This window comes from Massilia agri (genome assembly GCF_024753255.1).
In the GTDB taxonomy this organism is placed as follows: Bacteria; Pseudomonadota; Gammaproteobacteria; order Burkholderiales; family Burkholderiaceae_D; genus Telluria; species Telluria agri.
In genome coordinates, this window is sequence record NZ_JANUHA010000020.1 from 1 (window position 1) to 56,195 (window position 56,195).

The window sequence follows — 56,195 nt, forward strand, 5'->3', positions numbered from 1 at the left end:
CTTCTGCTACATCATCCACTCACAGTAGCTGCACCAGTACAACGGGGCATCGGCTGCGCATATTCCCACGTCGGCTGTGGGAGTGCCGACCACTGAGCCGACTGTGCAACCCCACGTGATTACGCTCGGACAGCACGTCCGCGGGCATAAAGCACTGTTTTCAGCCATTCCCGAACACGGTAGGTCTTGGCTTCGAACGGCAGGTGGAACAGGTAAGCCCCGGCGACCAGCCCGAGATACAAGATCAGGTACACAAGCATGTCCAGCGGCTGGTTCGGGTTCAGCTTGCCATCTCCGAGGACTGGCGCGGCAAGCCGCAGTAGCGCCGCGATCAGCGGGATGTGCAGCACATACAGCGTGAACGAAAACTCCGAGAAGAATCGGCCAATCCGGTTCAGCCACTCGGTTGCGTGCCCTCGCGTACGCCGGAACTGCATGCTCGAGAGAAAGAGCACGAAGACCAGGCTGAACGACAGGTACTGGGCAAAACTGTCGACGGCGATATGGCTCTTTCCTTTCAGTCGAATAATGACTGCGGCAGCGACGACACCAAGGAATAATGCCCAGCGCAGGAGCGGGCCACATTCAATGCGCACGCGTGAGAATGCTGCCCCCAAGAGCCAGATCGAGAAGTACAGCAGGATTGCTTCGTTCAGCAAATGCACGATTGCCACGACTGCTACCAGTATCACGAGCCGATATGAAGTGGACCGCGTGCGAAACAACATCACCAGCAGTGGGAACAGCACGTAATACCAGGTCTCGTTCGACAGGCTCCACAACGGGAAATTTCCGCCGAACTCGGGCACGACAATATTTTGCAGTCCGACGAGGTTGCCGATAAACGCCGGCGCCGAGTACGCATTGTCGAGCGCAAACGAGGGGCGCGCAGGATCGAGCGTGGATGTGGCCATTCCCAACAAGAGCATTGCGCCGAACGTCGGTATCAACACGATCCACAACCTGGTCACACGGTCGATAGCGTAATTCGCGATCGCACGGTCGGTGTCTAGGCGGTTCAGCAGACTGCCTCCGACCAGCCAACCACTGAGCACGAAAAATACGATGACAGCAAGGTAGGCGAATCCTGTAGCGAAGGCCAGTCCCTGGAATGCAAGCGAGGGGTCCTGGACGGTGTCGAAGCCTGGGTATACCTGGGCGCGCAGGTGAGCTGCAGCAACCTGTAGCGCAGCCAGGCCGCGCAGAAGCGAGATGAGCATCGAATGCCATTGGTCTTCGGACAGGTTCGCGCGCTGAAGTACTGTGATCTTTGGCATGGCTGAAGTCCGGATGTCGAGGTTTACCAATCCTAGGGCCAGCCAAACTTAACGATCTGATAATGGACAAGCGCTTTGGATTCGCGCTTCAGCAATGGGAGTGCCCCCCCGGCGCCGGCGGCACAGTGATTCACTCGTTTAATTCGCCCTGGTTTCCTATAATCGGCAGACAATCCTTTAACCCTCCCCTGCTCATGCCTGACTCGAACAGCATCATTGCCACCTCACATTCCGTTGCGCCCCTTGAATTGGTTGTGGTACCAGCACATATCGATGGTTCAAACGGAAGCAACCGGGCACACGGCGGCACGCGCCAGATTCGTGCCGATAACGATATCGATGCGATCAAGGCCTGGCTAGCACGTTTCCTGGATAAGCAGACCACGTTCGACAACTATCGCAAGGAAGCCGAGCGGTTGCTACTGTGGTCCACGCTGCAACTCGGTAAGCCGCTTTCATCGCTGACCCACGAGGATTGGCTCGTTTATCAAGGATTCCTTCGTGATCCCAAACCTGTTGGCCGATGGATTAGCGCCGAGGGCCGCAAGTATCCGCGAAGCCACCCCGGGTGGCGACCTTTCGCCGGGCCGCTGTCGGCATCAAGCCAGCGTCAGGCTGCGGTTATCCTGAATACCATGTTCTCCTGGCTTGTCAACGCGGGTTATTTGGCCGGGAATCCACTCGCGCTCTCGCGTGAGCGTCGGCGCCGGCCCCAAGCAAGGGTTACCCGATATCTCGATGACGAAATGTGGCACGAGGTCAAGATGACGGTCGACACGATGCCGCGAGAAACACCGCGGGAACGCGAACGCTATTTAAGGTTGCGTTGGCTTGTTTCGCTCTCGTATGTTTGCGGGTTGCGCATTTCTGAGATTACCAGCAACAGCATGGGCGGATTTTTTCGCCGACGCGACCGCGACGGCGAAGAGCGGTGGTGGCTGGAAGTGGTCGGAAAGGGCGACAAGTTGCGCATCGTGCCGGCAACCGACGAGCTGATGGTAGAGCTCGGTCGTTACAGACGTGAGCTCGGACATTCACCGTACCCTGTACCCGGGGAGTCGATGCCTCTGCTGTTGCCGATCGGGGGCCAACTGCGGGCGATGACACGTGGCGGCGTGCACGAAATTTTCAAAGTGATTTTTGCCCAAACCGCCGATCGACTTAGTCAGCGTGGTCCCGAGTACGCGGCGGCTGCCGCCCGGATGACGCAGGCGTCAGCCCACTGGTTGCGACATACAGCAGGTTCCCATATGGCGAACAATGATGTCGATCTTCGGCACGTGCGCGATAACCTCGGGCACGAGTCGATCAGCACGACGAATACCTACTTGCATTCGTCGGACGACGCTCGCCATGCCGAGACAGAGAGCAAGCACAAGATCGGATGGTAACTGTGGTTCATCGTGATCCTGGCGATCCGATGAACGCGAGGCCCAGCTTCAGCTGGTTGAGGTACTGAACTATGCGTCAGGGTCTTGTTCGACCAGTTCCTGGGTGAGTTGAATCAATCGCACTGGCTCCAGCTTTAAGGCAGCTGCGAGCCTGAAGAGTACACGCACAGTCGGCTGCCGCTCGCCGCGCTCCATGAGGCTGACAAATGTCCGGTCTATCTCTGCAGCGTGGCCCAGCTCCTCCTGCGTCATACCGACTTCCTTCCGCACTACCCGCAAAACTTTACCGAACGCCAGTCCTGGATCCAAAGAATTCTCCCGATTGCATAGGAGAAATCATGTCTCTGCTGTATCATTTCGTCTTCGGACTATAGTCATCATTTTGGCGGCACAGAACCGGAGTCGCCTTACGCAGCTTCCGGGCTATTGGGTGCTGCACGCCTCCCTGCCTCATTCTTCAACGATGTCAACCAGCTTTCCTTTTCTCTGCTTTCTTACCGATGACCCTCTCCATCAAGCCTTCTGCCTAAGGTACTGGGCTGTGAACGACGGAGCATGGGTCGAAAAATTTGACGCAATACTGCACGATTCAGGAATCAGCAAACCCAAACTGCTTGAGATACTGAAGTCCAGTTGCCGCGCATACTTGCGTCACTTTCCCTGTGTCGATTGCGGTGCTCCACTGGAGATACGAAATAGAAGCCAGTATGCGCCGCTGAGCGGGCGGCCAGTTGGCTCCGCGTACTATCGGAGAGTGAACCGGTGTGGATCCTGTTCGGCTGCAGCCCTCGCCGCCGACAAGAGGGCCATTGAACTCGCGTTGGTGCAACACAGAGCTCGCGTAACGCAGGCACTGTCGCGTGCCCGAGGGGAGGCCTTGTCCATTGATTACTCGGAATTAAGCTATATACAGTCGTTCTTCCTTTACTCCGTACTGGTCGCAGCCAATGGCGGATGGGAAGGTAATCGGATCGCGCCGCTGGACTCGCAACCAGGGGACCTCGGTCCAACGCCAGACTTGTCGGAGCATGTCTATAGGGCGCTCTACGAAGACAAGATCATTTCTCCTGATCCCGCGTCCGATACTCGGGCGTTCAAACTTCCTGATGGGGACGGAGACATTGACTTCTCCTTAGGCAGCGTCGCGTGGGTACTGGCTCCTGATGCATCCGGGCGCACCATGAAAGAGGTCTTTTCCCTACTGCTCACGCGTCTCGACGACCCGGAGCCGGAAGCCGTTGAGCAGCTGTGGTTCATGGTCGCAGAAAGCGAATGCCGCCGGTACTTCGTCAAGCAGTGTGAGCGGTATCGCTTTTTTCAGCCGGAGATCTATTCCGCAAAGGTCGCGGCCGCGATACGTGACTTCCTGCCCCACTATTCCATTGGACAGATGTGGAACGTAATCTACTACGTATTAAAGGACATCGCTGCGCTATCGCAAGAGAGGAGTTACGCCCGCCAACACGTTTACAACATGATTCCTGGAAGCATACGGCGCTACCTCGACTACCGCTTAAGCAACAACAAAACGATACGGCCGTGGAACCGTCCGGCACCGATAACGGAATCATGGATGACCAGTATCCTTTTTGACAAGGTTCTAGGAGATGGAAATGTGTCGTTTGAAATGCTAACCGGGCAGTCGGTGGGGGCGCACGTGGAGTTCAACCACCGGTTGCCCGAGCAGATCGGCTAACTACTGGCCTGACCCATCAAAGTTGCGCCTCGCTGTCGGTGCCTGACTGGGCTAATTCATACACGGGTTCGAAAATGCGGCGGAGAGTCTTGTCATCCGCGCTCGGCTCACGGGCGTCGAGCAAGTACGCATGAATTCCAGCAAGAAAGGCTGACTCTTCCCTGTCCAGACTGAGTGCGGAATTGGTGTGCCAAGCCTTCGCGATGACTTGGGCGACGGACGCTGGCGCGTCGGATTCTTCTGAGGACTCGTCGATACCCATGCTGTGTTTAGGCGTGCAATAGCCGAACGACGAGTGTACTCAGCGCTGAGAGCAATATCTTGACGCATCACACGTCGACGAGGTCCTGTTGTGTGGGCGCTCGTTGCGGCACTTTCCTGGACCGGACAGCAGGAAGCTATCGATAGATTGTCGAAAGACGTGTGATGTGGTTCTTAAAGTGAGCCTGCCGAGTAGCTTCAGCTATTCGAGGGCGAAACGCCGGCATCGGCGATCGCACATATACATAGGTTGGGCGGTCGGCACAGTCGGCGCCTCCGACTGCCCAGTATGTGTCGTACCGGGAAGCAGTGCGCTGGCGGAGCCAGTATGTTTTGCCTCGCTCTGAGTTTTTTTGTGCTACCGCTAGTAGTTCCCGGAAACTTTCAATGCAAGCACTAGAAAATATATGGGCGAGCACCCAAACTTGTGTCGCTGGCGACCAGTGCCCAGGGCAAGGAGAAGCCCGAGCTGACAGCCAGCCGACAATACCGTACATTTCTAGATCGGTTTCGCTAAAAAGATATCGTGGAGTGCCGCAGCCTTCCCAGATCATCCTCCAGCGGATAAAAGCCTCGGCGACTGGACAGAAACTGCTGGTGATCTCTCCTTCAACCCGCCACCAGAGATGCTGGGCGGCGGTGAAAACACAACGGCGATGGGGACCTACCACGTGCCGCCATAATCGCCGACGCAGGGCTCGATACACAGCCTTTAAGCTCGCCAACTCGGCATCGCTCTTTGATGCGACTGTCCGTGCAACCGAGAGGTCAACGTCGGCGGAATCATCTGCTAAAGGGTCATCGTCTTCAAATAGAATGGTACGTGATACACCTCGCTCACAATGTTCAACGCGTTCCATTGTAAGATGCAGCTGCTGACTACCTCTGCCGTATCCAGTTTCCTCAAGTACATGCGAAACGAATCCGAGGTATCTTGAGATGTAGCCGGAGCGCTCGATCGGCGAGAATGAAATTTCCCCCTGTGCGAGCTGAAGGGTCTTTTTGCCGAGTTCGAGTTTCGAGGTAAGCACACGATCCTCGAACTGAAAAAACCGTTGAAGCCTGGTTAAGAAACCATGCTCTTTTAACCGAGGTATCAGCATGTTCGCACGCGGCGCGCGCAACCTGGGAGCCCAGTCCATTCCGCAATGGATGCATGCAAAAGGTTTTGAGAATATATCCGACCTCAACCTGTAAGGCATCTCAGAATTACATTGAGGGCATGTGGAGCGAATAGCAGTCCGATGAATAGGGCAATAAGCTGCCATCGAGACTTGGAATATAGCCGGATGAAACCCGCGCTGAAGGCATAATTCGCACCAACGCAGATTGTCGCTTGATCTGAGCCTCCCCTCGGGAAGAATTTCTTGGAGAAATGCCGAGCGCACTTGAGTTTGACCAACTCGAAAAATATTGCTCATCTCTTCAAGATCGAATACGTCGGCGCTGCGGAGGTCGACATCGGGTCGACCACATATCGCAGCCCTCCTCCGGCAATTTGCGCTCACGAATATTTTTGCAAGCTCGCGAGCGGACAGCGCGTTGAGCATAGCAAACTTCATAAGCAGGCCGAAGCTTGAGTCGATGCCGCTGTACCAGTCGTCGCGCCAGGTCCATCCAGCGACTGGTGGCCGAACAGTATCAAGAATTATTCGCGCGCTCTTCATTACGCTTCTTCGCGGCTAAATCCGTCGCTGGCAACCCTAAGCGCAGCTCCTCCTGCGCTTCTACATACATGGCATCCTTGATCGCCTTGTTCCAGATATCCCGACTAAATCGAAAATCAGGCGCGTCAAGATGCTTATTCTCTGACAGCGCGATCTCTACGGTATGGGCGAAGTACTGCATAGGAATCTCGATGTCAAAGGTAAAGCCGGCATTAGCATGCGCCGTACAAAATGCCTCCCACAGGACGTTTGCCTGATCAAGCAGCCTTAGGCCACTGTCATAAGCATTCGGATAGAAGAACCTTGTGTAGGACCAATCGGACCCTTGAGGAAAATAAGCTTCGTCGTATGCTGCTAAACAAGTAGCTATGTCTTCGGCGCTGCAAAGCCCGTCGAAGCGCATTTCTACAATCATGAAGCGTAATACGATCTGGGTGTGGTTACTTTGCCGTAATGCTGTCTTCTGATGAAGCAATTGTGGCTGCCCCACCAAAAAAGTGATCATTCGAATCCCTCTCCTTTCAAGCTTATCGTGCACATCGCGCAACCATTCGTACTCCGTCACCCCGAGCTTCTGCGCCTCGTCCCCGAAAAAAACAACCCAGTTGTGCCCCGATCTGTCGACAAGCTCACATATTCGCTCAATCAGTCGTATGCGTTTCTTCGTTACAGACCCTGGCGCTGCTCCCTTATGTCCTACTGCTTCAAGAAGGTTTGCGAAGAAGCCATCTTCCGATGGCGCTTTCTTAAACTCACAGCCGAAACTAATAAAAACCGATTCAGGGAAGTCTGCCTGGAGGACATTGATGACGTAGCGAATACTGTAGGTTTTGCCGAAACGGGGATACGCGTAGATAATCGCACCAGGAGTTCGTAGGCGAATCAGGCGTTTGACACGTTCAGTCAGAGCATCGATCGAAGGCGTCGGAACAATGTAGGTTTGCTGTGTTACCGGATGCTCAGCAAATGTGACGGGCCGGAGATACGTTATCAAAGCAACTCCTAGAATGTAACAGTACGACGGATTTTAAGAACCCGTGGCTGCGCTGGAGTCAGATCGGAGGAATTTGGTTCAGCGGTGTTTTCTTTCTGCTCCTCGCTGCTTGCACGGAGAGTTCGGCTAGCTAAACTGTTCTCCGGTACGCGTGGAGCTGGGGCGCTTGCCGGGGGAAGCAACGAAACGTTCACATGTGCTTTCGCTAAATCATTTGCCGCCTTCTTGTTTGTTTGAGCTTGGCTCCACTTGTATTTTTCCCACAGTTCGATCGGGTTTTCACCTTCTCGGACGAGCAGCTTTTTCTCTGCTATCAGGCGATGTATCTCTTGTCGAACGCGAAGCGAATGCGGCGTAAAGCACCATGGCCGCGCTGCGGTTAAAATGCCGAGTTCCGATCCATCTTCGAAGAACGCCTTCACAACTCGGATGTCCCGAACGTCATAATAGATTCGCAATTTTTTTCCAATTAATCCAGCATTACTAGCCAAGACTTCGTTGGTATACCGAGCGTTGGAGAAGTTGATGTGGGGACGGACGCCGTTTCGAAGTGAACCTTTCACTGTAACGACGCGAGCCTCCTGTAACAGGCAAAGACTTGAGCGCAGGAATACTGGAAGCTTTCGTAAATATCCAGGTCGATTCACTGAATATGCGACCGCCTCCAACGGAGTGCGCCCGCCAATGCCGCCGTGAGGTTCACCGTTATAATTTCCGAGAAGAACTTCGATCAGTTCTTCCAATTCGTGATACTCCACTAGCAGAGAGATATCAGAGCCAGGATCGCTGAGGGCCCTCTCTATTGACGACGGATCACTCCCCAGATTTCCCGGCAGTCGGTGCGCGAAGTGAAGTGAGATAAGGTGAAAAAAACGTTCGATGAAGGGTCGCTCGTTTGGCTCACCAGCCGGCCCATTGTCCGACCAACAGCCGATAATCTGGTTTAACCTGATCTGCGTATCCACGGCGAGATGCGACTTTGCGCCGTCGACACGCAACCAGTTCCAGCACGCGTACGCGGCGCCTGGAACCGATGACGATGGAAAACCTCCACCAGCCTTTATTTGGAGACCAGGAATCGTATACGAGCGTGGCGCGAATGGGCTGAGCGCTGACTGCAATGCGGTTGCCACGTCGTCCTTGTTATATTCTTTTCCAAGGGCGAGCGAATACCCAATCACGCTTCTCGAATAGACATCGAGAAGCACAAGAATCCAGATGCGGTGAAGTTCGAGACACTGCTCGAACCCGAAGGGATCCTTCAGTTTTACCGTCAAACGTAGGTCGATCTTGTGCCCGTCAAACTCAACGACTTCGAACGCACGCGTGGCAGCAGGCGCCTGTTCTTTACCACTTACCGCCGCACCCGCCTTCAGGCCGCCTGCATTGGTCACTGCTGTCCCGTATTCCTTCTCTGCCATGGTTTTGAAATACTTTTGCAGCGTTCGAAAGCCGAGTCGACTCTCGGTGAACGGGTATTCGTTTGGCTTGATCCCTTCCGTACGGCACGCTTTGAGGAATAGATCGTGCACCTCTCGAAGTGGCTTGCGCACTTCGCGCGCCGACTTTATCTTCTCGTTGCGTTTCCTTGCATGCTTGTTCAGAAGCTTCTCGATATTCGGATAGTTACGCAACAAGCGCTGGAATGCCCCCGATGAACCGCCGTGCCCCAACATTTCCTCACGTATCGCTGCGGATCGTTCGTAGGACTTCAGTCGACTATAGGGAATGGCCCCTCGGAATCCGTAGATGCGCCCATCAGGGTGTTTTTTCCAGCAACGAGCGAGCGCACGATATAGTGAGGCCCTGGTCACTCCAGTGGTCTCGAGGATGATGGAGACAGGTGTGTGTGGGTCTGTCAGGAAGATTGTGATAGCTTCGCAAAGCTGCTTGAAGGAGGATCGCGACTCCTCTGAAAGTGCCATTGGATCGACGGCAGGCCAGCTTATGAGGTCGGCCAGGTGCTCAGGTATCGAGAATCTGTCAAACTTCAGCGCCCCAAAGACTAGCTCTTTCATGATTTAGCCTCGATCACAGTTCGGGACGAGAACGTTTCGCTTCCAAGGGTGCTGCATATTGCACGCCCCTGGTGAAGTAAGGACACGACCGCAACACGTAACAGTACGGGATCCTCTTCAGCGAAATGTTGCTCGAGTTCGGTCAGGGTTTTAAAGGAAGGAAGCGCTTTTAGTACCTGGTCCGATAATGCCTTTGGAACATATCTTCCAAAAGCAGAGAGGTCGCAGAGGAAAGACTCCCAATTCGACAACAACAATTTTTGCCGCGCAATGTCATTAGGATCCACGAAGGCAGGCTCGACGTTCGAACTAGCAGCCCAGGCCCTGAACGCTGGGATCGAAGAAGGATGATCTAATCTGGATGCAAGTTCGCTGGGGCGCAGTAGAAAAATGAATTCTTCGCGTTCCTTCCGGCAGACCCAGAAATCCACTACCCGCTTGCGCTTAAGGTCGGGGAGGCTAAGCGGACGCTCGCAATAGGCTACGACGTCTGGATCGGCCTCAAGCAGAGTCCATGCATCGAGCGCGTCACGTCCGAAGAGTGCCAACTGCCGTTGTATCTTGGGACCGAACACATCATAGCGATGGCTTCCGTGCGGACGACTATTGTCAGTGGGACTTGCGAACCTCAGTGGAACAGACATGACACCTCCTGAACCCAACGTTAGCGATTAGGCAATCTTAACTTAGGGAATCTTTTTGTGCCATAACATTTTTCCGCGGCCCTGCTCTACCCTCTGATGTGCTGTTAGGCGTTTGAGTCTAAGATCGTTGGATCCAGTTTTTGGTTGAGAAGCCTGCGATTCGCGACATTGAGGCCGCGCAAGAAGGCTATGATGAAGTCTTTGCCGGCATGTCTGCGAGATCTACAGGGACCTTCATGAAGGGTGCCGAGTGAACTCCATTGAATAGAGTATGAAGACCTTCCAATTGACTCGCATGGGCGAAACCGCTCTAGGTGGCAGCGCACCCCAGGCCAGAGTCATCGCGAAGTTTCAGAATTAGTTCGCGCGTTCGCCGAGTTTCAAAGTTAGTTCGCGATAAAGCGAACTAACTTTGAGATAGCAGAGTAAAGAAATCGCGTAGAATCAAATAGTTACATGCGAACGAGACAGGTCGAATTTAGTTCGCCGGACGCTTGCGCCGGCGCCAGCCGAAACAGGCGCAAGGGGCTTCAATCCACCACCGGCACCCGGAAACCGGCCCTGGCCTGCCGGACGTCCGCGGCCACCACGCATTCCCCCACGTGGTCGTTGACCAGCCCCATCGCCTGCATGAAGGCATACACGGTGGTCGGCCCGACGAACTTCCACCCGCGCCGCTTGAGATCCTTGGCCAGGGTAATCGACTCCTCGGCCGTTGATGCCGTCTGCGGCGGCGCGGCCTTTGCCGGATCGATTTCGTAGCGCCAGAAATACGCCGCCAGGCTGCCGAATTCCTCCTGCAATGCGACGGCCCGGCGCGCGTTGTTGATCACCGCTTCGATCTTGCCGCGGTGGCGGACGATGCCCGGGTCCTGCAGCAAGGCCGCCACCCGCGCCTCGTCGAAGCGCGCGACACGGTGGAAGTCGAATCCGTCGAAGACCTTGCGCATGTGCGCCCGCTTGGCCAGGATCGTGCGCCAGCTGAGGCCCGACTGGAAAGCCTCCAGGCAGAGCTTTTCGAACAGCCGCACGTCGTCCGCGACCGGGAAGCCCCATTCGGCGTCGTGGTAGGCCTCGAATTCCGGCGCGGCGGCGCACCAGCGGCAGCGCGGACGGCCGTCGCTGCCCGTCATGGTGGCGGCGCCGCTCATGCCGCAGCCAGCGCGGCGCGCAGCGCCGGCGCGACGATCGCGGGCCGGATGGCGACGATGTCGGCGCTGACGATCCCGTGCTCGACGAAGGGATCGCGGCGCACGCGCGCCGCCAGCAGCTCCGGTGCTTCGCCGGTTGCCAGAACGGTGCCGCCCTGGCCATTATCGAGCGAGCCTGCGAACAGGAAGACGCCGTCCGCGATGCCCTGCGCGATCCACTCCTTGTGCGCGGCCATCTACTGGCTCGCCTGGGCGCGAGTCGGTCCAAATCTGAGGAAAATCATGTGCATCCGGGTCTCCTTGGGGTCATGAATGGGTGTGGAGCGAATCCAGCCAGTCCTCGACCAGCGCGATTTCGCGGTGGATCAGGTCTTCGTCGTGGAATGCATGGGCCAGCGCGGCGATGCCCTGGCTGCGCACCAGGAGGTGCAGCGCGAGCGCGTCGGCATCCTGGCCATGGCCGAGGGCCTCGAACTGCGCGCGCAGCCAGTTGCGAAACAGTTCGAGGATCATGGCGGCGCCGTCCCGTGCCGGATGCGCATGCCTGGCCAGTTCGCTGCACAAGGTCCCGACCGGACAGCCGTAACGCTGGATCGCGTCGCGGTTCTGTACCAGCATCCGGGCGAAGCGCCGCAGGCGAGCGCCGGCGTCCGGCGCCTCGGCGGCCCATGCGGCCAGCATGCCGCGCGTCCTGTCCGTACGCAGCGCGATCACGGCATCGAGGATCTCGTCCTTGCTCCTGAAGTGATGGTAGAAATTGCCGCGCGAGATGTGCACCTGCGCGGCGATATCGGCAAAGGACGTGCTGGCGACGCCCTGCTGGTAAAACAAGGCGTCGGCCGCGGCGATGATGGCGTCGCGCGTACTTGCGGGATGATGTTTGTTTGACATGACGCCAACGATACTAGGACAGTCGTCCTAGGCGGTCAAACCAGGTTGCATACTGCGAAAAAAAACCGCGGGCATGGCCCGCGGTTTCATGCGCTACAAGCGCGCTCGGGATCAGAACTTGTGGTTGTACTCGACCGTGAAGCGCGCATAACGCGGCGTCTGGGTCGACAGGACACGGTGATAGCTGTCCAGGCGGGTCTGGGTCGAGTTCTGGTTCAGCTGCTCCGAGATCGACTGTACCGTCTGGCGGTTCATGACGTTGAACACATCCAGCCTCACCGCCATGCCCTTCACATAGGACGGCATGTAGGCCAGGTTCAGGTCCAGGCGCGTGGTCCACGGCAGGCGCCCTTCCGAACCACGCGGGGCCGGACGGCCGAAGCAGGTATCGTAGTAGGAACCGTAACTGTGCGCGGCCGGCACGGTCGGGTCGGCGCCCAGGCAGTTCTTCGGACGGCCGGATTGCGCCAGCAGGTTGCCGCCGACCATCCATTCCGGAGTGAACTGGTAGAAGCCGAAAGCCTTCAGCTGGTGGGTGCGGTCGTTCGGCAGCGGGCCGTACTTGCCGCGCATCAGCTCAGGCTTGTCCCAGCTTACGGTATGCGACACGTCCAGCTGGCCGATGTCCGACTGGGTCTGCCCTTCCGTGTTGCCGTAGTTCTTCGACCAGGTATAGTTCACGCGGCCGTACCAGCCGTTGCGGAACGGGTGTTCGACGAACAGGTCGACCGCCTTGTAGGTACGCTTCGCCTCGTCGAAGCCGAGCTCGGCTGCCGTGAGCTTCACTTCGGTCAGGTTGGTGCCGGTGTTGGCGAAGTCGACCAGGAAGGTGTTGTCCTCGCCCGGATTGAAGGCGGCGCAACCGAAGCCGGTCCACTTCGAGGTGTTCACGTTCGGATTACGCGCAAGCCAGGCCAGGAAAGGACGGTTGTCGCACATGTCGTCGATGGTCGAACGCAGGGTGCGGTAGGTTGCGCGGGCGCCAAAGGTGATGTCCGGCGTGAGCGCGCGCTCGAATCCGAGCGTGATCTCGTCCTGGTAGGTCGGCTCCAGGTCCTGGGCGGCGACGGTGCTCGGGTGCTTGGCCTGGAAGTACTCGTTATTGGTCGAGAACGGCGCCGGAACCAGCGGCACCAGGCCCTGTGGGGCTCCGGTGACCGGGTCGATGCCCGTGTAGGTGAAGGACTGGCTGGTGAACAGCGAGCGCGAAGCGCCGCGCACCGAGATATTGGTCGGCACCTGCACGAAGTAGCGGCCGGCCGTACCGAAGACCTTCAGGGTCGAGTCGCCGTTGACGTCCCAGGATGCCGAGAAGCGCGGTGCGATCTGGTCCTTGATGTCCATGAACTTCTGCTTCTCGCCGTTGCGGTTCTCGAACTGCTCGTTGCGCACGCCGATGGTCAGCAGCAGGTCCTTGGTGACCTGCCAGCGGTCTTCGATGTACTGCGCGGACTGGTCGGAATAGGCGTCGGTGATCGAGGTGAACTTGGTCTCGGTCACGTAGTAGCCCTGCAGGCCATAGCCGCCACCGCTGGCCGGGGCGACGACCACGTTCTGCAGCGCGATCGGCGTGGTCGGCGACTGCGCGCTGCGCGCATAGGCCCACAGGCCGCCGCCGGCGCGGTATACGCCCGCGTCCTCGGAGCTCAGGCGGTTCTCGTCGATACCGGCGCGGATGGTGTGGTTGCCCAGCTTGTATTCCAGGTCCAGGCGCGCGCTCTCGACGGTATCTTCGCCGCCCGTGATCGGAACGTTGCCGCTGATGGGGTTGGGGCTCGGATCCGGCAGGCCGGGCACCTTGCCGGTGGACGTGTAGGTCACCTGGTAGACGTTCGGGTTCACGCCCGGGTAGCTGCCGTAGGTGTTCTCGTGCTTGGTCTTCGAGCGGCCGTACAGGGCGGTCACGGTCAGGTCGTCGGTGATGTTGCCGGTGTACTTCAGGATGTTGACGATACCGCCGACCGGGGTCTCGCCCGAGAAGTTCTTGTAGTGTTCGCTGGCCCCGGTGACGCCGTTGCGCGCGCCGGTCGTGTAGTTGTAGCCGGACAGGTACTTGTCCTTCTTCGACGTGTCACCGAAGCCGGTGTACTCGAGGCGGTGGTTGTCGTTGATGTTCCAGTCCAGCTTCACCAGATAGCGGGTGGTATCGGTCTCCGAATCCTCCCAGCCCCGGATGTTCGACGCGGTGTTCAGGCGCAGGCCGTTGATGGCATTGGTGCCGGAAAATTCGGTGCGGGTCTGTTCGAGCGAGCCGAAGAAGAACAGCTTGTCCTGGATCAGCGGACCGCCGACGTTGAAGCCGAGCAGCTTGCGGTCGGTCTCGTTGCCGGAGCGGCGGCGGTACAGGGTTCCGTCAGTCGCGGCCGTATTCGGGGCGCCGACCTTCGGGTAGTAGATGTCGACCTGGCTGGCGGCCAGGTTCTTCGGCTCCCACTGGGCGATGCCGCCCACTTCCCAGCGATTGGTGCCGCTCTTGGTGGTGATGTTGGCCACGCCGCCGACGGAGCGGCCGAACTCCGCGCCGAAGCCGCCGGTCAGGATCTGCGCCTGGCCGATTGCACCGTAGGGGAGCTCCATGTAGCCGAGCTGGGTCAGCGGGTTGGTGACCGGGAAACCGTTCACGTAATAGGAGTTTTCCGAAACCGCGCCGCCGCCGAAGCTGTTGGCGCCGTTCGGGTAGCGGCTGTCGCCCTGGGTCGTGTTCGGCGCGATCAGGATGATCGACTCGACGTTGCGCGCGATAGGCAGGTTCTGCAGCTGCTGCGAGGTGAAGACGGCGCCGTTATTGGTGTTGCTCACGTCGATCGTGCGACGACGGCCGACGACCTGCACCTGCTGGGTGGTGAACACCGCTTCGGCGCCCTGGCCGATCAGCACCTCGACTTCGCGGGTCTGCACGACGGTGCCATTGCGCACCAGCTGGACCGAGTAGCGGCCCGGCGGCAGCGAGGTCGCCAGATAGCGGCCGTTGCTTTCGACCGTCGCGGTGCGGCGCAGCTTGGTGTCCAGGTTCTCGATGACGACCGTTGCGCCTGCGGGGCTTTCGACGGCGCCGTAGACGTTACCGGTGGTATTCGATTGCGCCAGCACCGTCGAACTCATTCCAAGCGTCAGTGCGGTGGCACCGAATGCCAGGGCAAGCGAGCGGGCCAGTTTTGTTTTTACTGCCATGTAGTGTCTCCTGTTCTTTGTGATCTGCCGCCTTGTTGGCGGCAGGCTGAATCCTCCCGCCTGACGTGGCGTCGTGGCCGTGCCGGAGAAAGAGGACTGGATGATTCTATTTGTAAATATCATCCATAGATCAGTTCACACAGAACAAATATCCCTATATATTCGTACAAATGCACTGCGCTGGCATCGTTTCTTAGGAAAGGGAGAAGATACCGACTATTTGGGCGCGTGTTCGATGATTTTCCGGTATTGACGATGTATTCAGCCGAGTTGGCTCTTGCTTAAGATTGTTGTTAAAGCACAACGAGCCGCAGGGATTACGCCGCTGCCTCTCCCGAATGGCAGGGCTGGGCGCGCTTGGCCGGATGCCAAAGCACTGCCGAGGCGTCGTCGGCCGCTTTCACCACGGTCGCAGCAGCGCGCGTGGCGGCTTCGTGGGCCCGCAGTTGCGCGAGTGCGGCTTGCAGACCTTCCCCGATGCACAGTCTGAAGAGGCTGTCTGGAGTATGCAGGCCATAGGTATCGACCAGCCGGTAGAAGCCGTCGCTCATGACGAGGATGGCCGAGCCTGCGGGAGCATCGACCGTGGCGGTACGGGCAGCGAAGGCGCCATTCGGGCGCAGACACAGGGAATTGCTGTCCGGCGCCGTATTCTGCACGACACGGCGTGCGCGCAGCATGGGCAGGAGTCGGGAGAAACGGGTCGCCGGGTCCTGGACGCCTTCCTCCTTGAGCCTGGCGACCTCGGCGCGCACGATCGCTTCCTGCGGGTTTACGAAAGGATCGAGGTCGCGTACTTCGCCATCGGGGGTGCGCATCAGGATCGTGCAATCGCCAAGGGAGTACAGCTCCAGCCTGTGGCCGGCGCCCGTCACGCGCGCCCGCACCCAGGAAAGTGCGGCGATCGGCCATGCGTAATCGGGGACGTCGCGCTCTCCGCCAAGCTCCTGAAATCGTGCGTACACGGGCTCGATGGCCTTGCGGACGGCTTCGTGCTGGGCAAGTCCTTCACGCATGACCGATTCCAGCACGGAGGCAAACTGGCCGACGAACCAGCAAACGTCGCCGCGGACCGGATCGATGTAGTCGCGGTCGGCCACCGAAGTGGCGCCGTCGATGACAAGCAGTTCGTGTCCGTGACGCGATACGGTGGCGATTGCCAGGTCTTCGTTCCGGGCTGGTCGAGCCCCTGAGGATACCGCTTCGAGATGCATGTTCATGTCAGGGTGCCGCGCTTGTACGGAGGAAGAGTCGACTGCATCATCATACCTATCGGCGCATGACGGAGGAACTCGACATTATATATGCTAATGTCGAGTGAATAATAGCATCTGTATTCTATCCTGGCGATCAGGATGGATGGGTTATGCTATACACTGCGTGTTCTTTCACTTGCCCGGTTGGCAGGATAGCATCTCGACCGTTTCCCCGGCTTTGTGGGCAGCGAGCGCGGTGGGCACCACGCGATCCACTTCTTCGACTATTCCGCGCTGGCCGCCATCCCCTTCAAGATCCTGGATGGCCTTGGCGCCCCTCCTTTCAAGGCCTTCCAGTTCGTGAACATGGCGGCGCTGGCCATCCTGGTGCTGGCCCTGTACCGCTTCAGCGGCACGGTCAGGCGCACGGTGTTCGCCACCCCTGCTCTTCCTCCTGTCCGGCGGCCTGCTGTATGCGAACTGGTGCAGCCCGAGTTCATGACCGCCAGCAAGGGTGCGCACGGCTGGCGACCAGCCGTTTGCACGCGCGGCCCGCAGGGGGTAAAAATGCACATGCGAACTGATCACTCGAAAGGACGAGCATGGGGATTACCGTAAAGAACACGACGCCGGACACGACCAGGGTCATGCTGGTCGGGGAAATGATGGACGGCAGCTTCGACGCGAAGGTGATGGCGGAGACCGACGTGCCGTACACAAAGTACTGGGACAATGAACTGGAGCAGCGCATCGTCTACCTGCATCCCGATCCGGAACAGCTCCAGGCCATCGTCGCGGCACTGAACGAACGCCGCCTGTCGCTGGACGACCTGCAGAACTTCGGCGGCTCGGACGGCGGCAACTCCGAATTGCCGATCTGAGCCAGGCCGCCTCAGGGGAGCAGGCCGGCGCCCGAGCCGAGGATCTCGTCGTGCCGCTCGTGGTCGCGCTTGTGCAGGTAGGCAGCGGTGGTGGCGATGTTGGCGTGGCCGGCCGTGTCCTGCAGGGTCTTGAGCTGCACCCCGCTGTTGGCGTGGTTGGTCAGCATGCTGTGGCGTAGCCAGTGGGTCGAGGCCTGGCGCAGGCTGGCGGCGCTGTCTCCGTCCCCGAGGCTGGCGGCGTGCTCGGCCGCCGCCAGGAACACCGCTTTCAGCGCCTCGGAAGCCGCTTCGTCCGTGATGGCTACCTGCCCTTCCCTGCGGCTCGAGAGCACCAGCGGGGTGCGGTCGGCGCGGCTGCCATGCGGCGGCAGACCGAAGGCCTGGCGATAGCTGCGGAAGGCATCGAGCATGCCGGGTGGTACCGGCAGGCGGCGCGGCTTGGCGCCCTTGCCCATCACGTCCAGCCACCAGCGCCCGTCGCCCTCGCTGTAGATGGCGCCCATGTTTGCGCCGACGATTTCGTTCAGGCGTGCTCCGGTCTGGGCGAAGGCGACCAGGAGAAAACGGTCGCGCTCGCGCCGGCGCATCGCCGCCGGAGTGTCGGCCGCCCGCTTCGACACCGCCTCGAGGGCGTAAGCGATAGCCTGCGGCGTCAGGTAGCGCGTGATGCGGCTGGTGTGCGGCGCGCGCACGTTGCGCACCAGGCGCGCCAGGTTGCGGCGCAGGTAGCCGGTCTGTTCCGCGTAGCCGAGCAGGCCCTTCACGGCGATCATGGCCTGGCGCCGGCTCGCGTCCGACAGCGGCCCCGAGAACGGCCGGTAGCGCGGATCGTTGCGGGGCCACTTGGTGGCGCAGATCCAGTCGGGCGGCGGATTACGGATGAATTCCTTGTAGGCGTGCAGGTCGGCCAGCGTCAGCTGCTGGAAGGTCTTCTTCGCCTCTTCGCGGCACCAGGTGAGAAAACGGTACAGCTCCTTCTGGGTGTTGGCGATCGAGCGCGGACTGAGTTCCCCATGGCCGATGTATTCGCGCGCGAGTTCCGCGTCGCTCTGTGCGCTCGTCACCGGTTCAAGCCCGATCGGCCGGTAGACGCCGGCGCCGCGCACGCTGGCGGCGGCACGGTCTGCGCCATCTTCCTTGGCAGGCGGGTCGAGGTCGATGGGAAGGAAGGTCGGCATACATTACGCACACTGTGTTTTTGTACAGTATAGCAGCCCGGTTTGCCTCTTACCAAGCGCTTCGCGCTATAGTGGCGCTGCACACGAATTTCCTTTCAGGAGCCACCATGTCCCGCCAAGTACTCTCCCGCTTCGCCCTCGCATCCCTGCTCGCCCTGCCCTTCGCTGCCGGCGCCGCCAATCCGGTGATCGAGGTCTACAAGACCGCCACCTGCGGCTGCTGCAAGCAGTGGATCAAGCACCTGGAAGCGAACGGCTTCACGGTGAAGGCGCAGGACGTCGCGAATACGAGCGACTACCGCGCCAAGTTCGGCATCCCGGCCGACTACGGCTCCTGCCATACGGCCCGGGTGGGCGGCTATGCCGTCGAGGGCCACGTCCCCGCGAGCGACATCAAGCGGCTGCTGGCGGAAAAACCGCAGGCGCGCGGCCTGGCGGTGCCGGGCATGCCGATGGGTTCCCCGGGCATGGAAGGTCCGCGCAGCGATCCCTACGACGTGCTGCTGGTGAAGGAAGGCGGCAAGGCCGAGGTGTACCGGCAGGTGCGCTGACCACCAGCGAGGCGCGCGCGCCGATGTGCGCCACTGCATGATAATCGGGTCAAGCGAACCTCAGGAGGCTCCATGAACGACCCGAACCAGAACGACCCGTCCACGACGCTCGGCGTGGGCGGCGCCACCAGCGGCCAGCAGGGCGCGACCCCGGCCCACGAAACCCAGCAGGAAACCGGCGGCAGCGGCGGCGATGGCCTCACCCGCAACCAGGCCGGGGAAACGACGAATGCCCCGAGCGGCGCCCCGGTCGAGGGCCGCCCGCATACGGAAGCGCCCAGCAGCGCCATGACCAATGTCGGCCGCGGCCCGCAAGACACGCGGCCGAACCAGGCCGACCCGAACGCCCAGACCGGCGCCGGGCTCGGCACGCCGGAGACCGGCGGCAACCAGGACGCCTCCGACCTGCCGCCGCCGCGCTGAGCCTTACATGCGGATGGTGCCGTGCTCGGCGTCGACATCCGGCGTCGAGCCGGTCACGGCCGCTTTCGCCATCGCGAACAGGCGCACCATCTTGCTGTCGTTCGAATCCCAGTACTCGGCCGCGTGCGGCATCACCCTCACCAGCACCACGTGCTCGTCTTCCGGGCCGGCCGGGAACCAGGCCTGGACCATGGGGTTCCACAGGGCCTTGATCTGCTTGCGGTCGACCACGCGCTCGGCCTGGCCGCTCACCGACACATAGGTACTGTCGTCGCTGTTGGCGAAGCTGACGTTGACTTCCGGCTCATGGGCGATGTTCTCCCACAGCTCGGTGGTGCTGCGGGTGTAGAACCACAGGCCGCCCTCCTGGTCGATCTGCTGGTTCGTCATCGGCTGGCTGACCAGGTGGCCACTGGCGTCGCGGGTGGTGAACATGGCGAAGCGCATCGAGCCGATCTTGCTCGACAGCGCGTCGGCGTGGTCGCGGTTGTAGGTGCTAGACATGGCATTCCTCGTTGTTGAGTCCAGCCCCGATGGTGCGGCCGCGCCTCGTGCCCGTCGGTGCGTCGCCGTACATTGACCTGGTCTTGTCCCTGAGGCCTTCCCCGGCGGGCAAGGTCAACATCGGCTATAGTGATGCCTCTGTACAAAATTGACATGCACATGAAATTTGACGTCGCTATTGTCGGCAGCGGTCTGGCCGGCCTGTCGGTGGCCCTGCACCTGGCGCAGACGCGCACGGTGGCAATCATCTCGAAACGCGAACTGCTCGACGGCGCGAGCAACTGGGCCCAGGGCGGCATCGCCGCGGTGCTCGATTCGGGCGACAGCCACGACCAGCACATCGCCGACACCCTGGTCGCGGGCGCCGGCCTGTGCGACGAGGCGGCCACCCGCTACATCGTCGAGAACGGCCGCGCGGCGATCGAATGGCTGATCGAACAGGGCGTGCCTTTCACCCGCGATGCCTCGGCCGAGCTGGGCTTCCACCTGACCCGCGAGGGTGGCCACAGCCAGCGCCGCATCATCCACGCGGCCGACGCCACCGGCCACGCGGTGCAGGTCACGCTGGAACAGAAGGTGCGCGCGCACCCGAACATCACCCTGTTCGAGCACCACTGCGCCATCGACGTCATCACCTCCGACAAGCTCACCGGCAAGGGCGTGCATGGCGGCGCGCCGCACATGGTGGGCCAGCCGCGCTGCTACGGCCTCTACGTGCAGGACGAACGCAACGGCAAGGTGCTCACCTTCGAGGCCGAGCATACCGTGCTCGCGACCGGCGGCGCCGGCAAGGTGTATCTGTACACCACCAACCCCGACACCGCCACCGGCGACGGGATCGCCATGGCCTGGCGCGCCGGCTGCCGGGTCTCGAACATGGAATTCATCCAGTTCCACCCGACCTGCCTCTACCACCCCTACGCGAAATCCTTCCTGATCACCGAGGCGATCCGCGGCGAAGGGGGCCTGTTGAAGCTCCCGCCGGAAGCCGGACCGGCCGCCGGCAGGCGCTTCATGCTGGCCCATGACGAGCGCGGCGAACTGGCCCCGCGCGACGTGGTCGCCCGCGCCATCGACTTCGAGATGAAGAAGCGCGGCCTGGACTACGTCCACCTCGACATCAGCCACCAGGACCCGGAATTCCTGAAGGAGCACTTCCCGACCATCTACGCCCGCTGCCTGGAGCTGGGCATCGACATCACGAAGGAAGCCATCCCCGTGGTGCCGGCCGTGCACTTCACCTGCGGCGGCATCGTCACCGACCTGGCGGGCCGCACCGACATCCCGGGCCTGTATGCCGTCGGCGAAACGGCCTGCACCGGCCTGCACGGCGCCAACCGCCTGGCCAGCAATTCCCTGCTCGAGTGCGTCGTGATCGGCCGCGCCTGCGCCCACCAGATCGCGGCGGCGCCCAAGATCGAGAACCCGCTGCTGCCGCCCTGGGACGAAAGCCGCGTCACCAATGCCGACGAAGAGGTTGTCATCGCCCACAACTGGGACGAGCTGCGCCGATTCATGTGGAACTACGTCGGCATCGTGCGCACCACCAAGCGCCTCGAGCGCGCCCAGCACCGCATCAAGCTGCTCAAGGAAGAGATCGACGAGTACTACCGCAACTTCCGCATCACGCCGGACCTGCTCGAATTGCGCAACCTGGTCGAAGTCGCGGACCTGATCGTGAACAGCGCCCTGTCGCGCCACGAAAGCCGCGGCCTGCACTATTCGCGCGACTTCCCGGACACGCTGCCGAAAGCCCTGCCGAGCGTGCTCACGCCCGAGCGCCGCTGATTTTCCGATGCCGGCCCTTCACCGGGCCGGCCACCACGCCATGAACCGCCCCGCCCTCACCCCGTCCACCGTCTTCCTCCTGACCGTTCCGCCCGTGCTGTGGGCCGGCAACGCCATCGTCGGCCGGCTGGTGCGCGACGCGGTGCCGCCGATGACGCTCAACCTGATCCGCTGGGTGATCGCGCTGGCCGTCTTGGCGCCGCTCGGGCGCGCCATGTTCAGGGACGGCAGTGGCGTGCTCGCCAACTGGCGGCGCTACGCCATGCTCGGCCTGCTGAGCGTGGGCCTGTACAACTCGCTGCAGTACCTGGCCCTGCAAAGCTCGACGCCGATCAACGTGACCCTGGTCGCCTCCGGCGTGCCGGTGTGGATGCTGCTGGTCGGGCGCCTGTTCTATGGCGTGCCGGTCAAGCGCAAGCAGGTCGTCGGCGCGCTGCTGTCCATCCTCGGCGTGCTGGTGGTGCTGTGCCGGGGCGACGTGCAGCAGCTGCTCGGCCTGCGCCTGGTGGTTGGCGACCTCTACATGATCCTCGCCACCATCGCCTGGTCCTTCTACAGCTGGATGCTGATGCAGCAGAAGGACGCGCCAGGCCTGCGGGCCGACTGGGCGGCCTTCCTGCTGGCCCAGGTGGGCTACGGCGTGCTGTGGTCGACCGCCCTGGCCGGCGGCGAATGGGCGCTGCAGGGCGTCGATATCGAGTGGAGCTGGTCGCTGGGGGCGGCGCTGCTGTATGTCGCCATCGGCCCGGCCATCCTGGCCATGCGCTGCTGGGGCGCCGGCGTGCAGCGCGCCGGCCCCAGCATCGGCGCCTTCTTCATCAACCTCACGCCCCTGTTCACCGCGCTGCTGTCGTCCGCCTTCCTGGGCGAGGCGCCGCATCTCTACCACGTCCTGGCCTTCGGCATGATCGTCGGCGGCATCGCCGTCTCCGCCCGCTGAGCTGTTCCGGTTCGGCCCGGAATCGTGTTCCTCCGCCGGCGGCGGGAATGTTACGATCCCAGCCAATGGAGGTTCGCATCATGGCAGCAGTATTATCCGTTCACGACCAGGCCGGCGCGCTGGCGGATTTCCTCGAGCGCCATCCGCGCACCCTGGTCCTGACAGGCGCAGGCCTGTCCACCGCCTCGGGCATTCCCGATTACCGCGACCGCGACGGCACGCGCCGCGGCCGCATGCCGATCCAGGGGCCGGAATTTCGCCGCTCGATCGAGGTGCAGCGCCGCTACTGGGCGCGCAGCATGGTCGGCTGGCCCATCATGGCGAAGGCGGCCCCGAATGCCGGCCACCGTGCGCTCGCCGCGCTGGAGAAAAGCGGCCGCTTCGGCTACCTCCTGACGCAGAACGTCGACGGCCTGCACCAGCAGGCCGGCAGCCTGGCCGTGCTCGAACTGCACGGCAATGTGCACAGCGTCGTCTGCCTGCACTGCAAGGCCCAGTTCCCGCGTGCTTTTGTGCAGACCCTGCTGAACGAGGCCAATCCAGAACTGGCGAACGTGCTGGCCACGCCACTCCCGGATGGGGACGCCGCCATCGAGCCGGATTCCCTGGTCGACTTCCACCTGCCCGGCTGCATCCAATGCGGCGGCGCGCTTTCGCCGGATGTCGTATTCTTCGGCGATGGCATCCCCGCGCCGCGCACCGCCTGCGCCCTGGCGCAGATGGAGGCGGCGGACGCCCTGCTGGTGGTGGGCTCGTCGCTGATGGTGTATTCGGGCTTCCGTTTCTGCCGCATGGCGGCCGAGAAGGGAAAGCCGATCGCAGCCCTGAACCTGGGCCGCACTCGTGCGGACGACATGATCGCACTCAAAATAGAAGAGTCGGCCGAGCGGCTGCTGCCGCGCGTCGCCGACCTGCTCCACGCGGAGGAGCCGGAGGAGTCGCACATTCAACTCGACCACAGGGGGATTTTGTGACCAAGCGCACCGCCTCGAATGCCGTATCCACCGCATCGCCCGGCCTGAAGGCCGGCGCCCTCCTCGCCGGCCTCGGGCTGGCTGCTTCATTCTTCTATGTCCGCGCGAAGACAAGCCAGGCGGAACGGGAACATCCGCCGCAAGGGCATTTCGTCGAGGTCGACGGGGTGCGCCTGCACTACCTGGAGCGCGGAAGCGGCCCCGTGCTCGTGCTCCTGCACGGCAACGGCGTCTATACCGAGGATTTCGTGACCAGCGGCCTGCTCGACCAGGCGGCCGCGCATTACCGCGTGATCGCCTTCGACCGGCCGGGCTTCGGCTACAGCGACCGCCCGCGCACGACCATCTGGACGCCGGACAAGCAGGCCACCCTGTTGCACAAGGCGCTGGAGCAGATCGGGGTCGAGTCGGCCATCGTGCTCGGCCATTCCTGGGGCACGATGGTGGCGCTGGCCATGGGCTTGCAGCAGCCGGATGTCGTGCGCGGCCTGGTGCTGCTGTCGGGCTACTACTACCCCAGCGCACGGCTCGATGCGGTGGCGATCTCGCCGCCGGCCGTGCCGGTGATCGGCGACATGATGCGCTACACCGTCTCGCCCCTGTTCTCGCGCCTGATGTGGCCGGGATTGACGAAGAGAGTGTTCTCTCCGCGGCGCGTGGACGAGCGTTTCGACCGCTTTCCGGTCTGGATGGCCCTGCGGCCCAAACAGCTGCGCGCCAGCGCGGCGGAAAGCGCGCTCATGGTGCCGGCGGCGATCTCGCTGTCGAGAAGGTATGCGGAACTGAAGGTGCCGGTCGTGATCCTCGCCGGGACCCAGGACAAGATCGTGGACTGCGGACACAACTCGGAACGGCTGCACGAGCGCCTTCCCGACAGCCGGATCGAGCTCGCGCCGGGGGTCGGCCACATGACGCACTATGCGCACCCGGAAAAGGTGATGGCGGCGATCGACGAGATCGCCGCCCAGGTGGGAGAGCCGCTGCATCGGCGCACGCCGGAAGCGGAAGCGCTGGCCAGGGCCAGCGAAAGCGGGGTCTGAAAGGTTTTTGTAGGGTGGTCGGCTTCGCCGACCGCGCGTTCAACTCCCGGAGGCATGGTGGAGACGCATGCCGTAGTTGAACGCGTGGGCGCAGGAGCGCCCACCCTACGTGGGCGTCAGCCCTTGATCACGTACTTGATCACGATCCCTGCGGTCAGGGCGACGAAGATCACGAGCGACAGGCCGCCATGCAGCATCGGCGTGCCGATCGACACCTGGGACGTGCGCGGGTCGAGCTCCATGCGCATGGCCTTGCCGAACATGACCGGCCGCAGGAAGCCCCGCACGCCCACCAGCACCATGCCGATGCCGAAGCACAGGTCGGCCGTGTTGCTGGTCTGCAGGCCGTTGGACAGCGTCGGCAGGCCGAGCAGCAGCCCGAACACCAGCCACAGGACGCGCGCGCCCGTGGCGATACGTACTCTGCTCCAGTCCATCATGCCGCCGCCCCGGTGATGCGCAGCGAGTAGTCGGTCGCGCGCACGTCCTTGGTCAGGCTGCCGATCGAGATGCGGTCCACGCCGGTCTCGGCGATCGCGCGCACCGTGTCCATATTGATACCGCCCGAGGCTTCGAGGAGCGCGCGTCCCGCGTTCACGCGGACGGCATCCACCATCATGTCGAGATCGAAGTTGTCGAGCAGCACCGACTTGACGCCTGCCGCCAGTGCTTCCTCGAGCTGGGCGATGGTCTCGACTTCGATCTGCACCGGCGCGCCCGAATCCAGCGCTGCGGCCGCCTGCAGGGCCTTGGTGACGCCGCCGGCCGCTGCGATGTGGTTTTCCTTGATCAGCATGCCGTCGTAGAGCGCCATGCGCTGGTTCTTGCCGCCGCCGACGCGCACCGCATATTTCTGCGCCTGGCGCAGGCCGGGGATGGTCTTGCGGGTGTCGAGGATGGCGGCGCGGGTGCCGGCGATCACGTCGACATACATGCGGGTGGCGGTGGCCACGCCCGAAAGCAGCTGCATGAAGTTCAGGGCCGCACGCTCGGCCGTCAGCAACGAGCGTGGATTGGCAATGATGTTGCAGACGACGGAATCGGCCGCCATCACATCGCCTTCCGCATACTGCCAGTCGATCTCGATCTCCGGGTCGACCGCCAGCATCACGCCTTCGAACCAGGGCGCGCCGCACAGCACGGCCTGCTCGCGCACGATGACGCGGGCCTGGACGCGGGTGTCGGTCGGGACCAGCATGCCGGTCAGGTCGCCGGTGCCGACGTCTTCCAGCAGCGCGGCGAGGATGTTGGCTTCGAAAGCCGATTGCAGCTTCTCGTCGAAATTGTCTATAGCGTGGGGATTGCGCAGGGTCGTCATGCGGGGCCTACTCCATTGAACAGCTTGGTGTTCTGCTCGAGCGCGCCGCTCGGCAGTGCCTGGGCCTTCCTGGCGGCGGCGAAATCGAGCATGCGGTCGATCGCGCGCTTGGCCTGGCGGCCGATCTCCGGATCGACGTGGACTTCGTTCGCGCCGTTTTCCAGCACCTCGGCGAGGTTCTTCAGGCCGTTCATGGCCATCCACGGGCAGTGGGCGCAGCTCTTGCAGGTGGCGCTGTTGCCGGCGGTCGGCGCTTCGATGAAGTGTTTACCCGGGGCCGCGGCGCGCATCTTGTGCAGGATGCCGTTGTCGGTGGCGACGATGAAGGTGGTGGCCGGCAGGTTCACCGCCGCGTTGATCAGCTGCGTGGTCGAGCCGACCACGTCGGCCTGGGCCACGACATTGCTCGGGGATTCCGGATGCACCAGCACCTTCGCGTCCGGGTATTCCGCCTTGAGCAGGTCGAGTTCGATGCCCTTGAACTCGTCGTGCACCAGGCAGGAACCCTGCCACAGCAGCATGTCGGCGCCAGTCTGCTTCTGGATCCAGGAACCGAGGTGGCGGTCCGGCGCCCACAGGATCTTCTTGCCCTGCTCGTGCAGGTGCTTGACGATGTCCAGGCCGATCGACGAGGTCACCATCCAGTCGGCGCGCGCCTTCACCGCGGCGGACGTATTCGCGTAGACGACCACGGTGCGGTCCGGGTGCTGGTCGCAGAAAGCGGCGAATTCGTCGGCCGGGCAGCCCAGGTCCAGCGAGCAGGTCGCGTCCAGGTCCGGCATCAGGATGGTCTTTTCCGGGCTCAGGATCTTGGCCGATTCTCCCATGAAGCGCACGCCGGCCACGACCAGCGTTTGCGCCGGGTGGTCGCGGCCGAAGCGGGCCATTTCGAGGGAATCGGAGACGCAGCCGCCGGTTTCCTCGGCCAGGTCCTGCAGCTCGGCGTCCACGTAGTAGTGGGCGACCAGCACGGCATTGCGTTCCTTGAGGAGGCGCTTGATGCGTTCCTTGAGTTCGGCTTTTTCGCTTGCTGTCGGCGTGGCGGGCACGCGCGCCCAGGCTTCGGCCGTCGCCGGGTTGATGGTGCAGGCTTCGCCGACCTGGGGACGGTCGTATTCGTAGGTTTTGATGGGTGCGGTGATCATTGCGGAGTCGTTATCAGTCGATGCCCTGGCTCTTGAGGTACTCTTCGTAGTTACCCTGGAAGTCGACGATCTCGTTCTCGCGGATCTCGAGGATGCGGGTCGCCAGCGAGGACACGAACTCGCGGTCGTGCGAGACGAAGATCATGGTGCCGGCGTACTTGTCGAGGGCGATGTTGAGCGACTCGATCGATTCCATGTCCATGTGGTTGGTCGGTTCGTCGAGCAGCAGCACATTGTGACGGCCCAGCATCAGCTTGCCGTACATCATGCGGCCCTTCTCGCCACCGGACAGCACCTTGACCGACTTCTTCACTTCATCGCCGCCGAACAGCAGGCGGCCGAGGATCGAGCGCACCGCCTGGTCGTCGTCGCCTTCCTGGGTCCATTGGCCCATCCAGTCGGTCAGGGTCTCGCCGCCGGCGAATTCCTCGGTCGGATCCTGCGGCATGTAGCCGACGTTCGCGTTCTCGGCCCACTTCACGCGGCCCTGGTCGGCGTCGAGACCCGTGATCTCCTGGCCGCCGATGCAGCGCAGCAGCGTGGTCTTGCCGGCGCCGTTGGCGCCGATGATCGCGACACGTTCGCCCGCTTCGATCATGATCGAGAAGTTCTTGAACAGCTGGCGGTCGTAGGCTTTCGACAGGCCCTCGGTCTCCACCGCCAGGCGATGCAGCTTCTTCTCGCCTTCGAAGCGCACGAAGGGATAGGCGCGCGAGGACGGCTTGAATTCCTCGATCTTGATCTTCTCGATCTGCTTGGCGCGCGAGGTGGCCTGGCGGGCCTTCGATTTGTTGGCCGAGAAGCGGCGCACGAAGTCCTGCAGTTCGGCGACCTTTTCCTTGGCCTTGGCGTTGTTGGCCAGCTGCTGGTTGCGCGCCTGGGTCGAGGCCAGCATGTAGTCGTCGTAGTTGCCCGGATAGACCTTCAGGGTGCCGTAGTCCATGTCGGCCACGTGGGTGCAGACCTGGTTCAGGAAGTGACGATCGTGCGAGATGATGATCATCGTCGAGTTGCGCTGGTTGAGGATGTCTTCCAGCCAGCGGATCGTGTTGATGTCCAGGTTGTTGGTCGGTTCGTCGAGCAGCAGGATGTCCGGGTTCGAGAACAGGGCCTGGGCCAGCAGCACGCGCAGCTTCCAGCCCGGCGCCACGGCGCTCATCGGGCCCTGGTGCAGCTCGCTCGCGATGTCCAGGCCCAGCAGCAGCTCGCCGGCGCGCGCTTCGGCCGAGTAGCCGTCGTACTCGGCGACCTTGCCTTCGAGCTCGGCGGCTTTCATGTAGTCTTCGTCGGTCGCCTCCGGGTTCGCGTAGATCGCGTCGCGCTCGGAGATGGCGTTCCACAGCTCGGTGTGGCCCATCATCACGACGTCGAGCACGCGCACGTCCTCGTAGGCGAACTGGTCCTGGCGGAGTTTACCCAGGCGCTCGCCCGGATCGAGGCTGACGTTACCTGCCGACGGCTCCAGGTCGCCGCCGAGGATCTTCATGAAGGTCGACTTGCCGCAGCCGTTGGCGCCGATCAGGCCGTAACGGTTGCCTTCGCCGAACTTGACGGAAATGTTCTCGAACAGCGGCTTGGCGCCGAATTGCATCGTGATATTGGCTGTACTGAGCACTGTGTAAACCCTAAAGCGTGGATGTTGGAATAACCGCGCATTTTACCACTGTGGGCAGGATGGCGGGACAGCGGCTCAGGCGCAGCGGTCCTGGACGGTGTCCGCGCGGCGCAAGGTCGGGTAATCGGACAGCAGCAGGGTGAATCCCTCGTCCTTCGATTCGAGCCTTCCCTGGGCGCCGAAGGGGATCGTGACCCGCTTGGGCCCGTGGCCGAAGGTCAGGCCGGTGAGCACGGGCACGGGCAAGGTCTCGCGCAGGTGGGCGACCATGGCGTCGAAGTCGTAGCCGTTGTCGTTCTTGCCGAGGGTGTAGCCGGAGAAATCGCCCAGGATGACGGCGCGCTGGCGTTCGAGCACGCCGGCCTGGTGCAGTTGCAGCAGCAGGCGCTCGACGCGGTAGGGGTGCTCGGCGATGTCTTCGAGGTAGAGGATGCCGCCGTCGATGCGCGGGAAGTACGGCGTGCCCAGCAGGGACACGACCATCGCCAGGTTGCCGCCCCAGACCCTGCCCTGCTCCTGCACGCGCGGATTGCCCGGGGCGCACTCCGTGATCGTGTGGGTCGGGCCTGCCAGGCAGTTCCAAAAATTATCCAGCGTAAATTGCACCGGCTCGCGGGCGCCGAAGTCGCCGGCCAGCATCGGTCCGGCATAGCTGAGCGCACCGGTACGGTGGAACAGCCCCATGTGCAGGGCCGTGATGTCGGAAAAACCGACCAGCAGCTTGCCGCTGGCGGCAATCGCGTCGAAATCGACCTGCGGCAGCAGGCGGGTGACCCCGTAGCCGCCGCGCAGGGCCATGATGATCTGCACATCGGGGTCGGCAACCGCGGCGCTCAGCTGGGCCAGGCGCCCGGCATCGGTGCCGCCGAAGCGCTGGTGGATGGCGTTGTGGTCGTAGTAGTTGCGAACCAGGCAGCCCTGGGCTTCGAGGCGGGCGACGGCGCGGTCGATCGCGGCCGGGTCGAGCGCCTGGCCGGCCGGGGCCACGATGGCAATGCCGATTTGTTGGGTGATCACTGTTTTACGAAGAGCCGGGGTGTTGAGTCTGGCAACATCTTACCCCTGGCATGGGCGTCGATCAAGGCGAGCAGGCGTTCGGCCAGCTGGGGAGGCAGGTCGTGCCCCATGCCCTCGATGACCTCCAGCCTGGCGCCCGGGATGCGGCTGGCGGTGTCTTCGCCGCAGGCCAGCGGCACCAGCGGGTCGGCGGCCCCGTGGATGACGAGCGCGGGCGCGGCGATGGTGCGCAGGAGCGCGCAGCGGTCGCCCGAGGCGGCAATCGCCATCATCTGGCGCGCCACGCCGGACGGGCAATAGCTGCGGCGCACGGAACGGGCGACCCGCTTGCGCAGCAGGCGCTCGGGAGTCGGATAGGCGGGGCTGCCGATGGCGCGCAGCACCTCCACCCCCTGGTCGATGATGCTCTCGACATTGGCGGGGTCGAGGGCGCGGCGGGTCATGAGCTTGCGCACTTTTTTCTCAGGCCCGGGCAGGCCGCGCCGGCAGGAGCTCGACATGATCGAGGTGAGGCTGAGGATGCGCTGCGGGTAGCGGGCGGCCAGGATCTGGGCGATCATGCCGCCCATCGAGACGCCCACCACGTGGGCGCGCGCCACGCCGAGGGCGGACAGGACGCCGATCGCGTCTTCGGCCATGTCGTCGAGACGGTAAGGCGCGCGCAGCGGCCAGCCGAGTTTGGATTTGATCCAGGCCAAGCCCAGGTTGGGAGTGCCTGCCTGTTCGAACTTGGTCGACAGCCCGCAGTCGCGGTTGTCGAAGCGGATCACGTAGAAGCCGAGCTCGACCAGGCCTTCGACGAATTCCTCCGGCCAGGCCGTGAGCTGCATGCCCAGTCCGTGCACCAGCAACAGCGGCACGGACTTGGGGTCGCCCGCGGTGTCGAAGGCGATGCGGATTCCGTTGGCATTCAGCGTAGGCATAAATCGAGTGGACTACCGCGGTTCGGACGACGTGGTTCACGCGGCCGCGGGGAGGCGGCGCGAAACCAGCATACCACTTTCGCCGACCGGTGGGCGCTCAGGCGCGCGCCCCGTCAGGATTCATGCTTCGGGTGCTGCGGCGTCCGGACCGGGGAGTTTGCGCGCGGCGGCGCGGCGCTCGGCGAAGAAGGCCTTGAGCAGGCTGCTCGCCTCCTCGGCCATCACGCCGCCGAGCACGCCGGTGTGGTGATTGAGCCTGCCTTCGTCGAAGAGGTTGACGACCGAGCCGCAGGCGCCGGTCTTGGGGTCGGTCGCGGCGTAGACGACCCGCGCCAGGCGGGCATGCATCATGGCCCCGGAGCACATGATGCAGGGTTCGAGGGTGACGTAGAGCTCGCAACCCGGCAGGCGGTAATTGCCGAGCTTCTCGGCAGCCGCGCGCAGGGCATTGACTTCCGCGTGGGCGGTCGGGTCGTGGCGGCCGATCGGGCGGTTGTAGCCGGTGGCGATCACCTCGCCGTCCTTGACGACCACGGCGCCGACCGGCACCTCGCCTTCAGCCCAGGCCAGGCGCGCCTGCTCCAGGGCGAGCGCCATGAAGCGGTGTTCCGGCACCGCCTCGTCCTCGAGCCGCATCTGGACCGGATCCTCAGGCATCGGTGATTTCGGCCCAGCAGTTCGGGGTCTCGTGCAGCACCAGCTTGTGCAGGCGCAGGCCGGTGCCGAAGCGGTCGGTGAACACGGTCTTCAGGATGCCGAAGGCGACGCGCGCCAGGTTCTCCACGGTGGGGATGCAGTCGATGACGACGGTCTTGTGGCCGGGCAGCGAAGCCAGGAATTCACGCACCTTGTCATCCTTTTCGTACACCAGGAAGGCATGGTCCCACACGTCGATCAGATGTTCCTTGGCCAGGGTCTTCACGTCCGAGAAGTCCATGATCATGCCGTTGTCGGAATTTCCTTCAGCGTCGATGACATCGCCGGTCAGCGTGATCTCGAGGGTGTAGCGGTGGCCGTGCAGGTTGCGGCACTGGCTCTTGTGGTCGGGAATGCGGTGGCCGGCGTCGAATTCCAGCTTGCGGGTAATGGTGAGCATCGGTGGTGGATCCTCAAGGGATCTGAAGCAGTTTGTGGGTCTGGAGGCTGAGCTTCCATTTCGGGTTGCGACGGCAGGTCTCGATCGCCAGGCGGGTGTTCTGGGCGGCCAGCGGCCCGTCCATCGGCTGCACGTAGAAGTTCTCGAAGTCGAGGTGCTCGTAGGCGGACAGGTCCTGGCCCAGCTGCGGAATCACGACCTTGATCTCGTTGCCCTTGGCCACCACCAGCTGGGAGCCCATCTTCGGGCTGACGCAGACCCAGTCCACGCCGTCCGGCACCGGCAGGGTGCCGTTGGTCTCGATGGCGATCGTGAAGCCGTGGGCGTGCATCGCCTCGATCAGGGCGACGTCGAGCTGCAGCAGCGGTTCGCCGCCGGTGAAGACGACGTACTTGCTGGCGGCATGCGAAGCGGGCCACAGGCCGTCGATTTCGCGCGCCAGGCTGCCGGCGTCACGGAACTTGCCGCCGCGCTCGCCGTCGGTGCCGACGAAATCGGTATCGCAGAAGGTGCAGACGGCAGTCGCGCGGTCGCTTTCCCTGCCGGTCCACAGATTGCAGCCGGAAAAGCGGCAGAAAACGGCCGGCCGCCCCGCGTGGGCGCCTTCGCCCTGCAGGGTATAGAAGATCTCTTTGATGCTGTAAGTCACGGTAAACCTCTCGTCAACCTTCCATTATAGCGTGGCCGGGGCCGTCCGTGGGCATGTCGGCCTTGGGCCGCGAGCGCCGCCATGCGTTGAGGATGAGCAATATTCCCTGTAGGACATGGGTGTACCTTCATACGGAATGTTCCTAACGCCAGTAAGAAGGACGCCATGAACAAATACAGCTCATTCCTAGCCCGCGCCTCCGCCCTGCTGTGCGTCGCCCTGCCGGCGCACGCCGCCCTGCCGATGCCCCTGCCCCTGCGCGGCGTCCCGCCGGAGCTGGCAGGCGCCACCGTGCTGACCATGGCTGCGATCGGCCTGGCGCTCCTGCTGCAGCGGCGGGGCCGCGCGGCGGAACAGCGCGGCCGTTCACTCGAGCAGCAGTTGCAGGCCGAACGGCGCGCCCATGCCGAGGTCGAAGAGGCCCTGGCCGGCAGCCACGAGGTGCTGTGCCGCCTGGTGCGCCAGCAGGAAGGCGTGCGCGACGCCGAGCGCAGCCGCATCGCCCGCGAGCTGCACGACGAGCTGGGCCACCGCCTGCTCTCGCTGCGCGCCGAGCTTTCCTTGCAGCAGTTGGCCTCGCGCGGCGCCTCGCCCTCCGCCTTCGAGCGCCTGGGCGTGGCGATCGCCGACCTCGACGCGGCGATCCGCTCGGTGCGCGCCATCGTCTCCGGCATGCGCCCCATCGCGCCCGGCGTCACGCTGCGCCAGGCGGCCGAACGCCACCTGGCCGAGTTCGCCCGCCTGCACGGGCTCGACTATCGCCTCGACCTCGGCGTCGAGCAGGACCAGGGCGGCCCCCGCGACCGCGAGCTGGACGCCGTGCTGTTCCGCGCCCTGCAGGAATCGCTGTCGAACGTGGCCTGCCATGCCCAGGCCAGCCTGGTGCGCGTCACCCTGGTCGAGAGCCCGCGCGAACTCATCCTGACGGTCGAGGATGACGGGATCGGCCTGGCCCAGCCGCTGCGCCAGGGCTGCGGCCTGGAAGGCATGCAGGAGCGCGCCGCGGCCTACGGCGGCACGGTGCGCCTCTCGCCCGGGCGCCACGGTGGCGCCGTGGTCAGGGTGTCGATGCCGACCCGGCCCGAGCCTGCCCCCGCCTAGGGCGCCTGGCCGGCATCCCTTGCCCGAAAGAAGGCTTGCTTAAAATCAATAAGTTCGTTCCTGCGCGGTAGCAGAATCCTTTCCTGTTGGCAGCCAATTCGGCGGCCGGACCGGAATGCAGAGGACGACCATGTTCAAGACAGCAAGCCATAGTGGCGCGAGCGGCATGCCCTCCCCGAACACCCTCATCAGCGATGGGGCCTTCGTCGGGCAGCTGATGGAATCGCTGTCGATCCCCGTCTTCGTGCTCGACCGCGAGGCCCGGGTCATGATCTGGAATCGCGCCTGCGAGCAGCTCACGGGCGTGCCGGCCCACGAGATCCTGGGCACCGCCGACCATTGGCGCAGCTTCTACGAGCACCGCCGCCCCACCCTCGCCGACCTGGTCCTGCAGAACCGCACCGACGACGTGCGCCAGATCCTGCCGCGCAGCGTCCCGCCCGGCCATGGCTCGGGCCTGTGCATCGAAAGCTGGTTCGACATGCCGCGCGCCGGCCGGCGCCGCTACCTGGCGGCCGAGGCGACGCCGATCTACGATGCCGAAGGCGGGCTCTCGGCGGTGGTCGAGACCCTGCGCGACCTGACCGACGAGAAGATGGCCCAGGTGGCGCTGGAGCAGCTGGCCACCCGCGACGGCCTGACCGGCCTGGCCAACCGGCGCTGCTTCGACGACACCCTGCATGCGGAATGGGCGCGCGCCCTGCGCCAGCAGCAGCCCTTGTCCCTGCTCATGGTCGACGTCGACAATTTCAAGGCCTATAACGACGCCAACGGCCACCTGGGCGGCGACGAATGCCTCAAGCGCATCGCCCGCGCCGTTGCCAGCGAGATGCGCGCCAACGACCTGGTCGCCCGCTATGGCGGCGAGGAATTCGCCGTGATCCTGCCGAACCAGTCGCTCAAGGGCGCGGCCATCGTCGCCGAGCGCATCCGCTGCAGGGTCGAGCAGCTGCGGCTGCCGTCCACCGCGCCGACCCGCCACGTGACGGTGTCTATCGGCGCCGCCACCGCGATCGCCGGCCCCGACAACAATGCGAGCCAGCTGGTCGCCACCGCCGACGCGGCCCTGTACCGCGCCAAGCACCTCGGCCGCAACCGTATCAGCCTGCCCCTGAGCGAAGCGGCGTAGGCGACATGCATACCTGATTGAACTGTTCTTTCCTTGTCGAATAATCTATCCTGCGCGGACAGAATTATTCCTAAAAGGAGAGAACGTGTCTTCATTCAATCTGTCGCGCACCGCCATCGCGACAATCGTCCCCGCCCTGCTGGCCTTCGCCCCACCCACGATGGCCGCGCCCGTGCCGAAAGCGGCCGCCGCGACGAGCGCCACCAGGGGCGGCGACGTGCTGCCCTTCAAGGCCACCGAGAAAACCCTGCCGAACGGCCTGAAGGTCATCGTCGTGCCGACCGGCTTCCCGAACCTGGTCTCGGTCCACATTCCCGTGCAGACCGGATCGCGCAACGAGGTCGAGCCGGGCAAGTCGGGCTTCGCCCACTTCTTCGAACACATGATGTTCCGCGGGACGCCGAATTATCCGCCGGAGAAGTACCAGCAGATCATCACGAAGGCCGGGGCGCGCCAGAACGCCTACACGAGCGACGACCTCACCAACTACTACACCACCTTCGCCAAGGAAGACCTGGAAACCGTCCTCAAGGTGGAGGCCGACCGCTTCCAGCACCTGTCCTATCCGGTCGAGGCCTTCAAGACCGAGTCGCGCGCGGTGCTGGGCGAATACAACAAGAACAGCGCGAACCCGATGCAGAAGCTGTTCGAGGTACAGCGCGAGGCGGCCTTCAGCACCCACACCTACCGCCACACCACCATGGGCTTCCTGAAGGACATCGAGGACATGCCCAACCAGTACGACTATTCGAAGGTCTTCTTCGACCGCTGGTACCGTCCGGAGCGCACCGCCGTGATCATCGCCGGCGACGTCGACCCGGGCAAGGCCATCGCCATGGTCGAGAAATACTGGGGCGGCTGGAAGCGCGGCAGCTTCAAGAACAATGTGCCGGTCGAGCCGCCGGCCAAAGGCGCCCAATACCGCCACGTCGCCTGGCAGACCCCGACCCTGCCCCTGGTGACGGTGGCCTTCCGCGCCCCGGCCTTTTCGGACACCCGTAAGGACCAGGCGGCGCTGTCGATGCTGCTGTCGCTCTCCTTCGGCCGCACCTCGCCCCTGTACAAGCGCCTGGTGCAGGACGAGCAGAAGGTCGACCAGCTCTTCGACTTCGTGCCGAACCGGGTCGACCCGACCCTGGCCACCATCGGCGCGCGCGTCAAGAAGCCGGCGGATGCGCTCTACGTGCGCGACGCCATCCTGCAGACCGTGGCCAGGCTGCGCGACGAACCCGTGACCGCCGGCGCCCTGGCGGACGCCAAGTCGGCGAACAAGTACGGCCTGATCCGCTCGCTCGACAATACCGAGGCCATCGCTTCGACCCTGGCCTCCTACGTCCATTTCGAGCGCTCCTACGGCACCCTGAACCGCTACTACCGCGTGGTCGACAGCCTCACGCCCGCCGACCTGCAGGCGGCGGCCCGCAAATACCTGGTCGACGACGCCATGGTGGTGACCACGCTCTCGCACGAGGCGCTGCCGGCGGAGGTCAAGACCCTGCCGAAGCTGGCCGAGTTCGTGCCGAAGGCCGGCGACACGAAGTTCGACGTGCTGGTGCAGAAGTCGACGCTGCCGCAGATCCGCTTCAAGCTGCTGTTCGCGGCCGGTTCCGCGCATGACCCGAAAGGCAAGGAAGGCCTGGCCGCGCTGACCGCCGCCATGGTGGCTTCGAGCGGCTCGCGCGAGCGCAAGATCGACGAAGTGACCAAGGCCCTGTTCCCGCTGGCCGGCAGTTTCAGCGAGCAGACCGACAAGGAAATGACCACTTTCACCGGTTCGACCCACAAGGACAACTGGGACCAGTACCTGGGCATTGCCCTGCCGCTGCTGGTCGATCCGGGCTTCCGCGAGGAAGACTTCCGCCGCCTGAAGGACGCCCAGAAGAATGCCCTGGTGCTGGACCTGAAGGACAATAACGAAGAGGAGTTCGGCAAGGAGCGCCTGCAGTCCAACGTCTTTGCGGGGACGCCGTATGCGCATCCCGTGCTGGGCACCGTCAAGGGCATCGAGGCGATCACCCTGGACGACGTGAAGACGTTCTACCGCCAGGCCTATACCCAGGGCGCGGTGCGGGTCGGCATCTCGGGCGACGTGTCCGACGCCATGGTCGCGTCCCTGAAAACCGCGCTGGCCCGCCTGCCGGGCGGCGCGGGTCTCGCGGCCACACCAAGCATCCGCGGCCGCATGCCGGAAGGGATCGAAGTCGAGATCGTCGAGAAGAACACCCGCGCGACCGCGATTTCCTTCGGCCTGCCCCTGGAGGTCACCCGTTCGCATCCGGACTTCCCGGCCCTGTGGCTGGTCAAGACCTGGCTGGGCGAGCACCGCGCCTCGAGCGCGCGCCTCTACCAGCGCATCCGCGAAGAGCGCGGCCTGAACTACGGCGACTACGCCTATATCGAAGCCTTCCCGCGCGGGATGTTCCAGTTCTTCCCGAACCCGAACCTGGGCCGCAAGGCGCAGCTCTTTGAGGTCTGGATCCGCCCGGTCGCTCCGCAGAACGGCCACTTCGCCCTGCGCGCGGCCATGTTCGAACTGGACAAGCTGGTCGCGAACGGCCTGAGCCAGGACGACTTCGAGACGACCCGCGGCTATCTTCAGAAGAACGTGTTCGTCATGACGGCGACCCAGGACCAGCAGCTGGGCTATGCGCTCGACTCGCAGTGGTATGGCACGCCGGAATTCACGCGCATGATGCGCGACGGCCTGGCGAAGCTGACGGTGGCGGACGTGAATGCGGCGATCAGGAAGCACCTGTCGTCGAAGAAGCTGTCGGTGGTGGTCATCACCAGGGATGCGGCGGGGCTGAAGGAAAAGCTGGTGTCGGATGCCTTCTCGCCAATCGCGTATGACGCAAAGAAGCCGCAAGCCCTGCTGGACGAAGACCAGCAGATCGGCAGCATGAAACTGGGCATCCGTCCGGAAGCGGTGCGGATCACCCCGGCGGCCCAGGTGTTCGCCGAGTAAGCATCGTAATACTGTAACGACCATGAAAATCGGCGCCCGCGGGCGCCGATTTTGTCATGGGGGCACTGCCGGCGTCAGGAAGTCATGCGGTCCCAACCCTGGCGCACCGCCGCCTTCATTTTCTCCCAGGTCGACTGCCCGCCGCCCGCGTAGCGGCTGTCCCAGTCGGTATGCAGGTCGTTTTCCACCTCGTCCCACTGGCGGCCACGGTACTTCTCGCTGAGCGCCATTTCCGAACCATACGAATAGGCCGGCTTGTACTCGTCATAGGTCCCGCCGTCGGTCGCGGTGCTGTAGGTGGCGTTCCAGTGCGAGCGGTAGGCCGCCTCGTCGTCGTCCGTCATCCTGTTCCAGCCATGGCGCACAGCCGCCTTCATCCGGTCCCAGGCGCCGCCCACAGCTGTGCCGGTGTCGCCGAGCCCGTTGCCCTTGGTGCTGTCTGTCCTGCCGGCGGTGGTGTCGATGCGCGAATCCCAGCCCTTGCGCATGTCACCCTCGATGTCGTCCCACGGGCGGTTGCGATAGAGCTCGCTCTTGCGCATCTCGGCGCCGTAGCTGTAGGCCTGCTTGGCGCTGTCATAGTCCACCCCGGAGCTTGCCAGGTGGGTGTCGTAGTGGCTGCGGTAGTAGCTGTCGTCGTCATCGTCCAGGGTCATGCGATCCCAGCCGCGGCGTACGGCGGCCTTCATCTTTTCCCATGTGGAGCCGGTGCTGCCGTAGCGGGTATCCCAGTCGCTGCGCAGGTCGGTCTCCACCTCGTCCCACTGGCGGCCGCGGTACTTGTCGCTGCGCGCGCTTTCCGAGCCGTAGCTGTAGGCCGGCTTGTAGTCGTCGTAGGAGGCGCCCGAACCGCCGTAGGTGCTGCTGAAGTGGCTGCGGTAGATGGTGTCGTCATCGTCGCTGGTCATGCGGTCCCAGCCGCGACGCACGGCGGCCTTCATGCGGTCCCAGGTGTCGCCGGCGCCCGTGCCGTTGCGGGTACTCCAGTCGCTGCGCAGGTCGTTCTCGACCTCGTCCCACTGGCGGCCGCGGTACTTGTCGCTCCTGGCCATCTCGGAGCCGTAGGCGTAGGCCGGCTTGACTTTTTCATAGTCCTCGCCCTCGTAGTTGGCGAGGAAGTGGTTGCGGTAGGCGTCGTCGTCGTCGCCGAAGAAGTTGCTGCCGATGTCCAGGCCCGTGCCGCCGCCAGCTGCGGCGCCGGTACGCGAGTAGATGCGCGAGCGGCCGCGCTGCACTTCATTGAAGGTGGAGGTCGCGCTGTCGCGCTGCTGCGAGCCGGTGGCGCCGCCCTGGTAGGCCGAGCCTTCCAGCGAGGAACCCTGCAGGGTGCCGCCCTGGCCACCCGAACTGCGGATGCCGCGGTCATTTTGTGTTCCTTCGAGCGAGGAAGCCTGCACCGAGTTTTCCTGCAGGGTCGAGCCTTGCAGCGAGGTGCCACCGGTCGCGCTCAGGCCGCTCTGGCCCTGCGGTTCCTGGTAGGTGGTGCCCATCGGCTCGGCCTGGTTCAGCGACTGCTGCTGGAAGATCTTGCGGTCGCCCGGATTGTCGAGCTGCTGGCTGGCGGCGCTTGATGTGGACCCGATGCTGGAACCCGTGGCCGAGCTGGAGGCGGACTGCGCCGACATCTGCGCGGATTGCTGCATGCCGCCCGCGCCGCTCGCGCGCATCGATTCGGACATGGCGCCGGTGGCGCCCAGCGCGCCCGCACCCACGCCGGTTGCCTGCTCGTCGATGTCGGTCGGGCCGTAGCGCTCGACGATGTCGGCGGCGCGCTCGACTTCGGGCAGGGAATCGGCGCGCACGGTCAGCACGTGGTGGCCGCGGGTAACGGCGCCCTCGTACTTGCTCACGTGGGTGCTGTTGTCGGCGCCGAACAGGTCGGTGAAGAAATGCTTGATGGAGGCGCCGATGCCGACGCCGGTGCCGTCGGCATAGGTGTCGGTTTCCGTGGGGGTGGCGCTGCGGCCGGTCACGCTGTCGGTCATGCCGGTCGGGTCGGCGTTGGAGAGCTTGACCTCGTCACGCGAAAAACCCGAGGACATCAGCTCGTTCATGGCATTCTGGGCGTCGGTCCGGTTGTCGAACACGGCTACGAGAGTGTGTTGCATGGTCATTCCTCCGTGGTATAGGTGGGCTCGCCTCGGAATGCGCGGCATCCGGGGCGCATGTGTTGAGATTACATCAATCCCCAAGCGGCAAGCGCGCGCCTGGCCCAGCCATGAAAAACGGCGCCCGGAGGCGCCGTCCCTGGATTTAAAGCAGTTCCTGTCAGTAAGTCATGCCACTGTTGCCAGTGGTAATGCGGTCCCAGCCGTGCCGCACGGCGGCCTTCATTTTCTCCCAGGTCGACGCGCCGCCGCTGCCGTAGCGGCTGTCCCAGTCGCTGCGCAGTTCGGGCTCGATCTCATCCCACTGGCGGCCGGTATAGCGGCCGCTGCTGGCCATCTGCGAGCCGTAGCTGTAGGCCGGCGCGTAGTCGTCGTAGGCGGCGCCCGAGCTGCCGTAAGTACTGGTGAAGTGATTGCGGTAATAGCTGTCGTCGTCGCGCAGGTCGGACAGGGCGCTGGTGCCATCCAGGCGCTGCACGTCGACCTCGGTGTGCCGCACCGTGTCAGAGATCTGCTGCTGGCGTTCGCCCACCTGCTTGCCGATCGTGACTTCCTCGACCACACGCGCGGTCTTCTCGACCACCGCTTCCTCGGCGGTCTCGCGCATTTCGATGGTCTGCTCCTTGAAGGCGCTGGCGTCGCCCGGGCTCAGGGGCTCGTCGACGCGGCGGCGCTGGACGTCCACGTGTTCCTCGCGCAGGCCGACGGTTTCGTTGACCGGGGTCTCGACGATGCGCGAGAAGATGCGCACGCCGCCGCGCTGCACTTCCCGCTTGCCGACCTTGAGCTGTTCTTCCACCACGGGGATGGATTGGGTCGTGCTGCGCTCCATCGCCGTGTCGCGCTGCAGCGAGGCGCCGCTGGCCAGGCCCTTCTGCTGCACCGAGCCGGCTTGCTGGGCGCCGGATTGCGCCGACATCGCGCTCGAGCCCATCGCGCTGCCGCTGGAGAGCATGGCGCCGGCGCCCATGCTGCCGACCCCGCCCGAGTGCTCGTCGATGTCGATCGGGCCGAAGCGTTCGACGATGTCGGCGGCGCGTTCGACCTCCGGCAGGGAGTCGGCGCTCAGGGTCACCACATGCTGGCCGCGCGTGATGGCGCCCTCGTAGCGGTTCGCATGCTCGCTGTTGTCGGTGCCGAAGAGATCGCTGAAGAAGTTCTTGATGCCGCTGCCGATGCCGGTGTCGCTGTCGGCGGTGCTGGACGCCGTACTCGAGCCTGACAGCCGCACGTCGCCGCTGGAAAAGCCGGATGCCAGCAGTTCATCATGTGCGCTTTGCGCGTCGGCTCGGTTGTCGAAGACAGCAATAAGCGTATGTTGCATGGTAATACCTCCAAAACTGTGGGTGTCATGGCGGAGGTGGCGCCGCGCCCTCGTCGAAGCGCTCCACCTCGACCCGTTCCGCCTTGAGCGGCACGGTGTCCTGGTAGCGTTCTTCGATGCGGTTGCGGGTGATGTGCAGTTCTTCCTTGACGCGCAGGCGGCGCTCGACCACCAGCACTTCCTCGAGCACGGGAACGATCAGCGTGTCGCCTTCGTAGCGCGGCGCGGGCGTGTCGCTTCCCTCGACCAGCCGGTCGATGGGGACGCGCCGCACCTCCACCGCTTCGCGCACCAGGCGCTCGTCGATGGTCACGGGCTGTTCGCTCACGGTCTTGTGGATGCGCACCCCGCGGCCGGTCTCGACCACACGGGTCTCGAGCGCGAGCTGCTCCTCGACGATGGGGATCCGCAGGCCGTCCTGGCCCACGGGCGCGTCGGTATTGCTGGACATCTGCCGCCTCCTCGGAATCGCGAATGCGAGAGGACCAGCCTACCCGAATTGCGGCGAGGCTCGCACACCCTTGACGGGTGGAATGCTGACCCGGCGATGTCCCGGCCGCCTCAGGCGAAAGGATTGTCGACGGTCTTGACCTCGGGCGGCGGCAGCTGGTCCGGCAGCTCCCGCGATTCAAGCGCGGCGACCACGGCGCCCAGCAGTTCGTGCAGGCGGCGCGCATGCGCGAGACCGGCCTTGTCGAGGGTCAGGTCGACGTCGCCCGAGATGGTGATGCGGTCCAGGCGGTTCTCCAGCATCAGGTTGCCGACTTCGAGCACGTCCGCCTCGTTGGCATAGGGAGTGAAGGACTTCTTCTTCGATGGCATGGCATTCCTTCTCTGTCAGTGCCGGCGCTTGGGCTGGCGGATCTTCGGCAGCGCGAGCATGCGCTCCTTCTGCTGGCGCGTGAGCGACGGCAGCAGTTCAATGCCGACGATGCGTTCGAGTTCGGCGACCGGGATCACGTCGATCTTCGCGTCGGCACGGTTCTCGACGAACCAGGCGGCGGCCGCCTTCTGGCGCGGACTGTATACCACCTTGTACAGGTGGGTGGGCACGAGCACGTTGCCCACCTTGCGCAGGCTCGTGCCGAGGAAGGCCGGGCCGGTGATCACATAGAGCGACCCCTCCTTCTTCGCCATCTTGCGCACCGCGCCCTCGATCGGGGCCCAGATGTGGCGGTTGTGGTCACGGTCCTGGGGCACCATGTTCGCCAGCGAGAAGCTTTCGCGCTGGGCGCGGCGGTCCGGCATGTCGCCGTTCGGCGCCAGGTGGCCGCGGTCGAGGCCGCTGCGCGCATAGTCGGACAGCTCGGCGCGCTGCGAACGCGGCAGGCGCGGCTCCGCATGGAAGGCGTTGTCGCGGTCCAGGCCCTCGGCCGCTTCGAGATTGTCGGCGCGCAGGTACTCGGCCGACCACAGCGGCGTGCGGGTCACGCCGGAATGCATCACGCCGAACACGCCGTAGCACAGTTCGCGGGTGGCGGTGGCCAGCTTGGGATTGCGGATCTCGGGCGCGCGGCCGTCGAGGTAATGGACCGGACAGTCGGCGGCCTGGGCGGCGCCGCCGAGGACGCTTGCCGCCAGCAGGACGGTGGCCGCGCCGAGGCGGGCCAGGAGGGAATGCAGCATGAAACAGCCTGGTGATTAAGGACATGCACATTGTAGCCGAGCCCATTTGATCGACGTCAAGCTCAGCTATTGAGGAAGCGCGCACGATTGAATATCCTTTCCAAACAGAATTGATTTAAAATTGCGCCTTTCTCAACAAAAGATTCCTTTTGGGAAATTACATTCGGTACGAATGAACCGTCCGCCGATTTCCGAAGAGCTGCGCCGTTTTATCCTGACGAGCGTGCCCTCGGTGCCCTTCCTCGAGGCGCTGCTGCTGCTGCGCGCCAGTCCCGGCCAGCATTGGTCCGGGGCGATGCTGGCTCGTCGACTCTATATCGCCGAGCGCACCGCCCAGGGCCTGCTGGACGAACTGTGCCGTGCGGGCATGGCCGCGCCCTGCCCCGCTCCGGACGAGCACTGCTATTGCTACGCGCCGGCCTCGAGCACGCTGCGCGAACGTGTCGACGGCCTGGCCGAACTGTACGCACGTCACCTCGTTGACGTCACCAATCTGATCCATTCTTCTCTCGACCGGAAGGCGCAGCAGTTCGCCGACGCCTTCCGCCTGCGAAAGGATTCCTAAATGGGCGAACTCATCTATACGTTGTGCATGCTGACCTCGCTTGCCTGTACCTGGCTGCTGCTGGCCAGCTACCGGCGCACCCGTCACCGTCTCCTGTTCTGGAGCGGCCTGTGCTTTGCGGTCATGACATTCAATAATCTGTTCCTGATTTTCGACAAGATCGTCTTCCCGAACGTCGATTTCATGCCGCTGCGTCTGATCAGCGCCCTGGTGGCCTGCCTGCTGCTGCTCTACGGACTGATCTACGAGAAGGAGTGAAACGATGACCCAGCTGACCTACGGTGCGATCTCGATGGCTTCGGTGACCATCGCCCTGTTCTTCCTGCGTTTCTGGCGCAACACGGGCGATCGCTTCTTCCTCTACTTCGCCCTGTCCTTCTTCATCGAAGGGGTGCACCGCATCTACTCGGCGGCGCTGAACGAGGCCGGCGAAGATTCGCCCCTGCACTACCTGATCCGCCTCCTGGCCTACGGCCTCATCCTGTGGGCGATCCTGGAAAAGAACCTGCCGCAGCGGGAGCGGCGCGACTAGCGTGCGCCCGGCCCGGCGGACGAAAGCGATAATGGGTCCATGAGAAACCGTCAACAGGAGGACAGCATGGCCCAAGGCAATCAACAGAAAGACCAGAGCGCCCCGGTCGCCGGCGGCGGCGAGAAACAGCGTTCCGACAACCTGCTGCCTGGCGAAGGCGGCGCGGAAGACGGCCGCTTCGACGTGGCCGAGGAAGTCAGCCTGGACCAGCATTCCGACGAAGCCCGGCGCGTCGGCCAGGTGCCGGAGAACGGCATCGCGGACTCGCTGCCGGAAGCGCTCAAGTCGCCCATCCCCTCGCAGCAGGTCCCGCCGAAAGACTAAGGCCCGCGGGCCGCCCTGCGGCGGCCCGTTTCACTTCATCCGCCCATCGTCACACCCATCTTCAGCCCCTCGATGGTATGGGCCTGCTGGATCGGCTCGAGTTCGTCCACCACGCGGCAGTTCAGGTGCTTGCGCACCTCTTCGGGCAGGCTCTCGTAGTAGGCGCGCGACATCTGCAGGTCGTGCCGGATGGCGTTGGTCGCATCCGGCGCGTCGGCGCCGACCACCAGCACCGGGCGCGACACGTTCGAGCGGTTGGCGGTGCCGCGGTGGATGGTCAGCGCCGAGCGCGCCGAGATGTCGCCCATCTGCGGCAGCTTGCGCTGGGCCAGCGCCTCGTAGCGCGGCCACAGGGACTGGTCCGGAAACATCGGGTCGCCCTCGTACAGATCCCATTGCGTACCGGGAGCGATCTCGAACGGCCCCATCTCCTCGGTGACGTCGACGGTGGTGAGGTTGAACGCCAGTGAGCTCAGGCGCCGCCCCTGCACCGTTTCCGGCGGCGAGGCGAAGTCGCGGTGCCAGGGTTGGTGCATGGCGCCGGGACCCGGCACGTCGAAGCCGACCTCGACCAGGCGATACTCGGGACCGAGCACCGCGCTGCACACCGCCACCACCCAGGGATGGGCGGCGATTTCGGCGAAACCCCGCAGGCGCTCCGGGTGCACCTCGACGTAGAAGCGGTTCGGGCCGCGGTTGAGCGCCCCGCCGGGGCGCGCCTGCGCCTCGAGGAACAGCTGGTCGATGTCGGCGCGCAGGTCCTGGATGAATGCGCGGCTGAAGGCGCCGCGCAGGCCGATGATGCCGTCGCCGTAGAGGCCGCGCATGATGTCGGCGATCTCGATGCCGGCGACCTTGTGTTGTGCTTCCATCTTCTCCTCCGGTAAAGCCGCGCGGCCATGGTGTGGATGGGCGCCGCGCGAGGTCCGGTCCATATTAGCGGCATTCCTCCGGGGGTGGCGCGAGCACGGCAGGCGCTGCCCCTTCGAGACCGTTGACAGCGCCGCCACACCCCCGTACATTGACGAATTGTCACAACAGTCCCCCATCAAGATGAAACCATCCTGCCGGCGCCGAGAGCGCGCCGCCCCCGGGTCGGCGCCGTGAACGCCGCGTCCTCGACCTATCCCAAGCGCGCCAGCGTGCTGCTGGTATGCGGTCGTCCGGACAGCGATCCCGCCGTCCTGCAGGTGATGGCCGTGATGGGAGAGTCGATCGTACGGGCGCGCTCCCACATCGAGGCCCTGGCCCTGGTGCGCGAACAGGATTTCGCGCTGATCCTGGTCGGCTATCCGGGCGACCTGGACGCGCTCGCCGACACCATCCGCCAGGTGCGCGGCAACCGCCGCTCGAGCCATACCCCGGTGGTGGCCCTGGCCCTGCCCGAGCATGCCGGCTTTTCCTTCGAACCCCTGTACGAGGCGGGTGCCATCGCCGTGCTCACCGAACCGCTCTCGCCCGTGATCCTGCGCGCCAAGGCGCGCTTCTACATCGAAGCGTTCGAGGCCATGGTGCAGCGCGGCCGCGCGGAAACGGCCCTGGTCGACACCCGCTCGCGCCTGGAAGCCATCATCGACGCGGCCGAACTCGGGGTCTGGAACTGGGACGTGCGCTCCGACCGCGTGAGCGGCGACGCCCGGATGGCCAGCATGTTCGGGATCGATCCGGCGCTGCCCGAAGGCTGCCCGGTGGGCGCCTATTTCGCCGCCTTCCACCCCGACGACGTGGCGCCTACCCGCGCCGTGCTGGCGCAGGCCCTGGTGCGCGGTGGTCTCTACGACGCCACCTTCCGCGTGCGCCGCGTCGAGGGCGGCTGGCGCTGGGTGATCGCGCGCGGCCAGGTCGAACACGATGCGCACGGCGCGCCGTGCCGCCTGCGCGGCGTGGTCATCGATGCGACGCGCCAGTTCGAGGCGGAGCAGCAGCTGCGCCTGAGCGAGGAACGCTATCGCACCCTGTTCGACTCGATCGACGAGGGCGTCTGCGTGATCGAGATGCTGTATGACAGCGGCGGCCAGCCCTGCGACTACCGCTTCCTCGAGACCAATCCGGCTTTCGTCAAACAGACCGGCCTGAGCGACGCGATCGGCCGCACCATGCGCCAGCTGGCGCCGGGCCACGAACGCCACTGGTTCGAGATCTACGGGCGCGTCGCCACCACCGGCGAGGCGGCGCGCTTCGAGAACGAGGCGCGCGAACTGGGCCGCTGGTACGACGTCTATGCCGCGCGCATCGGCCCGGCCGAGCAGCACCGGGTGGCCGTCGTCTTCAACGACGTCACCGAACGCCGGCGCGGCGAGAATGCGCTGCGCAAGATGGCCGACGACCTGGCCGAGGCGAACCGCCAGAAGACCGAATTCCTCGCGACCCTCGCCCACGAGCTGCGCAACCCGCTGGCGCCGATCAGGAGCGGCCTGCAGTTCATCCGCCGCGCACCTGGCGACGCCGCCGCGGTGTCGCGCGTGTACGACATCATGGAACGCCAGCTGGGCCACCTGGTGAACCTGGTCGACGACCTGCTCGACGTGGCCCGCATCACGCGCGGCCAGATCGAGCTGCGGCGCGAACGCATCGACCTCGCCGCGGTCCTGAGCGCCGCGGTCGAAACCAGCATGCCGCTGATCGAGGCGGCGCGCCATCACCTCGACGTGCGCCGTCCCCGGGAACCCCTGGTCGTCGACGCCGACCTGACCCGCATGACCCAGGTGGTCTCGAACCTGCTGAACAACGCGGCGCGCTACACCCCGCGCGGCGGGAGCATCGTGCTGGCCGCGGAGCGCGACGGCAACGAAGCCGTGATAGCCGTCTCCGACAACGGCATCGGCATCGACCCGGCCTCCCTCGACGACGTCTTCAGGATGTTCACCCAGGTCGGCGAGAGCCGCCAGCAGGCCGCCGGCGGCCTGGGCATCGGCCTGTCGCTGGTGCGCAGCCTGGTCGAGCTGCACGGCGGCAGCGTGACGGCATCGAGCGCGGGCACGAATGCCGGCAGCGTGTTCACGGTGCGCCTTCCGCTGGCATCCGGCGAGGCGTCGCTCCCCTCCGGGCACGCAGCCGCCGCTGCCCCCGCGGCGCCGGTGCGCGAGGGCCTGCGCGTGCTGGTGGTCGACGACAACCGCGATGCCGCCGAGACCCTGTCCGCGCTGCTGAGCCACGCCGGCCACAGTGCGCCGGTCGCCAACGACGGCCACCAGGCGCTGCGCATGCTGACGTCCTTCCAGCCGCATGTGGTCTTCCTGGACCTGGGCATGCCGGGCATGTCCGGCTACGAGGTGGCCGCCGCGATCCGGCGCGACCCCGGGAATGCGGGTGTGCGCCTGGTGGCCCTCACCGGCTGGGGCGGCGAAGCCGACCGCGAGCGCACCGCGCAGGCAGGCTTCGACCGCCACCTGACCAAGCCGGCCACCGCCGAAGCGATCGAGGGCGTGCTGGCCGGCCTGTAGCGCGGCGCGCCGCTACCAGGCTATCCCGAGCAGCACCTCGGCCATCCGCGGCCAGCACAGGGCGCGCAGTTCCGCGCGCGCGGCCCAGCGGTAGCCGTCCATCTCCGGCGTGGGCAGGCCCGTCACGTGGTGGGGGAAGGTGCTCGCGCAGTGGAGCTGTTCGAGGCTGCACGCTTCTTCACCCACCTCGACGAGGAAGAGGTGCAGGCGCTTGTCGCGCCGGTAGGCGAAGGGGCCGAGCTCGCGAAACGCGCCGGCTTCGAACACCAGCCCCGCCTCCTCAAGCAGTTCGCGCATCGCCGCTTCGAGCTCGGTCTCGCCCGGGTCGCGCATGCCCTTCGGGATATCCCACTTCGGCGTGTGAGTGACGTGGCCGAGCAGCAGCTCGCGCCTTGGATTGACTACCAGGGTACCGCAGGAAACGCTGTGCTTCGCCATGCCGGGCCGCCTCGGATTCTCGATGGGCTACTGTATCGGCCGCCGCCGCCGCATGTCAACACGCCGGACGCGCCATCAATTGTGCGCGCCGCTTGGGCCCGACCCCGCACACTACCCCTTTGTCTTGTTTCTTGGCTGGGAGTGGTGGATGGAGTTCTTATTGAGTAACAACGATCTGGAAAACTGGATGATGGCCGTGGGCGTCTGCCTGGGTTCGACGGCCGCGCTGTACTTCGTCCGCGCCATCATGCTGCGGCGCCTTGGCGAGCTTTCGCGCCGCACCGTGACCCGCGCCGACGACCTGGCCGTGCGCATGCTGCGCAAGACCTACCTCGTCTTCCTGCTGGCGATCGGCATCCACCTCGGCAGCATCTTCCTCGTCATGCCGGACAGCTGGCGCCTCGTGATCTCGCGCATCGCGGTGGCCTCGCTCCTGCTGCAGCTGGCGATCTGGGGCGACACCGGCCTGCGCGCCTGGCGCGCCCAGTTGCTCGCCACGCCCGGCGACGGGGCGCGCAAGGCCTCCAGCACCATCCTGTTCTTCATGATGCGCCTGGTGGTATGGACGGTGGCCTTCCTCATGATGCTGGATAACTTCGGCTTCAACATCACCACGCTGGTGGCGAGCCTGGGCATCGGCGGCATCGCGGTGGCCCTGGCCACCCAGAACATCCTCGGCGACCTGTTCGCCTCGCTGTCGATCATGCTGGACAAGCCTTTCGAGGTCGGCGACTTCATCATCGTGGGCGATGCGCTCGGCGCGGTCGAGTACATCGGCCTGAAGACCACCCGCCTGCGCGGCCTGGGCGGCGAACAGATCGTGTTCTCCAACGGGGAACTGCTGCGCAGCCGCATCCACAACCACAAGCGCATGCTGTCGCGCCGCGTGGCCTTCATCCTGCGCGTGGCCTACGGCACCGCCGAGTCCCAGATCACCGCGATACCCGCCATGATCCGCGAGATCGTCGCGGCGCGCAGCGACGTCGATTTCGAGCGCGCCCACTTCTTCCGCTACGGCGACTGGTCGCTCGACTTCGAGGTCGTCTACCACTTCAAGAGTCCGGACTACATCCTGCACATGGATGCGCAGCAGGACATCCTGCTGCAGGTCTACCGCGCCTTCCAGCGCGAAGCCATCCAGTTCGCCCATCCCCTGTCGGTGGTGCGGGTCGCGGACCCGAAGGATCCGGCCGGGGGCTGGCCCGCGCCGGGCGCCGGCGGTTCTCCGCTGCGGCACTAAAAAAAAGCCGGCCACGGGGAATTCCGTGGCCGGCCTGTCGATCAACTCGACGCGGCCCGCGAGGCAGGCCGCATGCGAGGGATACTTACGCGGACTTCGCGACGCGCACCTGCGCGGTCTTCACCGTGGAGACGTCGGAGTTCGCCACGCCCGCTTCCATCTCTTCCGGCTGGGCCGGGCTCAGGAGGCGCTGGGCCTTGTTGCCCGGCACAGCGCTGGAAATCAGCTCGTGCATGCGGGTGGCGGTGCGGTCCCAGGAGGTGCCCGCGACGACTTCGCGCATGCGCTTGGCCAGGGCCAGCTTCTCGTCCTCGCCCAGGGCCAGCATGCGCTCGCAGGCGGCGATATAGGTCTCCGGCGTGTCGGCGATCGCCACCACGTCGCCATAGGGCACGACCACGTCGGTGATCGGGGTCGAGACCGAGGGCAGTTCGGCGGCCATGTATTCCAGCACCTTGGTCGGCGAGATGAACTTGGTCGAGTCGTTCATGGCGAACGGCAGCAGGCAGACGTCCCAGCCGGCCAGGAACTTCGGCAGCTGCTCGTAGGTGCGCTGGCCCATGTAGTGCACGTTCGGCTGCTTGGGCAGGGTCGCAGGGTCGATCTTCACGACCGGGCCGACCAGCACGATGTTCCAGTCCGGGTGCGCGTCGGCCATGCGCGAGACCAGCTCCACGTCGAAGCGCTCGTCGATCACGCCGTAGAAGCCCAGGCGCGGATGCGGGATGTGGGCCTGGTCCGGGTGCGAGATCTCGCGGTCCTGGGCCTGGCGGAAGTGCTTGGCGTCGACGCTGCTCGAGAAGCAGTGGGCGTTGGCGTGGCGGTCGCGCTTGGACTGGTAGAGACTCGGGCCGCCGGTGAAGACGACATCGGCCATGTTCAGCAGCGCGCTTTCGCGTTGCAGCAGCTGTTTCGGCGCGTTCTTGAACATCGCCAGTTCGTCCATGCAGTCGTAGACGATCTTGGACGGGTGCAGGCCTTGCAGCAGCGGCAGGGCCATCGGGGTGTAGAACCAGACCACCGGCTGTTCGCCGCTCGGGACGAGGTCGGCCAGCAGGGTCTGCAGGGTCGGGATCTGGTCGTCGTGGAAGCCATGTGCGTGAATGGCGGTATGCGGCTGGCACACCGTGATGTTCGGCGCAACCGCCGTCTTCTTCAGGTATGCCTGTCCTTCGCTATACACCGGTTCCTCGACAAACAGGATTTGGTAGTGTTCCGCCAAACGCGTCATCAGGTGTTGGGGACGCTGGAAGACAAAATCCCAACGCAGGTGGCAAAACACGATCAAGGTCGGCATATTCAGTTCCTTTCGCCTTCGTGGCGCTATTTTGTTGGCAAAGCCTGGCAGTTTCTCTCTCGAAGCCAGTGCCCGGCGACGCGAAGCGCACCGGATCCCGAAATCGTAACATGCAAATTTCCCAATATTTTCATTTATGCATTGCAATATTGGTAATGAGAAACTGTTGACGCGCCCTTGTCCCGTCCTTGTCATAGAGGAGACCGTATGGATGAGCAGGGCCCTGTAAGGCCCGTCCTACATCGATACAGGAAAATCCACTACGCTCAATCCGCGTGCTTTTTACCGCCCTCGGCAGGGAAAACCAGCCACTCGCAGACGCTTGCGCGGGCCTCAGCGCGCCTCGTAGGGTTCGGCGCCCTCCGCATGCCCGTCTTCGCTGAAGCCGCTCGCGATCGATACGCCTTCCAGGCCGAGTGCCAGCAGTGCGTCGCACAGGTTGTCGACTTCGACGGCCAGGTCGGCGGCCAGGTCGACGGCGGTCTCGACGCTGCCCCAGGGCCGGCCGCCGTCGAGCGCGTAGAGGTTGATTCGCAGCACGATGTGCTCTCCGGCATCGATCGGCGCCACCGCGGCATGCACCTGGTCGGCTTCCAGGCCCTTGGCCGACAGCGTGCGCGCGACCTCCGACAGGGTCGAGAGGGTCGACAGCTCGGACACGCCCTGCTCCTTGGCGCCGTAGAACAGGTCCTGGTAGAGGAAGTCGACGTGCACGCGCTCGGGGTCGCCGGCCAGGCACCGGCGCAGCAGCGGCGCAACCTGGAAGGTCCAGGCGCGGTAGCGTTCCTCGCGCGCGCCGTACCAGGCGTCCGCCCCCGCTTCGTCGGCGGGAATGGCATAGAAGGGATCGTCGGCGCGCTTGAGCGAAAAACCCAGCAGGAAACGCAGTTCGACGGCCGAATCGTCGGGCGCGAAACGTTCGCCGGTCCAGCCGCGGATGCTGGCTTCGATGGTCGGCGCCGGCTGGAGCTTCTTCTCCAGCAGGGAGTTGGCGGCCTCGCGCAGCATCTCCTGCAGGGTCGAGAAGGCGATGTGGTCGACCTCGGCCAGGTCGTAGGCATGCTGGATCAGCACCACCTTGCCGCTACCGCCTTCCAGGCCGCCGGCATGGAAGCTTGCCGACAGCGCCTCGAAGGCCTCCGGGTCCTGGAAGGTTTCCTGGGCCACCAGGCCGCCCGGGCTGCGCACGAAGAGCGGTATCAGGAAGGCGTCGATCTCGTACTCCGCCTCGTCGCGGCGGATCCTCAGCGTGGCGGCTTCCTCCTCGATGCGTCCGCGCAGCAGGCGGCAGGCCTGCGGGTCGGTGAAGCGGGCAGTCTCGATCGCTTCGTACAGGGCTTCGTCGCGCTTCTTGCGCAGCAGTTTCCTCACCGCGGCCAGTAGTTCCTCCTCGCGCTCGTCCTCCGTCGCGAAGCCCGGTTCGTCCTCGCGCTCGGCGATGGCGAGGGCCAGGTCGGCCAATTCCTGGGCCTGGCTGGCGGCGTCCGGCTCGCGCGGATTGTTGGAGGTGCGGGGCAGCGGACGTTTGTTTTTCGGCATGGCGATGATTCGGTAATGGTGGAATCGCCATGTTAGCGCATCGGCGGCAAGGCGGGCTTCCGGCAGCAAGGGCCATGCGCACCTGTGCCCGGCCGGTGGCAGATGTTATGCTTCGGGCAAAACAACCACGGAGCGTAGCGCAATGCTCGAAAAACTCTTCAAACTCAGCCAGAGCGGCACCGACGTCCGGACCGAACTGCTGGCCGGCCTGACCACCTTCCTGACGATGGTGTACATCATCTTCGTCAACCCCTCCATCCTTGGCGACGCCGGCATGCCCAGGGAGTCGGTCTTCGTCGCCACCTGCATCGTGGCGGCGCTCGGCACCGCCGTGATGGGCCTGTACGCCAACTATCCCATCGCGATGGCGCCCGGCATGGGCCTGAACGCCTATTTCGCCTATGCCGTGGTGCTCGGCATGGGGATTTCCTGGCAGGCGGCACTCGGCGCCGTCTTCATCTCCGGCTGCCTGTTCATCGTGGTGACGCTGGTGGGTCTGCGCGGGGCCATCGTCAACGGCATCCCGCGCTCGATGCGGGTGGCGATCACGGTCGGCCTGGGCATGTTCCTGGCCCTGATCGCGCTGAAGAACGCCGGCATCGTGGTGGCCAGCGAGGCGACCCTGGTCAAGGCCGGCGACCTGCACCAGCCCCAGGCGATCATGGCCGTGGTCGGTTTCCTGGCCATCGTCGCCCTCGACCGCCTGAAGGTGAAGGGCGCGATCCTGATCGGCATCGTGCTGGTGACCGTGCTGTCCTTCTTCTTCGGTGGGAACACCTACAAGGGCATTTTCTCGGCGCCGCCGAGCATCGACCCGACCCTGTTCCAGCTCGACATCGCGGGCGCCCTGTCCGCCGGCATCCTGAACGTAGTGCTGGTGTTCTTCCTGGTCGAGCTGTTCGACGCCACCGGCACCCTGATGGGGGTGGCGCGCCGCGCCGGCCTGCTGGTCGAGGGCAAGATGGAGCGCATGAACAAGGCCCTGCTGGCCGACAGCGGCGCCATCGTCGCCGGCAGCCTGCTGGGCACCTCGAGCACCACCGCCTACCTGGAAAGCGCTTCGGGCGTGCAGGCCGGCGGACGCACCGGCCTCACCGCCCTGGCGGTCGCGGCGCTGTTCCTGGCCTGCCTCTTCATCGCGCCGCTGGCCGGGGTCGTGCCGGCCTACGCGACGGCGCCGGCCCTGCTGTTCGTCGCCTGCCTGATGCTGAGCGACCTGGGCGACGTCGAATGGGGAGACTCCACCGAGAGCATCCCGGCCGCCGTCACGGCCCTCGGCATGCCCTTCACTTTCTCGATCGCGGAAGGCATCGCCTTCGGTTTCATCACCTATGCCGCGCTCAAGCTGCTCACCGGCCGCGCGCGCGAGGTGGCGCCGGTGGTGTGGGTGATCGCGGCCCTGTTCGCTTTCAAGATCGTTTACATAGGAACCTGAGCGGCGGGCGGCCGGCATGCCGCTTGCGTAAAAAGGCGTTAAACAGCGTCCAAATGTGTCCCAAAGCATCGCTTCGCGCTGCCTTTGGGATACAATGTCGCCGATCTTGCGAATACCAAGGTGGGCAATCCGATGCAAAAGACAACTCTCTCCCTGCTGGCGCTGGCGCTCCTTGCCATGCACGGCGCGGCGCACGCCGACGACGACCTTCCCCAGGTGATCGATGTCCATGGTCCGCTCAGGGTCGCGCTGCCGAAAATTCCCGAAGGCGGCTGGTTCACCTCGGCCGAACTGGGCGCGATCGCGACCTCCGGCAACACCACGGGTACCTCGATCACGGGCAAGATCGACGCGCGCCACGAGACCGCGAAATGGAGCCACGAATTCGTCGTCAGCGGCTTCTTCAAGGAAGACGAGTACGAAGACGAGGAAGGCAACAAGGAGCGCAGCAAATCGGCCGAGCGTTTCGCCGCCTCGGCCAAGGCGTCCTACAAATTCCTCGGCGCCGGCAGGCGGGCCTTCATCCTCGGTTCCCACGTAAACGACCGCTTCGGCGCCTACACCCGCTATTCCTCGCTCTCGATCGGTCACGGCCGTCAGTTGCTGAGCGAGGCCGACAAGACGCTCGACGTCGAGATCGGTCCGGGCTATTTCCAGGGCGAGCGCGACACGGGCGAGGACGAGAGCGGCCTGACGGTGCGCGGCGCGGCCCAGTTCCGCTGGCGCCTCAGCCCTTCGGCCTTCTTCGCGCAGACGGTCAGCGTGGAAAAAGGCACCTCCAACACCCACTCGGTGGCCGAGACGTCCCTCAGCACCAAGATCAATTCGACCATGCAGATGAAGGCCGGCTTCAGCGCCCGCAACGACAGCAGCGTCACGCCGGGCAAGAAGAACACCGACACCCAGACCTCGCTGACGATGGTGTATTCCTTCTGACGCCCGGCGGCGCGGCCGGATGGCCGCGCCTTCTCCTCAGCGCACCTCCGCCGCCTTGGCGGCGTCCCTTCTCCCGACCAGCAGCAGGGCCAGCAGGCTCAGGATCGCCGCCGCGCTCAGGTACCAGCCGACCGAAGGCAGGCCGTGGTTCGTCGCCAGCCAGGTCGCGATATACGGCGCCAGCGAGGCGCCCAGGATGCCGGCGAAGTTGAAGGTCAGCGAAGCGCCCGTATAGCGCACCTCCGGCGGGAACATCTCGGCCAGCAGGGTCCCCAGCGGCCCGTAGGTGAAGCCGACCAGGCACATCCCCGCGATCATGAAGACGGCGGCGGCTGCCAGCGTGCCGGCGCCGAACAGGGGCCCGAACAGCAGGCCGAAGACCGCGATCGCCGCGCTCACCAGGATCATCGCCGTGCGCCGGCCGTAGCGGTCGGCCAGGATGGCCGAGGGCGGGATCGTGAGCCCGAAGAACACCACCGCGACCAGCTGCAGGGTCAGGAAAGCCTGGCGCGAGAAACCGAGCTTGCTCGTCCCCCAGCTCAGCGCGAACACCGTCATCAGGTAGAACACCACGAAGGTCGCGAGCGCGACCAGGGTGCCCAGCACCAGCTCGCGCCGGTGCGCGCGCAGTACCGTGAGGGCCGGCACCTTGACCCGCTCGCCCCGGTCGAGGACCTTCTGGAAGTCCGGCGTCTCGGTGATCTTCAGGCGCACGTAGAGCCCGACCACGACCAGCAGCGCGCTGGCGAGGAAAGGAATGCGCCAGCCCCAGGCGAAGAACTCCTCGTCCGGCATCAGCTCGCCGAGCAGCAGGAAGGTGCCGCCCGAGAGGAAGAAGCCGAGTGGCGCCCCCAGCTGCGGGAACATGCCGTACCAGGCGCGTTTTTCCGGGGGCGCGTTCTCGGTGGCGAGCAGCACCGCCCCGCCCCACTCGCCGCCCAGGCCCAGGCCCTGGCCGAAGCGGCACAGGGCCAGCAGCAGCGGCGCGGCGGTACCGATGGTCGCGTAGGTCGGCAGGAGGCCGATCAGGATGGTCGAGATGCCCATGGTGAGCAGGGCCGCGACCAGGGTCGCCTTTCTCCCGACGCGGTCGCCGAAGTGGCCGAACACGGCCGAGCCGACGGGACGGGCGAAGAAGGCGATGGCGAAGGTCGCCAGCGACTGCAGGGTGGCGGCCGCCGGGTCGCCGGCCGGGAAGAACAGCCGCGGGAAGACCAGCACCGCGGCGGTGGCGTAGATGTAGAAGTCGTAGAACTCGATGGTGGTGCCGATGAGGCTCGCGAACAGGACGGTGCGGGGCTTGTTGGCTGCCCTGGCCGGTACTGCAACGCTCATGCGGCGCCTGCCTGGGCCAGGGCCACGCGCACCTCGTCGCTCGAGACCGGACGCACGACGCGCGCCACTTCCTGGCCATCCTTCAGCACGACGACCGTCGGCCACAGCTTGATCCGGAAGGACCGCCCGAGCGGGCGGCCCGGGCCATCCTCGACCTTGATGTGCCTGACTTGCTGGCCCCCGGCCAGGCCCTCGTTGATGAGCGGCTCGGCGGCGCGGCAGTAGCCGCACCAGTTGGCGCCGAAATCGAGGACGACGATGCCCGGCAGCGCGTCGATCGCGCTGCGTTCGGGCTGGGCGGTTTCGTAGGTCATGCGGATGCTCCTCCATTTGCCGATATGGCAAGGTTACCTCAAAACCCCATGGAGGAGCCAGCAGGGATTGCGCGCCCTCAGTGCGCGTGGCCGCCTCCTTCGGCGCAATGCGCCGGATCACGGCGGCAGAACGCGTCCTGGGCCG

55 protein-coding genes (1 of these 55 running past the window's edge) are annotated in these 56,195 nt (G+C 64.5%); 21 read left to right on the top strand and 34 right to left on the bottom strand.

Annotated features, from left to right (window positions below; translation table 11 throughout):
• Positions 1 to 119: 119 nt before the first annotated feature.
• Positions 120 to 1,277: an acyltransferase family protein gene (locus NX780_RS21350; RefSeq protein WP_258829899.1), complete on the bottom strand. Its 1,158-nt coding sequence runs from the start codon at positions 1,275 to 1,277 to the stop codon at positions 120 to 122.
• Between the two features lie 194 nt (positions 1,278 to 1,471).
• Between NX780_RS21350 and NX780_RS21355 the strand changes: the two genes are divergently transcribed.
• Positions 1,472 to 2,668 (top strand): tyrosine-type recombinase/integrase, encoded by a 1,197-nt coding sequence (locus tag NX780_RS21355; RefSeq protein WP_258829966.1) that lies wholly within the window; start codon positions 1,472 to 1,474, stop codon positions 2,666 to 2,668.
• Between the two features lie 69 nt (positions 2,669 to 2,737).
• Here NX780_RS21355 and NX780_RS25335 read toward each other — a convergent pair whose 3' ends face one another.
• Entirely contained in the window at positions 2,738 to 2,977 is a 240-nt protein-coding gene (locus NX780_RS25335; protein ID WP_083415470.1) for a helix-turn-helix domain-containing protein, read from the bottom strand.
• 568 nt (positions 2,978 to 3,545) lie between these two features.
• Here NX780_RS25335 and NX780_RS21360 point away from each other — a divergent pair.
• Positions 3,546 to 4,364 carry a hypothetical protein gene (locus NX780_RS21360; RefSeq protein WP_258829900.1) on the top strand — a complete coding sequence of 273 codons (819 nt, stop codon included), beginning with the start codon at positions 3,546 to 3,548 and terminating at the stop codon, positions 4,362 to 4,364.
• 16 nt (positions 4,365 to 4,380) lie between these two features.
• Here the strand turns inward: NX780_RS21360 and NX780_RS21365 are convergent, their stop codons facing one another.
• The 9 genes from NX780_RS21365 to NX780_RS21405 all read right to left on the bottom strand — a co-directional run bounded on the left by NX780_RS21365 (position 4,381) and on the right by NX780_RS21405 (position 16,381).
• A complete protein-coding gene (locus NX780_RS21365; RefSeq protein ID WP_258829901.1) occupies positions 4,381 to 4,626 on the bottom strand; it encodes a hypothetical protein in 246 nt (81 codons plus the stop codon).
• 1,640 nt (positions 4,627 to 6,266) lie between these two features.
• On the bottom strand, positions 6,267 to 7,286 hold the full coding sequence (locus NX780_RS21370; RefSeq protein WP_258829902.1) for an AAA family ATPase: 1,020 nt from the start codon (positions 7,284 to 7,286) through the stop codon (positions 6,267 to 6,269).
• A gap of 8 nt (positions 7,287 to 7,294) precedes the next feature.
• Complete coding sequence (locus NX780_RS21375) at positions 7,295 to 9,304, bottom strand: Mu transposase C-terminal domain-containing protein (protein ID WP_258829903.1); 2,010 nt, start codon at positions 9,302 to 9,304, stop codon at positions 7,295 to 7,297.
• Positions 9,301 to 9,948, bottom strand: a complete 648-nt coding sequence (locus NX780_RS21380) for a hypothetical protein (RefSeq protein WP_258829904.1) — start codon at positions 9,946 to 9,948, stop codon at positions 9,301 to 9,303. Before NX780_RS21380 ends, NX780_RS21375 begins: the two co-directional genes overlap by 4 nt.
• A 530-nt stretch (positions 9,949 to 10,478) precedes the next feature.
• Positions 10,479 to 11,081 (bottom strand): DNA-3-methyladenine glycosylase I, encoded by a 603-nt coding sequence (locus NX780_RS21385; RefSeq protein WP_258829905.1) that lies wholly within the window; start codon positions 11,079 to 11,081, stop codon positions 10,479 to 10,481.
• Between the two features lie 14 nt (positions 11,082 to 11,095).
• Positions 11,096 to 11,335: a YciI family protein gene (locus NX780_RS21390; RefSeq protein ID WP_258829906.1), complete on the bottom strand. Its 240-nt coding sequence runs from the start codon at positions 11,333 to 11,335 to the stop codon at positions 11,096 to 11,098.
• Between the two features lie 70 nt (positions 11,336 to 11,405).
• Complete coding sequence (locus NX780_RS21395; RefSeq protein WP_258829907.1) at positions 11,406 to 11,990, bottom strand: TetR/AcrR family transcriptional regulator; 585 nt, start codon at positions 11,988 to 11,990, stop codon at positions 11,406 to 11,408.
• A 111-nt stretch (positions 11,991 to 12,101) separates the two neighbouring features.
• On the bottom strand, positions 12,102 to 15,161 hold the full coding sequence (locus NX780_RS21400) for a TonB-dependent receptor (protein ID WP_258829908.1): 3,060 nt from the start codon (positions 15,159 to 15,161) through the stop codon (positions 12,102 to 12,104).
• 317 nt (positions 15,162 to 15,478) lie between these two features.
• Positions 15,479 to 16,381, bottom strand: a complete 903-nt coding sequence (locus NX780_RS21405) for a protein phosphatase 2C domain-containing protein (protein ID WP_258829909.1) — start codon at positions 16,379 to 16,381, stop codon at positions 15,479 to 15,481.
• A gap of 216 nt (positions 16,382 to 16,597) precedes the next feature.
• Between NX780_RS21405 and NX780_RS21410 the strand changes: the two genes are divergently transcribed.
• Positions 16,598 to 16,975, top strand: coding sequence for a hypothetical protein (locus NX780_RS21410; protein ID WP_258829910.1), 378 nt, complete (start codon positions 16,598 to 16,600; stop codon positions 16,973 to 16,975).
• Positions 16,960 to 17,238, top strand: a complete 279-nt coding sequence (locus NX780_RS21415) for a hypothetical protein (RefSeq protein ID WP_258829911.1) — start codon at positions 16,960 to 16,962, stop codon at positions 17,236 to 17,238. Before NX780_RS21410 ends, NX780_RS21415 begins: the two co-directional genes overlap by 16 nt.
• An 11-nt stretch (positions 17,239 to 17,249) precedes the next feature.
• Here the strand turns inward: NX780_RS21415 and NX780_RS21420 are convergent, their stop codons facing one another.
• Entirely contained in the window at positions 17,250 to 18,416 is a 1,167-nt protein-coding gene (locus NX780_RS21420) for a tyrosine-type recombinase/integrase (RefSeq protein ID WP_258829912.1), read from the bottom strand.
• A gap of 107 nt (positions 18,417 to 18,523) precedes the next feature.
• On the opposite strand from NX780_RS21420, the gene NX780_RS21425 reads away from it, so the two are divergent.
• Together NX780_RS21425 and NX780_RS21430 are read left to right on the top strand one after the other, a co-directional pair.
• The gene (locus NX780_RS21425) at positions 18,524 to 18,967 is read left to right on the top strand and encodes a DUF411 domain-containing protein (protein ID WP_258829913.1); all 444 of its coding nucleotides are present in this window, start codon (positions 18,524 to 18,526) and stop codon (positions 18,965 to 18,967) included.
• Between the two features lie 72 nt (positions 18,968 to 19,039).
• Positions 19,040 to 19,390, top strand: a complete 351-nt coding sequence (locus NX780_RS21430) for a hypothetical protein (protein ID WP_258829914.1) — start codon at positions 19,040 to 19,042, stop codon at positions 19,388 to 19,390.
• A 3-nt stretch (positions 19,391 to 19,393) separates the two neighbouring features.
• Here the strand turns inward: NX780_RS21430 and NX780_RS21435 are convergent, their stop codons facing one another.
• Positions 19,394 to 19,894 (bottom strand): pyridoxamine 5'-phosphate oxidase family protein, encoded by a 501-nt coding sequence (locus NX780_RS21435; RefSeq protein ID WP_258829915.1) that lies wholly within the window; start codon positions 19,892 to 19,894, stop codon positions 19,394 to 19,396.
• Between the two features lie 159 nt (positions 19,895 to 20,053).
• Here NX780_RS21435 and nadB point away from each other — a divergent pair, with 159 nt between their 5' ends.
• From nadB to NX780_RS21455, 4 genes are all read left to right on the top strand, one after another.
• Positions 20,054 to 21,682, top strand: coding sequence for an L-aspartate oxidase (gene nadB / locus NX780_RS21440; protein ID WP_258829916.1), 1,629 nt, complete (start codon positions 20,054 to 20,056; stop codon positions 21,680 to 21,682).
• Positions 21,683 to 21,689: 7 nt separating this feature from the next.
• A complete protein-coding gene (locus tag NX780_RS21445; protein WP_370663636.1) occupies positions 21,690 to 22,622 on the top strand; it encodes a DMT family transporter in 933 nt (310 codons plus the stop codon).
• A gap of 80 nt (positions 22,623 to 22,702) precedes the next feature.
• A complete protein-coding gene (locus tag NX780_RS21450) occupies positions 22,703 to 23,596 on the top strand; it encodes an NAD-dependent protein deacetylase (protein ID WP_258829917.1) in 894 nt (297 codons plus the stop codon).
• Positions 23,593 to 24,636, top strand: a complete 1,044-nt coding sequence (locus NX780_RS21455) for an alpha/beta fold hydrolase (RefSeq protein ID WP_258829918.1) — start codon at positions 23,593 to 23,595, stop codon at positions 24,634 to 24,636. The genes NX780_RS21450 and NX780_RS21455 overlap by 4 nt, the downstream gene beginning before the upstream one ends.
• A gap of 116 nt (positions 24,637 to 24,752) precedes the next feature.
• On the opposite strand, the gene NX780_RS21460 is transcribed toward NX780_RS21455, so the two are convergent.
• The 9 genes from NX780_RS21460 to queE all read right to left on the bottom strand — a co-directional run bounded on the left by NX780_RS21460 (position 24,753) and on the right by queE (position 32,399).
• Positions 24,753 to 25,076, bottom strand: coding sequence for a hypothetical protein (locus NX780_RS21460; protein WP_258829919.1), 324 nt, complete (start codon positions 25,074 to 25,076; stop codon positions 24,753 to 24,755).
• Positions 25,073 to 25,954, bottom strand: coding sequence for a carboxylating nicotinate-nucleotide diphosphorylase (gene nadC, locus NX780_RS21465; RefSeq protein ID WP_258829920.1), 882 nt, complete (start codon positions 25,952 to 25,954; stop codon positions 25,073 to 25,075). The genes NX780_RS21460 and nadC overlap by 4 nt, the downstream gene beginning before the upstream one ends.
• On the bottom strand, positions 25,951 to 27,099 hold the full coding sequence (nadA, locus tag NX780_RS21470) for a quinolinate synthase NadA (RefSeq protein WP_258829921.1): 1,149 nt from the start codon (positions 27,097 to 27,099) through the stop codon (positions 25,951 to 25,953). The genes nadC and nadA overlap by 4 nt, the downstream gene beginning before the upstream one ends.
• Before the next feature lie 13 nt (positions 27,100 to 27,112).
• On the bottom strand, positions 27,113 to 28,714 hold the full coding sequence (locus NX780_RS21475; RefSeq protein ID WP_258829922.1) for an ABC-F family ATPase: 1,602 nt from the start codon (positions 28,712 to 28,714) through the stop codon (positions 27,113 to 27,115).
• Between the two features lie 75 nt (positions 28,715 to 28,789).
• A complete protein-coding gene (gene ldcA, locus NX780_RS21480) occupies positions 28,790 to 29,731 on the bottom strand; it encodes a muramoyltetrapeptide carboxypeptidase (RefSeq protein WP_258829923.1) in 942 nt (313 codons plus the stop codon).
• Complete coding sequence (locus NX780_RS21485) at positions 29,728 to 30,654, bottom strand: alpha/beta fold hydrolase (RefSeq protein WP_258829924.1); 927 nt, start codon at positions 30,652 to 30,654, stop codon at positions 29,728 to 29,730. Before NX780_RS21485 ends, ldcA begins: the two co-directional genes overlap by 4 nt.
• A gap of 120 nt (positions 30,655 to 30,774) precedes the next feature.
• Complete coding sequence (tadA, locus tag NX780_RS21490) at positions 30,775 to 31,311, bottom strand: tRNA adenosine(34) deaminase TadA (RefSeq protein ID WP_370663637.1); 537 nt, start codon at positions 31,309 to 31,311, stop codon at positions 30,775 to 30,777.
• Positions 31,304 to 31,750 carry a 6-carboxytetrahydropterin synthase QueD gene (gene queD, locus NX780_RS21495; protein ID WP_258829925.1) on the bottom strand — a complete coding sequence of 149 codons (447 nt, stop codon included), beginning with the start codon at positions 31,748 to 31,750 and terminating at the stop codon, positions 31,304 to 31,306. The genes tadA and queD overlap by 8 nt, the downstream gene beginning before the upstream one ends.
• A gap of 13 nt (positions 31,751 to 31,763) precedes the next feature.
• Positions 31,764 to 32,399 carry a 7-carboxy-7-deazaguanine synthase gene (gene queE / locus NX780_RS21500; protein WP_258829926.1) on the bottom strand — a complete coding sequence of 212 codons (636 nt, stop codon included), beginning with the start codon at positions 32,397 to 32,399 and terminating at the stop codon, positions 31,764 to 31,766.
• A 165-nt stretch (positions 32,400 to 32,564) separates the two neighbouring features.
• Between queE and NX780_RS21505 the strand changes: the two genes are divergently transcribed.
• The 3 genes from NX780_RS21505 (at position 32,565) to NX780_RS21515 (ending at position 37,594) form a co-directional block, all read left to right on the top strand.
• Positions 32,565 to 33,500 (top strand): sensor histidine kinase, encoded by a 936-nt coding sequence (locus NX780_RS21505; protein ID WP_258829927.1) that lies wholly within the window; start codon positions 32,565 to 32,567, stop codon positions 33,498 to 33,500.
• 166 nt (positions 33,501 to 33,666) lie between these two features.
• Complete coding sequence (locus NX780_RS21510; RefSeq protein ID WP_258829969.1) at positions 33,667 to 34,629, top strand: sensor domain-containing diguanylate cyclase; 963 nt, start codon at positions 33,667 to 33,669, stop codon at positions 34,627 to 34,629.
• A gap of 85 nt (positions 34,630 to 34,714) precedes the next feature.
• Complete coding sequence (locus tag NX780_RS21515) at positions 34,715 to 37,594, top strand: M16 family metallopeptidase (RefSeq protein WP_258829928.1); 2,880 nt, start codon at positions 34,715 to 34,717, stop codon at positions 37,592 to 37,594.
• Between the two features lie 74 nt (positions 37,595 to 37,668).
• On the opposite strand, the gene NX780_RS21520 is transcribed toward NX780_RS21515, so the two are convergent.
• The 5 genes from NX780_RS21520 to NX780_RS21540 form a co-directional block, all read right to left on the bottom strand.
• Positions 37,669 to 39,702 (bottom strand): hypothetical protein, encoded by a 2,034-nt coding sequence (locus NX780_RS21520; RefSeq protein WP_258829929.1) that lies wholly within the window; start codon positions 39,700 to 39,702, stop codon positions 37,669 to 37,671.
• A 160-nt stretch (positions 39,703 to 39,862) separates the two neighbouring features.
• Complete coding sequence (locus NX780_RS21525; RefSeq protein WP_258829930.1) at positions 39,863 to 41,026, bottom strand: YsnF/AvaK domain-containing protein; 1,164 nt, start codon at positions 41,024 to 41,026, stop codon at positions 39,863 to 39,865.
• A 25-nt stretch (positions 41,027 to 41,051) separates the two neighbouring features.
• The gene (locus NX780_RS21530; RefSeq protein ID WP_258829931.1) at positions 41,052 to 41,477 is read right to left on the bottom strand and encodes a DUF2382 domain-containing protein; all 426 of its coding nucleotides are present in this window, start codon (positions 41,475 to 41,477) and stop codon (positions 41,052 to 41,054) included.
• Between the two features lie 110 nt (positions 41,478 to 41,587).
• Positions 41,588 to 41,848: a hypothetical protein gene (locus NX780_RS21535; RefSeq protein WP_258829932.1), complete on the bottom strand. Its 261-nt coding sequence runs from the start codon at positions 41,846 to 41,848 to the stop codon at positions 41,588 to 41,590.
• 15 nt (positions 41,849 to 41,863) lie between these two features.
• Positions 41,864 to 42,652, bottom strand: a complete 789-nt coding sequence (locus tag NX780_RS21540; RefSeq protein ID WP_258829933.1) for a DNA/RNA non-specific endonuclease — start codon at positions 42,650 to 42,652, stop codon at positions 41,864 to 41,866.
• A gap of 172 nt (positions 42,653 to 42,824) precedes the next feature.
• Between NX780_RS21540 and NX780_RS21545 the strand changes: the two genes are divergently transcribed.
• The 4 genes from NX780_RS21545 (at position 42,825) to NX780_RS21560 (ending at position 44,073) form a co-directional block, all read left to right on the top strand.
• On the top strand, positions 42,825 to 43,217 hold the full coding sequence (locus tag NX780_RS21545; protein WP_258829934.1) for a hypothetical protein: 393 nt from the start codon (positions 42,825 to 42,827) through the stop codon (positions 43,215 to 43,217).
• Positions 43,218 to 43,475, top strand: a complete 258-nt coding sequence (locus NX780_RS21550; protein ID WP_258829935.1) for a DUF5985 family protein — start codon at positions 43,218 to 43,220, stop codon at positions 43,473 to 43,475.
• A 4-nt stretch (positions 43,476 to 43,479) separates the two neighbouring features.
• Complete coding sequence (locus NX780_RS21555; protein ID WP_258829936.1) at positions 43,480 to 43,749, top strand: DUF5985 family protein; 270 nt, start codon at positions 43,480 to 43,482, stop codon at positions 43,747 to 43,749.
• Positions 43,750 to 43,815: 66 nt separating this feature from the next.
• Positions 43,816 to 44,073: a hypothetical protein gene (locus NX780_RS21560; protein ID WP_258829937.1), complete on the top strand. Its 258-nt coding sequence runs from the start codon at positions 43,816 to 43,818 to the stop codon at positions 44,071 to 44,073.
• 35 nt (positions 44,074 to 44,108) lie between these two features.
• On the opposite strand, the gene NX780_RS21565 is transcribed toward NX780_RS21560, so the two are convergent.
• Complete coding sequence (locus NX780_RS21565; protein ID WP_258829938.1) at positions 44,109 to 44,945, bottom strand: phytanoyl-CoA dioxygenase family protein; 837 nt, start codon at positions 44,943 to 44,945, stop codon at positions 44,109 to 44,111.
• Positions 44,946 to 45,176: 231 nt separating this feature from the next.
• On the opposite strand from NX780_RS21565, the gene NX780_RS21570 reads away from it, so the two are divergent.
• The gene (locus NX780_RS21570; RefSeq protein WP_258829939.1) at positions 45,177 to 47,516 is read left to right on the top strand and encodes a hybrid sensor histidine kinase/response regulator; all 2,340 of its coding nucleotides are present in this window, start codon (positions 45,177 to 45,179) and stop codon (positions 47,514 to 47,516) included.
• A gap of 12 nt (positions 47,517 to 47,528) precedes the next feature.
• Here NX780_RS21570 and NX780_RS21575 read toward each other — a convergent pair whose 3' ends face one another.
• Positions 47,529 to 47,954 carry an NUDIX hydrolase gene (locus tag NX780_RS21575; RefSeq protein ID WP_258829940.1) on the bottom strand — a complete coding sequence of 142 codons (426 nt, stop codon included), beginning with the start codon at positions 47,952 to 47,954 and terminating at the stop codon, positions 47,529 to 47,531.
• 160 nt (positions 47,955 to 48,114) lie between these two features.
• On the opposite strand from NX780_RS21575, the gene NX780_RS21580 reads away from it, so the two are divergent.
• Positions 48,115 to 49,194 (top strand): mechanosensitive ion channel family protein, encoded by a 1,080-nt coding sequence (locus NX780_RS21580; RefSeq protein WP_258829941.1) that lies wholly within the window; start codon positions 48,115 to 48,117, stop codon positions 49,192 to 49,194.
• 85 nt (positions 49,195 to 49,279) lie between these two features.
• Here NX780_RS21580 and NX780_RS21585 read toward each other — a convergent pair whose 3' ends face one another.
• Together NX780_RS21585 and NX780_RS21590 are read right to left on the bottom strand one after the other, a co-directional pair.
• A complete protein-coding gene (locus tag NX780_RS21585) occupies positions 49,280 to 50,491 on the bottom strand; it encodes a glycosyltransferase family 1 protein (protein WP_258829942.1) in 1,212 nt (403 codons plus the stop codon).
• A 333-nt stretch (positions 50,492 to 50,824) separates the two neighbouring features.
• On the bottom strand, positions 50,825 to 52,030 hold the full coding sequence (locus tag NX780_RS21590; RefSeq protein WP_258829943.1) for a DUF2863 family protein: 1,206 nt from the start codon (positions 52,028 to 52,030) through the stop codon (positions 50,825 to 50,827).
• Between the two features lie 142 nt (positions 52,031 to 52,172).
• Here NX780_RS21590 and NX780_RS21595 point away from each other — a divergent pair, with 142 nt between their 5' ends.
• The gene (locus NX780_RS21595; RefSeq protein ID WP_258829944.1) at positions 52,173 to 53,465 is read left to right on the top strand and encodes an NCS2 family permease; all 1,293 of its coding nucleotides are present in this window, start codon (positions 52,173 to 52,175) and stop codon (positions 53,463 to 53,465) included.
• A 132-nt stretch (positions 53,466 to 53,597) separates the two neighbouring features.
• On the top strand, positions 53,598 to 54,401 hold the full coding sequence (locus NX780_RS21600; protein WP_258829945.1) for a DUF481 domain-containing protein: 804 nt from the start codon (positions 53,598 to 53,600) through the stop codon (positions 54,399 to 54,401).
• Between the two features lie 36 nt (positions 54,402 to 54,437).
• On the opposite strand, the gene NX780_RS21605 is transcribed toward NX780_RS21600, so the two are convergent.
• From NX780_RS21605 to NX780_RS21615, 3 genes are all read right to left on the bottom strand, one after another.
• Positions 54,438 to 55,736: an MFS transporter gene (locus NX780_RS21605; protein WP_258829946.1), complete on the bottom strand. Its 1,299-nt coding sequence runs from the start codon at positions 55,734 to 55,736 to the stop codon at positions 54,438 to 54,440.
• On the bottom strand, positions 55,733 to 56,050 hold the full coding sequence (locus NX780_RS21610; protein WP_258829947.1) for a thioredoxin family protein: 318 nt from the start codon (positions 56,048 to 56,050) through the stop codon (positions 55,733 to 55,735). The genes NX780_RS21605 and NX780_RS21610 overlap by 4 nt, the downstream gene beginning before the upstream one ends.
• A 77-nt stretch (positions 56,051 to 56,127) precedes the next feature.
• Positions 56,128 to 56,195, bottom strand: partial view of a hypothetical protein gene (locus tag NX780_RS21615; protein WP_258829948.1) — the 3' portion only. The gene runs 142 nt beyond the window's last position; 68 of the gene's 210 nt are visible here — the last part of the coding sequence; its start codon lies off the right edge, out of view; the stop codon is at positions 56,128 to 56,130.

Bases quoted from the DNA above. Each gene is read 5' to 3' on its own strand.
- NX780_RS21415 (WP_258829911.1), top strand. From the start codon at position 16,960: ATGGGGATTACCGTAAAGAACACGACGCCGGACACGACCAGGGTCATG.
- nadB (WP_258829916.1), top strand. From the start codon at position 20,054: ATGAAATTTGACGTCGCTATTGTCGGCAGCGGTCTGGCCGGCCTGTCG.
- NX780_RS21395 (WP_258829907.1), bottom strand. From the start codon at position 11,990: ATGTCAAACAAACATCATCCCGCAAGTACGCGCGACGCCATCATCGCC.
- NX780_RS21565 (WP_258829938.1), bottom strand. From the start codon at position 44,945: ATGGAAGCACAACACAAGGTCGCCGGCATCGAGATCGCCGACATCATG.
- NX780_RS21405 (WP_258829909.1), bottom strand. From the start codon at position 16,381: ATGAACATGCATCTCGAAGCGGTATCCTCAGGGGCTCGACCAGCCCGG.
- NX780_RS21550 (WP_258829935.1), top strand. From the start codon at position 43,218: ATGGGCGAACTCATCTATACGTTGTGCATGCTGACCTCGCTTGCCTGT.
- NX780_RS21505 (WP_258829927.1), top strand. From the start codon at position 32,565: ATGAACAAATACAGCTCATTCCTAGCCCGCGCCTCCGCCCTGCTGTGC.
- NX780_RS21545 (WP_258829934.1), top strand. From the start codon at position 42,825: ATGAACCGTCCGCCGATTTCCGAAGAGCTGCGCCGTTTTATCCTGACG.
- NX780_RS21450 (WP_258829917.1), top strand. From the start codon at position 22,703: ATGGCAGCAGTATTATCCGTTCACGACCAGGCCGGCGCGCTGGCGGAT.
- NX780_RS21530 (WP_258829931.1), bottom strand. From the start codon at position 41,477: ATGTCCAGCAATACCGACGCGCCCGTGGGCCAGGACGGCCTGCGGATC.
- NX780_RS21525 (WP_258829930.1), bottom strand. From the start codon at position 41,026: ATGCAACATACGCTTATTGCTGTCTTCGACAACCGAGCCGACGCGCAA.
- NX780_RS21390 (WP_258829906.1), bottom strand. From the start codon at position 11,335: ATGGCCGCGCACAAGGAGTGGATCGCGCAGGGCATCGCGGACGGCGTC.
- NX780_RS21520 (WP_258829929.1), bottom strand. From the start codon at position 39,702: ATGCAACACACTCTCGTAGCCGTGTTCGACAACCGGACCGACGCCCAG.
- NX780_RS21380 (WP_258829904.1), bottom strand. From the start codon at position 9,948: ATGTCTGTTCCACTGAGGTTCGCAAGTCCCACTGACAATAGTCGTCCG.
- NX780_RS21610 (WP_258829947.1), bottom strand. From the start codon at position 56,050: ATGACCTACGAAACCGCCCAGCCCGAACGCAGCGCGATCGACGCGCTG.
- NX780_RS21350 (WP_258829899.1), bottom strand. From the start codon at position 1,277: ATGCCAAAGATCACAGTACTTCAGCGCGCGAACCTGTCCGAAGACCAA.
- NX780_RS21535 (WP_258829932.1), bottom strand. From the start codon at position 41,848: ATGCCATCGAAGAAGAAGTCCTTCACTCCCTATGCCAACGAGGCGGAC.
- nadA (WP_258829921.1), bottom strand. From the start codon at position 27,099: ATGATCACCGCACCCATCAAAACCTACGAATACGACCGTCCCCAGGTC.
- NX780_RS21575 (WP_258829940.1), bottom strand. From the start codon at position 47,954: ATGGCGAAGCACAGCGTTTCCTGCGGTACCCTGGTAGTCAATCCAAGG.
- NX780_RS21585 (WP_258829942.1), bottom strand. From the start codon at position 50,491: ATGCCGACCTTGATCGTGTTTTGCCACCTGCGTTGGGATTTTGTCTTC.
- NX780_RS21510 (WP_258829969.1), top strand. From the start codon at position 33,667: ATGCCCTCCCCGAACACCCTCATCAGCGATGGGGCCTTCGTCGGGCAG.
- NX780_RS21555 (WP_258829936.1), top strand. From the start codon at position 43,480: ATGACCCAGCTGACCTACGGTGCGATCTCGATGGCTTCGGTGACCATC.
- NX780_RS21365 (WP_258829901.1), bottom strand. From the start codon at position 4,626: ATGGGTATCGACGAGTCCTCAGAAGAATCCGACGCGCCAGCGTCCGTC.
- tadA (WP_370663637.1), bottom strand. From the start codon at position 31,311: ATGCCTGAGGATCCGGTCCAGATGCGGCTCGAGGACGAGGCGGTGCCG.
- NX780_RS21425 (WP_258829913.1), top strand. From the start codon at position 18,524: ATGTCCCGCCAAGTACTCTCCCGCTTCGCCCTCGCATCCCTGCTCGCC.
- queD (WP_258829925.1), bottom strand. From the start codon at position 31,750: ATGCTCACCATTACCCGCAAGCTGGAATTCGACGCCGGCCACCGCATT.
- NX780_RS21445 (WP_370663636.1), top strand. From the start codon at position 21,690: ATGCCGGCCCTTCACCGGGCCGGCCACCACGCCATGAACCGCCCCGCC.
- NX780_RS21560 (WP_258829937.1), top strand. From the start codon at position 43,816: ATGGCCCAAGGCAATCAACAGAAAGACCAGAGCGCCCCGGTCGCCGGC.
- NX780_RS21420 (WP_258829912.1), bottom strand. From the start codon at position 18,416: ATGCCGACCTTCCTTCCCATCGACCTCGACCCGCCTGCCAAGGAAGAT.
- NX780_RS21385 (WP_258829905.1), bottom strand. From the start codon at position 11,081: ATGACGGGCAGCGACGGCCGTCCGCGCTGCCGCTGGTGCGCCGCCGCG.
- NX780_RS21400 (WP_258829908.1), bottom strand. From the start codon at position 15,161: ATGGCAGTAAAAACAAAACTGGCCCGCTCGCTTGCCCTGGCATTCGGT.
- NX780_RS21375 (WP_258829903.1), bottom strand. From the start codon at position 9,304: ATGAAAGAGCTAGTCTTTGGGGCGCTGAAGTTTGACAGATTCTCGATA.
- NX780_RS21600 (WP_258829945.1), top strand. From the start codon at position 53,598: ATGCAAAAGACAACTCTCTCCCTGCTGGCGCTGGCGCTCCTTGCCATG.
- NX780_RS21430 (WP_258829914.1), top strand. From the start codon at position 19,040: ATGAACGACCCGAACCAGAACGACCCGTCCACGACGCTCGGCGTGGGC.
- NX780_RS21595 (WP_258829944.1), top strand. From the start codon at position 52,173: ATGCTCGAAAAACTCTTCAAACTCAGCCAGAGCGGCACCGACGTCCGG.
- NX780_RS21355 (WP_258829966.1), top strand. From the start codon at position 1,472: ATGCCTGACTCGAACAGCATCATTGCCACCTCACATTCCGTTGCGCCC.
- NX780_RS21590 (WP_258829943.1), bottom strand. From the start codon at position 52,030: ATGCCGAAAAACAAACGTCCGCTGCCCCGCACCTCCAACAATCCGCGC.
- NX780_RS21435 (WP_258829915.1), bottom strand. From the start codon at position 19,894: ATGTCTAGCACCTACAACCGCGACCACGCCGACGCGCTGTCGAGCAAG.
- NX780_RS21605 (WP_258829946.1), bottom strand. From the start codon at position 55,736: ATGAGCGTTGCAGTACCGGCCAGGGCAGCCAACAAGCCCCGCACCGTC.
- nadC (WP_258829920.1), bottom strand. From the start codon at position 25,954: ATGACGACCCTGCGCAATCCCCACGCTATAGACAATTTCGACGAGAAG.
- NX780_RS21485 (WP_258829924.1), bottom strand. From the start codon at position 30,654: ATGCCTACGCTGAATGCCAACGGAATCCGCATCGCCTTCGACACCGCG.
- NX780_RS21460 (WP_258829919.1), bottom strand. From the start codon at position 25,076: ATGATGGACTGGAGCAGAGTACGTATCGCCACGGGCGCGCGCGTCCTG.
- NX780_RS21540 (WP_258829933.1), bottom strand. From the start codon at position 42,652: ATGCTGCATTCCCTCCTGGCCCGCCTCGGCGCGGCCACCGTCCTGCTG.